Below are 57671 nucleotides of genomic sequence, written 5' to 3' on the forward strand. Positions count from 1 at the left end.
AGGCTGCGGTAAAACCACCACTCTGCGCGCGATTGCCGGTTTTGAGCCGGTGCATGAAGGCGAAATCAGCCTGGCAGGAGAAGTGATCTCCAGTGCCGGTTTCACCCTGGCACCGGAGAAGCGTCGCATCGGCATGGTGTTCCAGGACTATGCGCTGTTTCCCCACCTCAGCGTGGCCGACAACATCGCGTTCGGCATCCGCAAGCATCCACAAAAGGATCGCGTGGTTACCGAGTTGCTGGAACTGGTCAACCTGAAGAATCTGGGCAAGCGCTTCCCTCACGAACTGTCCGGCGGCCAGCAGCAACGTGTCGCCCTCGCCCGCGCCCTGGCGCCGGAGCCTCAACTGTTGCTGCTGGACGAACCCTTCTCCAACCTTGATGGCGAACTGCGGCGCAAGCTCAGCCATGAGGTGCGCGACATTCTCAAGGCGCGCGGCACCAGTGCGATCCTGGTCACCCATGACCAGGAAGAAGCGTTTGCCGTGAGTGATCAGGTCGGCGTCTTCAAGGAGGGCCGTCTAGAGCAGTGGGACACGCCCTACAACCTCTATCACGAACCTCAGACACCCTACGTCGCCAGCTTTATCGGCCAGGGTTATTTCATTCGTGGTCAATTGAGCTCGCCCGAGTCCGTCAGCACCGAACTGGGTGACCTGCGCGGCAATCGCGCCTACACCTGGCCGACCGGTGGTGCGGTGGATGTGTTGCTACGCCCGGATGACATCGTCTACGCGCCGGACAGTGCATTGAAAGCCCGGATCGTCGGTAAGACGTTCCTCGGTGCATCCACCTTGTACCGTCTGCAGTTGCCGACCGGCGCGCAATTGGAATCGATTTTCCCCAGTCATGCCGACCATCAGGTGGGGGCGGATGTGGGGATTCGTGTAGCCGCTGAGCATCTGGTGCTGTTTCAGGCTTCGGGCAGCACCGCGGCGCAGATCCCTCGATCCGAATCGGGCGTACGGCGCTACAACCCGGCACACTGAGTATTTGAAGAATACTGGTCATCATGTGGGAGGGAGCTTGCTCCCGATGGCAGTGGGTCAGCTGTAGATACACCGGCTGACCTACAGCGATAGTGAGCAAGCGCCCTCCCACATGGGTTCTCCAGGAGCCTGGGATTACGCCCGACCAATTTCTGCGAATATGGCCTGGGTGTGCTCCGCCAGCACCGCTGCCGACAACTCCACTTCCAAACCCCGTCTCCCCGCACTGACAAAAATCGTCGTGAACGGCTGCGCCGTCACATCGATAAACGTGCGCAAACGCTTCTTCTGCCCCAACGGACTGATGCCACCTAACAGATAACCGGTAGAACGCTGCGCCGCGGCGGGTCGGCCATTTCTACTTTTTTCACCCCCGCCGCGTGCGCCAGGGCTTTCAAGTCCAGACTTCCGACGACCGGCACCACAGCCACCAACAATTCGCCTTTTTCGCTGCTGGCCAACAAGGTCTTGAACACCTGCTCCGGGTCGAGGCTCAACTTTTCTGCGGCCTCCAGGCCATATGAGGCGGCCTTGGGATCGTGTTCATAACTGTGGATGCGATGTTCGGCGCGAACTTTTTTCAACAAATCCAATGCGGGGGTCATGGCGTCTCCGGCGGTGGCAAACAGGTGGCCAATTCTAGGCCAAGCCCGCGTAAAACGCTCTAATGCGCACCTCTCTTCAAACGATACTCCGTAGGGCAAGCATGATCATTCATCAAACCCATAGTTCGAAAGTGACTGACCGTTCACTTTCGACCTTTGACAGCGGTCATTCTTGTCTATATTTTTTCGCTTACGAACACTGTAGTAATACACCTACAGTATTCCAGCAGTAAGCCGTGCCTTGGATGGGGATCCTCGTCACGGTGAAAATCGCGCCACCGCCCGTTGAGGCAGTGCGCCAGACAAGAACAACAATTGAGGTTTTCCATGACAACTGCTCTTCAACAGCCTTCACTTTCGAGCCAATGCATGGCCGAGTTCCTGGGGACTGCGCTTCTGATCTTCTTCGGTACAGGATGTGTCGCTGCCCTCAAGGTCGCGGGTGCCAGCTTTGGGTTATGGGAAATCAGCATCATCTGGGGTATCGGCGTCAGCATGGCGATCTACCTGAGCGCCGGTATTTCCGGGGCTCACCTCAACCCAGCCGTCAGCATCGCCCTGTGCCTTTTCGCCGATTTCGAAAAGCGCAAACTGCCCTTCTACATCCTCGCCCAAGTGGCCGGCGCATTCTGCTCAGCGGCGCTGGTGTACACGCTCTATAGCAATCTGTTTTTCGATTACGAACAAACCCATCATCTGGTACGCGGCACTCAAGCCAGCCTGGAATTGGCGTCGGTGTTCTCCACCTACCCTCATGCCCTGCTGAGCACTGCACAGGCTTTCCTGGTGGAAATGGTCATTACGGCGATTCTGATGGGCGTGATCATGGCCCTGACCGATGACAATAACGGCCTGCCACGCGGCCCTTTGGCGCCACTGCTGATCGGCCTGCTGATTGCGGTAATTGGCAGCGCCATGGGCCCGTTGACCGGCTTTGCGATGAACCCGGCGCGGGATTTCGGGCCCAAGCTGATGACCTTTTTCGCTGGTTGGGGTGAAATGGCCTTCACTGGCGGCCGCGATATTCCTTACTTCCTGGTGCCGATTTTCGCGCCGATTGTCGGCGCATGCCTGGGTGCTGCGGCCTATCGCGGGCTGATTGCCCGTCATCTGCCGAGCGCCGCACCTGCTGTCGCCGAAACCCAAGACACCGCCGTCACTGGCGAAACCCGTATTTCCTGATAATACCGCCTGGTCCCTACTGCCCTTTTAGTGGCCCAGGCTGTTGATCCACTCCCTTATTTCTCGTCCAAGGCAATCGACATGACCGACATTCAGAATAAGAACTACATCATTGCCCTTGATCAGGGCACCACCAGTTCCCGGGCAATCATCTTCGATCGTGACGCCAACGTGGTCTGCACCGCCCAGCGTGAGTTCACTCAGCACTACCCACAGCCTGGGTGGGTTGAACATGACCCGATGGAAATCTTCGCTACCCAGAGCGCGGTGATGGTCGAAGCCCTGGCACAAGCCGGCCTGCACCACGACCAGGTCGCCGCCATCGGTATCACCAACCAGCGTGAAACCACCGTAGTGTGGGACAAAATCACCGGCCGCCCGATCTACAACGCCATCGTATGGCAGTGCCGCCGCAGCACCGAGATCTGCCAGCAGCTCAAGCGTGATGGCCACGAGCAATACATCAACGACACCACCGGCCTGGTCACCGACCCGTACTTTTCCGGTACCAAGCTCAAGTGGATCCTCGATAACGTCGAAGGCAGCCGTGAGCGCGCTCGCAACGGCGAACTGCTGTTCGGCACCGTGGACAGCTGGCTGATCTGGAAATTTACCGGCGGCAAAACCCACGTCACCGATTACACCAACGCCTCGCGCACCATGCTCTTCAACATCCACACCTTGGAGTGGGATGCGAAGATGCTGGAGATCCTCGACGTTCCTCGCGAAATGCTGCCGGAAGTGAAGTCCTCTTCGGAGATCTACGGCCGCACCAAGAGCGGCATCGCCATCGGCGGTATCGCCGGTGATCAGCAAGCGGCGCTGTTCGGCCAGATGTGCGTGGAAGCCGGCCAGGCCAAGAACACCTACGGCACCGGCTGCTTCCTGCTGATGAACACCGGCGACAAAGCGGTGAAATCCAAGCACGGCATGCTCACCACCATCGCCTGCGGCCCGCGTGGCGAAGTGGCCTACGCACTCGAAGGCGCGGTCTTCAACGGCGGCTCCACTGTGCAGTGGCTGCGTGACGAGTTGAAGATCATCGCCGACGCCACCGACACCGAATACTTCGCCGGCAAGGTCAAGGACAGCAATGGCGTGTACCTGGTCCCGGCCTTCACCGGCCTGGGTGCTCCTTACTGGGACCCCTACGCCCGTGGCGCACTGTTCGGCCTGACCCGTGGCGTACGCGTGGATCACATTATTCGTGCAGCCCTGGAGTCGATTGCCTACCAAACCCGTGACGTTCTCGATGCCATGCAGCAGGACTCCGGCGAACGCCTCAAGGCCCTGCGTGTGGACGGCGGCGCGGTAGCCAACAACTTCCTGATGCAGTTCCAGGCCGATATCCTCGGCACCCAGGTCGAGCGCCCGCAAATGCGCGAGACCACGGCATTGGGCGCCGCCTATCTGGCCGGCCTGGCCTGTGGCTTCTGGGGCAGCCTGGACGAGTTGCGAGGCAAGGCAGTGATCGAGCGCGAATTCGAACCACAGCTCGATGAAGCAGCCAAAGAAAAACTCTACGCTGGCTGGCAAAAAGCTGTCAGCCGCACCCGCGACTGGGAACCGCACGAAGGCGCCGAATAAGCCAAGCTCCGGTTGTAACTGGCCGGGAGCGGATTCCTGCGTCATCATGGGCCACTTTTGTATGGCAGCCCAAAGGACGCCCCATGAATCTGCCTCCCCGCCAACAACAAATCCTCGAACTGGTCCGCGAGCGCGGCTACGTCAGTATCGAGGAAATGGCGCAGCTATTTGTTGTCACCCCGCAGACCATCCGCCGCGATATCAATCAGCTGGCGGACGCCAATTTGCTGCGCCGCTACCACGGCGGCGCGGCCTATGACTCCAGTGTCGAAAACACCGCGTACGCCATGCGTGCCGACCAGATGCGCGACGAGAAACAGCGCATCGGCGAGGCCATTGCCGCGCAAATCCCCGACCACGCCTCGCTGTTCATCAATATCGGCACCACCACCGAGTCCATCGCCCGTGCGCTGCTGAATCACAACCACCTGAAAATCATCACCAACAACCTCAACGTCGCCACCATGCTCAGTGCCAAGGATGACTTTGACGTGCTGCTGACTGGCGGCAACGTGAGGCGTGACGGCGGTGTGGTGGGCCAGGCCAGCGTGGACTTCATCAACCAGTTCAAGGTCGACTTTGCCTTGGTGGGTATCAGCGGCATTGATGAAGACGGCAGCTTGTTGGATTTCGATTACCAGGAAGTCAGGGTTTCCCAGGCGATCATCGCCAATGCCCGCAAAGTGATCCTGGCGGCGGACTCGAGCAAATTTGGGCGCAATGCCATGATTCGTTTAGGGCCGATCAGCCTGGTGGACTGCCTGGTGACGGATCAGCAGCCGGTGCCGGCGCTGGTGCAGTTGCTGAATGACCATAAGGTTCGCCTGGAAGTCGTATAGCGTCTGCACTGACGTCATCGGGGGCAAGCCCCCTCCCACCCTTCGAGTTGTGAATACGCTCGAATGTGGGAAGGGGCTTACTCCCACAATGGCGCGCCATCACACACCCTTTTCCTCAAGCCTTTCCAAGGCTCATGTTCACAATTCTTCCTTTTCCCGCCCTTTGATGAGTTTTTTCAATCAAAGTCGAGTGGCTGTGCGCGCGTTTATCAGCTACCATTTTCGCAAATGAACATTAATGTTCGAATTCCAAGACGAAAAAATCGCGAGGCCAGCCGATGAACCCTTCCACCTTGCCTGCATCACCGCTTGCCGAAGTCTATGACGTTGCCGTAATCGGTGGCGGGATCAACGGCGTCGGCATTGCAGCAGACGCAGCCGGTCGCGGTTTGTCAGTATTCCTTTGCGAAAAGGACGACCTGGCCAGCCACACCTCCTCCGCCAGCAGCAAGCTGATCCACGGCGGCCTGCGCTACCTCGAACATTACGAGTTCCGCTTGGTGCGTGAAGCATTGGCCGAACGCGAAGTGCTGCTGGCCAAGGCCCCGCACATCGTCAAGCAGATGCGCTTTGTATTGCCGCACCGCCCGCACCTACGCCCGGCGTGGATGATCCGCGCAGGTCTGTTCCTGTATGACCACTTGGGCAAACGCGAAAAGCTCGCCGGCTCCAAAAGCCTCAAGTTTGGCGCTGACAGCCCGCTGAAAAGCGAAATCACCAAGGGTTTCGAATACTCCGACTGCTGGGTCGATGACGCCCGCCTGGTGGTGCTCAACGCCATGGCCGCCCGCGAAAAAGGCGCGCACATTCACACCCAGACCCGCTGCATCAGCGCACACCGCAGCAACGGTATGTGGGATATGAATATGGAACGCGCCGACGGCAGCCTGTTCTCGATCCGCGCCCGCGCTTTGGTGAATGCCGCCGGCCCGTGGGTCGCCAAGTTCATCAAGGAAGACCTGAAGCTGGATTCGCCCTACGGCATCCGCTTAATCCAGGGCAGCCACCTGATCGTGCCGAAACTGTACGAAGGTGCCCACGCGCACATCCTGCAAAACGAAGATCAGCGCATCGTCTTCACTATTCCGTACCTGAACCACCTGACCATCATCGGCACCACCGACCGCGAATACACCGGCGATCCGGCGAAAGTGGCGATCACCGAAGGTGAAACCGACTACATGCTCAACGTGGTAAACGCGCACTTCAAGAAACAACTGAGCCGCGATGACATCGTCCACACCTACTCCGGCGTACGACCGCTGTGCAACGACGAGTCGGATAACCCATCGGCGATCACCCGCGATTACACCCTGTCGGTGTCGGGCGGCGCAGGCGAGGCACCGATTCTGTCGGTGTTCGGCGGCAAGCTGACCACCTATCGCAAGCTCGCCGAGTCGGCGATGGCGCAATTGGCCCCGTATTTCACCCAAATGCGCCCAAGCTGGACCGCCAAGGCCAGCCTGCCGGGTGGCGAAGACATGACCTCACCAGAAGCCCTGGCCGAAGCCATTCGCCACAAATTCGACTGGGTGCCGAGCGAGATCGCACGCCGTTGGTCCACCACCTATGGCAGCCGCACATGGCGCCTGCTGGAAGGCGTGCAATCGCTGGCCGACCTGGGCGACCACTTGGGTGGCGGCCTGTATACCCGAGAAGTCGACTACCTGTGCGCCGAAGAATGGGTGACCCAACCTCAGGACGTGCTGTGGCGCCGTACCAAGCTTGGCCTGTTCACCACACCGGAAGAACAGGACAACCTGCAACGTTACCTGTCCCAAGTTGAGCAGAACCGCAGCAAGACTCAGGCGGCCTGACAGACTCTTCATACAAACGCCCCTGCGCCGTGAGGCCCAGGGGCTTTTTTATGCGCGCCAAGTCATTCGGTTTTCCGAACGCAACACTCCAAGCTATTCGGTTTGCCGGACCGTACAGTTACATATTTACCGTCACACAAAGTTAATCATCATATAAATCATACGGTTAGCCATTTAGCCCTGGCCTGGCACGACTCATGCTCTACACTCTTGGACGATTGCCTGGGACGCCTCAGGAGCCGTCACGGGCATTCGCTGTACAAGAGAGCCGTCTAACTGGCTTCATAAAAAAAACAAATGTCGAGGAAGTATTGATGCGCATCGTTCCCCATATCCTGGGCGCAGCTATCGCTGCTGCTCTGATCAGCACTCCAGTTTTTGCCGCCGAACTCACCGGCACACTGAAGAAAATCAACGACTCCGGCACCATCACCCTCGCGCACCGCGACAGCTCCATTCCGTTTTCCTACATTGCGGATGGTTCGGGCAAACCGGTTGGCTACTCCCACGACATCCAAGTAGCTGTCGTCGAGCAACTGAAAAAAGACCTGAACAAGCCCGACCTGAAGACCAAGTACAACCTGGTCACCTCGCAAACTCGTATTCCGCTGATCCAGAACGGCACTGCGGACCTTGAGTGCGGCTCCACCACCAACAATGCCGAGCGCGCTCAGCAAGTCGACTTCACCGTCAACATCTTCGAAATCGGCACCCGCCTACTGGTCAAGAAAGACAAGGACGGCAAGCCGTCTTACGCCGACTTTGCCGACCTGAAAGGCAAGAACGTCGTGACCACCGCTGGCACCACGTCCGAGCGCATCATCAAAGCGATGAACGCTGACAAGCAGATGGGCATGAACGTCATTTCCGCCAAAGACCACGGCGAATCCTTCCAAATGCTCGAAAGCGGCCGCGCCGTTGCGTTCATGATGGATGACGCCCTGCTGGCCGGCGAAGAAGCCAAGGCGAAGAAGCCGGATGATTGGGTAATCACCGGTACTCCACAGTCCTTCGAAGCCTACGCCTGCATGGTTCGCAAAGGCGATCCAGACTTCAAGAAAGCCGTAGATGGCGCCATCACCGCCCTGTACAAATCCGGTGAAATCAACAAGATCTACAGCAAATGGTTCGAGAGCCCGATTCCACCTAAAGGCCTGAACCTGAACTTCCCAATGAGTGACAAGGTTAAAGAGCTGATCGCCAACCCAAGCGACAAGCCAGCGCCTGACGTAAAAATCTGACACTGATCTAACCTTATCTCCTGAGGGAGCAACCCTCCCTCAGGCGTCTGTAATTACCTGCTGGATTTAACTTGGAACACTCGACCTGGCGGTTTTCGAGCCGATCGTGTGTGCCTGGCGTTCATCGCCAGGAGGGAATGGATTTTCCCCAAGCGGGTGCTTGTACATCGATCGATCTCGAGGGGAGACCCTAATGAATTACAACTGGGACTGGGGCGTGTTCTTCAAGTCCACCGGCGTGGGCAGCGAGACTTATCTCGACTGGTACATCGCCGGCTTGGGCTGGACCATTGCCATCGCTGTCGTGGCATGGATTATCGCCTTGCTGCTGGGCTCCATTCTGGGGGTCATGCGCACTGTGCCAAACCGCCTCGTATCGGGCATCGCGACCTGCTACGTGGAACTGTTTCGTAACGTGCCGCTGCTGGTTCAGCTGTTCATCTGGTATTTCCTGATACCCGACCTGCTGCCGCAAAACCTGCAGGACTGGTACAAACAAGACCTGAACCCGACCACCTCGGCCTACCTGAGCGTCGTCGTGTGCCTTGGCCTGTTCACTGCCGCCCGCGTGTGTGAGCAAGTGCGCACCGGCATCCAGGCTTTACCACGTGGCCAGGAATCCGCTGCGCGCGCCATGGGCTTCAAGCTGCCGCAGATCTACTGGAACGTGCTGCTGCCGCAGGCCTACCGCATCATCATTCCGCCGCTTACCTCGGAATTCCTCAACGTATTCAAGAACTCCTCCGTGGCGTCCTTGATCGGCTTGATGGAACTGCTGGCACAAACCAAGCAGACCGCCGAGTTCTCGGCCAACCTGTTTGAAGCCTTCACCCTGGCCACGCTGATCTACTTCACCCTGAACATGAGCCTGATGCTGCTGATGCGCGTGGTCGAGAAGAAAGTCGCAGTGCCCGGCCTGATCTCCGTGGGGGGTAAATAATGGAACTCGATTTCAGCGGCATCATCCCAGCGATCCCAGGCCTGTGGAACGGCATGGTCATGACCTTGCAGTTGATGGTCATGGGCGTGATCGGCGGTATCGCCCTGGGCACGATCCTGGCGCTGATGCGCCTGTCGTCCAGCAAACTGCTGTCGCGCCTGGCCGGCGCCTATGTGAACTATTTCCGTTCGATCCCGTTGCTGTTGGTGATCACCTGGTTCTACTTGGCCGTACCGTTCGTGCTGCGCTGGATCACCGGCGAAGACACACCCATCGGAGCGTTCACCTCCTGCGTCGTGGCCTTCATGATGTTCGAAGCCGCGTACTTCTGTGAGATCGTGCGGGCCGGCGTGCAGTCGATTCCCAAGGGCCAGATGGGCGCAGCGCAAGCGATGGGCATGACCTATGGCCAGACCATGCGTCTGATCATCCTGCCCCAGGCGTTCCGCAAGATGACCCCGTTGCTGCTGCAACAGAGCATCATCCTGTTCCAGGACACCTCGCTGGTCTACACCGTGGGCCTGGTGGACTTCCTCAACTCCGCCCGCTCCAACGGCGACATCATCGGCCGCTCCAATGAGTTCCTGATCTTTGCCGGTGTCGTCTACTTCATCATCAGCTTTTCCGCCTCGCTGCTGGTCAAGCGTCTGCAAAAAAGGTTTGCCGTATGATCTCTATCAAGAACATCAACAAGTGGTATGGCGACTTCCAGGTGCTGACCGATTGCAGCACCGAGGTCAAAAAAGGCGAAGTGATCGTGGTGTGCGGGCCTTCGGGCTCGGGTAAATCCACCCTGATCAAATGCGTCAACGCGCTGGAACCGTTCCAGAAAGGCGATATCGAGGTCGACGGCACCTCCATCGCCGACCCGAAGACCAACCTGCCGAAACTGCGCTCGCGCGTGGGCATGGTGTTCCAGCACTTCGAACTGTTCCCGCACCTGACCATCACCGAAAACCTGACCATCGCACAGATCAAAGTGCTCGGCCGCAGCAAGGAAGAGGCGACCAAGAAAGGCCTGCAACTGCTGGAGCGCGTCGGCCTGTCGGCGCACGCCCACAAGCACCCTGGCCAACTCTCTGGCGGCCAACAACAACGTGTGGCGATTGCCCGCGCCCTGGCCATGGACCCGATCGTCATGCTGTTCGACGAACCGACCTCGGCCCTGGACCCGGAAATGGTCAACGAAGTGCTGGACGTGATGGTGCAGTTGGCCCAGGAAGGCATGACCATGATGTGCGTAACTCACGAAATGGGCTTTGCCCGTAAAGTGGCCGACCGCGTGATCTTCATGGACGCCGGCAAGATCATCGAAGACTGCCCGAAAGAAGAATTCTTCGGCGACATCAGCGCCCGCTCCGAGCGTGCGCAGCACTTCCTTGAGAAAATCCTGCAGCACTAAGCACTACATAGCTCCTGCTGTAGAAACCGGGCCAATGTGGGAGGGGGCTTGCCCCCGATAGTGGTGGATCAGCGATAGATATACCGACTGACACACTGCAATCGGGGGCAAGTCCCCTCCCATGCTGGACCGCACAGGCTGGCAGCTCTGGTTGACCCAAGGCATCTGTGATGAAATGCGACCCCAACCAATTTCGCGCCGCACCGCCATCACTTGCCGTGAAGCCTCGTCTGATTCGCCAACTGTTCCTGCCGCCGTTGATCGTCGCCCTGATGATCGGCTTGGGTTATATCGGCTTTTGGATCAGCGAGTACTACGGCATCCGCACCCTCAGCGACACGGGCGAACGCCAGTTGGAGCTGCATGCCCGCACCGTCGAAAGTGAACTCAGCAAATACACTTACCTGCCCAGCCTGCTGGAGCTGGAGACCAGCGTCTCGCAGCTGCTCGCCGACCCGAGCCAGGAAACCCGCAAAAACGTCAACGACTACCTCGAAGGCCTGAACCGACGCAGTCGCAGTCGGGCCATCTACGTGATGGACACCACCGGTCGGGTGCTGGCCACCAGCAACTGGCGCGATGCCGACAGTTACCAAGGTGAAGACCTCTCCTTCCGCGCGTATTTCCAGAACGCCGTGCGCGGCCAGCCCGGGCGTTTCTACGGCATCGGCAGCACCAATGGCGAACCCGGTTATTACCTGGCCCACGGGTTGGAAGAGCACGGCAAGATCATCGGCGTCGCAGTGGTCAAGGTACGCCTTGAAGCGCTGGAAGAACGTTGGCAACGTGCGCGCCTGGAAGCCTTCGTCAGCGACGAGAACGGCATCATCATCCTCTCCAGCGACCCGGCCCGCCGCCTCAAGGCCGTGCGTCCGTTGAGCAATGAAACCAAGGATCGCCTGGCCCACAGCCTGCAATATTACTGGGCCACGCTGAACGAGCTGGAACCGCTGGCCCGTGAGCGCTTGAACGAAGGCACCGAAAAACTGACCTTTCCGGCCAACAGCGAAGTGGTCAACGACGAGCACGAAGTCAGCTACCTGGCGCAAACCCGACCGCTCAACGACACACCGTGGAATTTCACCCTCCTCACTCCCCTCAATGACCTGCGCCGCGCAGCGATCAACCAAGGCATTCTGGTGGCTGTCGCATTTGGTCTGGTGGCATTCCTGCTGATTGCCTGGAATGAGCGACGCAAAGTCATCGCCACCCGCCTCGCCGCACGGGAAGCCTTGCAGGAAGCCAACAGCCAGTTGGAGCGTCGGATTGCCGAACGCACCGCCGACCTGCGCGCCAGCAACGAACGGCTCAAAGGCCAGATCCGCGAACGACGCCAGGCCGAAGAAACCCTGCGCCGTGCCCAGGATGAGCTGGTGCAGGCCGGGAAACTGGCGGCCATCGGCCAGATGTCCACCAGCATTGCCCACGAATTGAACCAGCCGTTGGCCGCGCTGCGCACCTTGTCCGGCAACACCGTGCGCTTCCTGGAGCGCGGCGCCCTGGACACCGCCAGCGCCAACCTCAAGACCATCAACGAACTGATCGACCGCATGGGCCGCATCACTGCCAGCCTGCGCTCCTTTGCCCGGCGCGGTGACGACCAGGGCGAAGCCAGCCTCGCCAAGGCGGTGGACGCTGCGTTCCAGGTACTGGGCGCGCGCCTGGACAGCCTTCCGCTGACCGTGCATCGCGACTTCGTTGCGGCCCATTTGCAGATCGACCAGACACGCCTGGAGCAGATCCTGGTCAACCTGATCGGTAACGCCCTTGACGCCATGCAGGCACAACCCGCTCCCGAGTTGTGGCTGGAAGGCAGTGTCGCCGAAGGCAAATACCGCCTGCATGTACGCGACAACGGCCACGGCATCGACGCCGAGGCGCGCAAGCATTTGTTCGAACCGTTCTTCACCACCAAGCCCGGCGAGCAAGGTCTGGGCTTGGGCCTGACCCTGTCCGCCAGCCTCGCGGCGGCCACCGGCGGCACGCTCGCCGTTGAGCATCCGGCCAGTGGTGGTACCGCTTTTGTCCTGAGCCTGCCGCTGGTAGGCGCTCAACAAGCTGAGTCGACATGAATATTGATCCTCAAGACCTCACCGTGCTGATCGTCGAAGACGACCCCCATGTGCTGCTCGGCTGCCAGCAGGCCCTCGCGCTGGAAGATATTCCCAGCGAAGGCGTGGGCAGTGCCGAAGAGGCGTTGAAGCGCATCGGCGAGAACTTCGCGGGCATCGTGATCAGCGACATTCGCCTGCCGGGCATCGACGGCCTGGAGCTGCTCACCCGCCTCAAGGCCCTGGATAAAAGCCTGCCGGTGGTGCTGATCACCGGGCACGGCGATATCTCCATGGCCGTCGGCGCCATGCGCAATGGCGCTTACGATTTCATGGAGAAGCCCTTCTCTCCCGAACGCCTGGTGGATGTCGCTCGTCGTGCCCTTGAGCAACGCGCACTCGCGCGGGAAGTCTGGTCACTGCGCCGTCAGTTGGCCGAGCGTGACTCCCTGGAAGGCCGCATCATCGGCCGCTCCCCTGCCATGCAGAACCTGCGCGAGCTGATCGCCAACGTCGCCGACACCTCAGCCAACGTGCTGATCGAAGGCGAGACCGGCACCGGTAAAGAACTGGTCGCCCGCTGCCTGCATGATTTCAGCCGGCGCCACTCGCACCAGTTCGTCGCCCTCAACTGCGGCGGCCTGCCGGAGAACCTGTTCGAAAGCGAGATTTTCGGCCACGAAGCCAACGCATTTACCGGCGCCGGCAAGCGGCGCATCGGCAAGATCGAGCACGCCCACGAAGGCACGCTGTTTCTCGATGAAGTAGAAAGCATGCCGATCAACCTGCAGATCAAATTGCTGCGGGTGTTGCAGGAACGTACTCTGGAACGCCTGGGTTCGAACCAGAGCGTGGCCGTGGATTGCCGCGTGATCGCCGCCACCAAGTCCGACCTCGACGAACTGAGCCGCGCCAGCCAGTTCCGCAGTGACCTGTACTACCGCCTCAACGTGGTCACGCTGGAACTGCCGCCGTTACGCGAGCGCCGCGAAGACATCCTGCAACTGTTCGAACACTTCCTGCAGCAGTCATCCCTGCGCTTCGACCGCACCGCGCCGGAGTTGGACAACCAGACCCTGTCCAGCCTGATGAGCCATGACTGGCCCGGCAACGTGCGTGAGCTGCGCAACGTCGCCGAACGTTTCGCCCTCGGCCTGCCCGCCTTCAAAAAAAGCGGCGCCAGCAGTGGCAGCCACGGCCTGGCGTTTACCGAAGCGGTGGAAGCCTTTGAGCGCAACCTGCTCAGCGACGCCCTGCAACGCAGCGGCGGCAACCTGACCCAGGCCAGCCAGGAACTGGGGATGGCCAAGACCACCCTCTTCGACAAGGTCAAGAAATACGGGTTGAGCCACTGATGGATCTATTCTTGAAAGCCGCCCTCGGCGCGGCGGTGGTACTGATATTGGCCGCATTGGCCAAGACCAAAAACTATTACATCGCGGGGCTGGTACCGCTGTTTCCGACCTTTGCGCTGATCGCCCATTACATCGTCGGCAAGGGCCGTTCGGTAGACGATTTGAAGACCACGATCCTGTTTGGGATGTGGTCGATCATTCCGTACTTTGTGTATCTGGCGACGTTGTATGTAATGGTTGACCGCATGCGGCTGGAGGCCTCTTTAGCCGTAGCCGCGGTAGCGTGGCTGATCGCCGCGACGATCCTGGTGAGTATCTGGGTACGCCTCCATACCTGACCCGACTCGGTCAAAAAATGTGGGAGGGGGCTTGCCCCCGATAGCGGTGGATCAGTTAAAGATGAGCTGACTGACACACCGCTATCGGGGGCAAGCCCCCTCCCACATTTTTAATCGAGGTGTATCAGCGGACTATCTTGTCGACCTGGATGCCCAGCTTCTTAAGGCGATACCAGAAACTGCGCTCAGAGATCCCGATCTTCGCCGCCGCCGCAGCCTGCACGCCATTACTCTCCTGCAACGCCGCCAGTATGTAGGCCTTCTCCACCTCCGCCAGCGCCGCATCCAAGTCCTGAGGAATCCCTGGCCCGTCGCTGAGAATCGTCGTCACGCCCAGCTCGCTCGGCTTCGACGCAAACAGGTAACCCGGCAGGTCGATATCCTCGATGACCGGCGAGGCCGCCACAATCGTTGCGCGTTCCACACAATTTTGCAGCTCGCGGATATTGCCGGGCCAGTGATACGCGGCCATCGCCTGCAATGCTTCGGGGCTGAAGCCGGTGATGCGTTTGCCCGCAGTGGCGCTGAGGGTCTGGGCGAAGTGGCGGGCCAGGGGCGCGATGTCTTCGACGCGCTCGCGAAGGGCCGGCAAAGGGATCGGGAACACGTTGAGGCGGTAATACAGGTCTTCGCGAAACTCCTTCTTGGCCACCGCTTCCAACAGGTTCTTGTTGGTGGCCGCGATCACTCGCACATCCACCTTGCGCTCGCGGGGATCGCCCACCGGCTCGATGACCCGCTCCTGCAATGCACGCAGGATCTTGGCCTGCAACGCCAGAGGCATATCGCCGACTTCATCAAGGAAGAGCGTGCCTTTGTCGGCCTGCATAAAACGCCCTACCCGGTCCCCTACCGCGCCAGTGAATGCGCCTTTGCGGTGGCCGAACATCTCGCTTTCCAGCAGCCCTTCCGGGATTGCGGCGCAGTTGACCGCCACGAAGGGTTTGTCGGCACGGCTGCCGTGTTTGTGGATGGCACGGGCGACCATTTCCTTGCCGGTCCCGCTTTCGCCGGTCAGCAGGACAGTGGCGCTGCTGTCACGCACCGATTCCACCGCTTGCAACACCGTGCGAAACGCCGGGCTGTCACCCACCAGGCTGTCGAACTGGGCATGCTCATCCAGCTCGGCGCGCAGGCGTGCGTTGTCGCGCATGATGTCGCGAAACTGCAAGGCTTTGCTGACGGTGATGTCCAGCTCGTCGATATCGAACGGCTTGGCGATGTAGTCATAGGCGCCGTTGCGCATCGACTGCACGGCGTTTTTCACCGTGCTGTAGGCGGTCATCACAATCACCGGCACATGGGGGTAGCGCACCTTGATCTCCGCCAGCAGCGCCGGCCCGTCCATACCTGGCATGCGCCAGTCACTGATCACCAGGTCGATGTCTTCCTGCTCCAGCACCTTGAGCGCGTGCAGACCGTTACCGGCGATAAATACCTGGATGCCGTTCTGACTCAGGGCCGACGCCAGCAGATCACAGAGCTTGGGTTCGTCGTCGACCACTAGAATGTTATGCGTCATGACTGTCCTCGTCGTCTTCGCCCATCGCCGGAATGTACAGGCTGAAGGTGGCGCCGGCATCTTTCTCGCTGGCGCATTCAATGCTGCCGTCGTGACTTTCCATGATCGAATAGACCTTGGCCAGACCCAAGCCAGTACCCGAGGCCTTGGTGGTGACGAAGGGCGTAAAGATGCGCTCGACCATCTCTGCCGGAATGCCCTGGCCGGTGTCGGCAATGCTGATAACGGTGTTGTCGCCTACCGTGCGAATCCCCACGGTCAGACGCCCGCCTTCGGGCATCGCGTCGATGGCGTTGAGAATCAGATTGAGGCACGCCTGTTTGAGCTGCTTGGCATCCGCGTAAATAGTCGCGCCCGGTGCCTGGTCGTCGATCTGCGCATCGATGTTGTGAGTAGCCAGTTCCGGGGCGCAGAAACCGAAGATTTCCTCCACCAGCGGACGTGCCGGCTGCACCACACGTAGCGGCGGATTGGGCTTGGCGAAATCGAGGAACTCGGTGATCAGGTCGTTGATGCGGCTGACTTCACTGATCACGTACTCCAGGTGGCGCTTATCGGTGTCCGCCAGGTCGGCGCGGCGGTGCAGCAACTGGGTAGCGGTCTTGATGATGCCCAGGGGGTTGCGGATCTCGTGGGCCAGGCCCATGGCGACTTCGCCCAGTGCATGCAGGCGATCGCGGCGGCGCAACTGGGCTTCGAGGTGATGCAACTCGCCCAGACGCTCGGTCATATGGTTGAAGGTGCTGCTCAATTGCGCCAGCTCATCGCCGCCGCTGACCGCTACGCGATGGGTGTAATTGCCGGAAATCACCGCACTCACGCCTTGGGACAAGTCTCGCAGCGGCCGGGTCAAGCGCCGCGACACCAACACCCCCGCCGCCAATGACAGCGCCGAGCTGACCAGGAATATCAAGACGAACAGATTGCTCTGGTTGACCAGCCCCACCAGGCTGCTATGGCGCAGCAGGCCGCTGAAAATCACGCCCTGCAAATCGCCCGCGTCGTTGAAGATCGGCCAGTACAAACCGCTGTAGTTATTGGTGAATTGCTCGCTGGGCTGTTTGGTGCTGCGCATAGCCGCTTCGACATTTTTGGGGATGCGCGACGGGTGATCCTCGAAGCGCTGGGTCGAGAAAATTTCCGAGAAGCCCTCGGGGTTGGCCAGGTACAGGCGCAGGTCAAGGGAGTGCACATCGGCCACGCTGGTGAGGAAACTGCTGTCCAGGTAAGTGGCCACCAGCAACTGGTAGTCGACGCCGTCCCGGGAAGTGTCGAACGTAGAGACCACAATGCCCGTGCTCACGCCCGCCACCTGCACCGTCTGCAACACCGCGTTGCTGGTCAGGCTGATCTGCTTGACGATGTCGTCGGAGGCGGTGCTGAACACCGTTTTGTGGTCACTGACGCGAATCAACGCGACCACGTCAATGTCCGTGGCATCGGCGATGTCGGCCGTCAGCCGGTCGTGCCGGGCAGCTTGCCGGTTCTCCGGCGGGCTGGTGTAGCGCAGGAACAATTTGGCCATGCGCGCGTTGTCATGAAGGATGTCGCCGATCTCGTCCTTGACGATCTTGGTCGACTCCTGCAGCCAGATCCGCACGTTGCTGTCGAAAATCTGCGACAGCGTGGTGGCGGCCAACTCCGCCGCGATCATGGTGGGAATCACGCTGACCAACCAGAATGCCAGCACCAGCTTGCGCTGGACACTCCAGCGCGAAATGGCAAAGGGACGGGCTTTCTGGCGGGTCTTGGTGATCATCGGGTTTCGCTTATCGCAGCAGCCATGGCAGGGTCGGAACGGTCCGGTCGAATAAACAGTTTTACAAGCTTGAGCAGGCCATTGACCAGCCGGTTGCGGTGGCGGAAAAACACACTGTTGCCCTGGAACTCACAGCCCAGGCGCAGCTTACTGGCATACCCGGCCTGCCCGCACTCGTACACCGCAATATTGTGCTCAATACAATAGTCGACGTTGGTCAGCCAGCTACGGAAATACAGGTTGTAGTCGCGGGTGAAGTTCACGTCATGCCCGAAGAACTTGTCCACCAGCCGATGCTCATCCACCAGCATCAGGTTGAACGCCACCAACTGCTCGTCCACCCAGTAAAGCGCACACACCGCGCGTGACTCAAGGCGTTCAAGCACACCGGTGAAGTAGCCCGCAGGCAGGCGTTCGAACTGCAGCTCGGCGCGGGTGAGTGTGGCTTCGTAAAGGCGCATGACCTCAGGCAGTACATCGTCGATGTTGCGCCGCCACTCCACCCGTGGCCCCGGTGCGCGCAGTTTGCGACGCAGATCCTTGCGCGTGGATTTGCCCAGAGAGCCCAGGTAGGCGTCCACTGAACCGTAGGGCAACGGCAACACACCGGTGGGCAGGCTCGGCATGGTCTGGAAACCGGCGGCGCGACAACTGTCGGCCCAGTGCGGATCGTTGCTCGGCGCGTCCTTGACCGCCACCAGGCCGATACCGAAGTCATCGGCGTCGTGGCGTGCGGCGTCCAGCACATGCTTGAGCAACAACGGGCGGCGCGACTCGGGGACGTGGCGGGCAAATCCGGCATCACAGCGCTCGGCTACCGGCGAGCCGATGGCATAGAGGCCCAATGTCAAAACCCCCGGCCACCGTCGCTCAAGGCGTTCGGTGAAACGCTTGCCGACGCCTGAAACCGTGGTATCGAGGCGGTAATGGGTGATAAACGCGGGGGCGACTGCCACCAGGGTTCCGTCTTCGTAGACCGCAAGGTAGCGCCACTGGAAATCATCGAGGGCCGCGTTTTCCACGGCGACGTAATAGTCCCAGTCTTCCAGGGCACCGGGGAAGCAATCGTTCCACGCACTGCGCTGGAGGGCCCGGATGGTGGGGAAGGCTTGGGTGGTGATCACATCGTTTCCATATTCAGGGCCTGGGGCCGGCGATTTTTTGTGGTGAATGGGGCTATCTGTGATGAAAGGTTTTTTGTAGTGAATGGTACTTTTTGTGGTGAGCAGTACTTTTTGTGGTGAACGGCACCTTTTGTGGTGAACGGCACCTTTTGTGGTGAGCGGTACTTTTTGTGGTGAATGGCATCTTTTTTGGTGAGCGGTACTTTTTTGTGGTGAGCGGGCTTGCCCCGCGCTGGGCTGCGAAGCAGCCCCACTCCAGGCAACGAGTTTCTCCAGCTAGACCGCAATGGCCGGTTTTGGGGCGGCTTCGCCACCCAGCGCAGGGCAAGCCTGCTCACCACTAGAGCCCTGCACACCACAACACTCTGGAGGGTCCGGAGGGTGGGTAAGGCTTGGGTGGTGATCACATCGTTTCCATATTCAGGGCCTGGGGCCGGCGATTTTTTGAGGTGAATGGGCCTATCTGTGATGAACGGTTTTTTTGTAGTGAATGGTACTTTTTGTGGTGAATGGCACCTTTTGTAGTGGGCGGTACTTTTTGTGGTGAGCGGGCTTGCCCCGCGCTGGGCTGCGAAGCAGCCCCACTCCAGGCAACGAGTTTCTCCAGCTAGACCGCAATGGCAGGTTTTGGGGCGGCTTCGCCCCCCAGCGCAGGGCAAGCCTGCTCACCACTGGAGCCCTGCACATCACAACCCCTCTGCTCACCACTACAGCCCTGCACACCAAAACCCCTCTGCTCACCACCACAGCCCTGCACACCAAACCCCCTCTGCTCACCACTACAGCCCTGCCCACCACAAAACCCCTGCTCAGCAAACACTGAGCCGGAGCCCGCTGCAGATGTATGCCGCTCGATGAACGCAGCACTCAACTCAATCACCCGCCGGTATTGCAGGTCGACGGTGATCATGTGGTAGCAGTTATCCAGCAGAATCTTGGTCACTGGGCCGCCAAGGTGGCGCTCTACATAGTCGGCGTTCCAGCGGCTGGTGATGTCGTCCTCGATGGAGTGCAGCACCAGCGCCGGCACGTTGATCCGGGGCATGCGTTTTTTGACCACCGCGTTCATCCAGTGCAACTCGCGCACGGTGACGCCTTCCATGGTCAACAACCCCGCTTCGCTACTCTCGCCCTCTTTCATCTGGCGTTCGACAATCGCCCGCAGGCGCTCATTCTTGATGCCGTAGGGCGGTTTCTCAGTGAAGCGAAACAGACGCACACCAAAGGGAATCCGGATCAGCAACGGCGTGATGAACGCCATTTTGTTGATGCTCCAACCGTCGTACTTCAAGGTGGTCGAGTACATCAGCAGCCCGGCGACCTGCCCCGGGTGTTCCGAGGCCACGTACATCGACATCACCGCGCCCATGGACAAACCGCCAACGAACACCTGTGCGTGGCGCCGCTTAATCTGTACGAAGGTCTTGCGCACGCCTTCATACCAGTCGCGCCAGCCGGTGGCCTGCAGGTCGCTGTTATCGCCGCAGTGCCCCGCCAGCGTCGGCACGTACACCGTGCAATTGCCGGCCTTGGCCAGGCCTTTAGCGACCTGGCGCAATTCAGTCGGAGTGCCGGTCAGGCCGTGGATCAACAGGATCCCGACCGGACCATCACCGAGAACGAATCCGGCATCACCTTCACCGAGGTCGATCTCTGCACTGTTCACCGATTGGTCGCTCGCACCAGCAACTGCTCAAGCAGCTTCAGGCCCAGTTCGATTTCCGGGTAGCTGATTTCCAGGGACGGTGCCAGGGTGATCACGTTCTTGTAGTAACCGCCCACGTCGAGGATCAGGCCGAGTTTCTGGCCATCCACCACCATGTCGCCCTTCATGCCTTCTTCGACCATGTAGTCCAGGGTCGCCTTGTCCGGTGTGAAGCCATCCGGTCCGCAGATTTCGCAGCGCAGCGCCAGGCCCAGACCGTCGACGTCGCCGATGATCGGGAAACGTTTCTGCAGGTCCTGCAGGCCTTCGAGGAAGAACTTGCCCTTGGCCATGACCATCGCGCCGTAGTCGACTTCGTTGGTCATCTTGAACATCTCCAGGCCCACCGCCGTGCCCAACGGGTTGGAGGCGAAAGTGGAGTGGGTGGAACCCGGCGGGAAGATCTTCGGGTTGATCAACTCTTCACGGGCCCAGATGCCGCCCAGAGGGTTAAGGCCGTTGGTCAGCGCCTTGCCGAACACGATCACATCCGGCTGCACGTCGAAGTGTTCGATCGACCACAACTTGCCGGTGCGGTAGAAGCCCATCTGGATTTCGTCGGACACCATCAAGATGCCGTGCTGGTCCAGCACGTGTTTGAGTTCGCGGTAGAAGTTCATCGGCGGGATCACGTAGCCGCCGGTGCCCTGGATCGGCTCGACGTAAAACGCGGCGTATTCACTCTGGCCGACTTTCGGGTCCCACACGCCGTTGTATTCGGTCTCGAACAGGCGGGCAAATTGCTGCACGCAGTGGCTGCCGTACTCTTCCTTGGTCATCCCTTTGGGGCCCCGGAAGTGGTACGGGAACGGGATGAACTGCGCGCGTTCACCGAAGTGGCCGTAGCGGCGGCGGTAGCGATAGCTGGAGGTGATCGACGAGGCGCCGAGGGTACGCCCGTGGTAGCCGCCTTCGAAGGCGAACATCAAGCTTTTGCCGTTGGTGGCGTTACGCACCACTTTCAGGGAGTCTTCAATCGACTGCGAGCCGCCGACGTTGAAGTGCACGCGACCGTCGAGGCCGAATTTCTTCTTGGCGTCCACCGCGATCATTTCCGACAGCTCGATCTTGCCTTTGTGCAGGTACTGGCTGGCGATTTGCGGCAGGGTGTCGATCTGCTGTTTCAGCGCATTGTTCAAGCGCGGGTTGGCGTAACCGAAGTTGACCGCGGAGTACCACATTTGCAGGTCGAGGTAGGCCTGGTCTTCGGTGTCCCACACATAGGAGCCTTCGCAGCGGCTGAAAATACGCGGCGGTTCGATGTAGTGAACGGTGTCGCCGTAGGAGCAGTACTTGGCTTCTTTATCCAGGAGGACCTGGTCTTCGGCGGTAGCGATGCGGATATCAGACATGGTGGAAAATTTCCTGAGTGTCGGCAGTGAAGGAGGTAGCGTTGGCGGCGATGCCCTGAGGCAGTCGGGCCAGCAACGCAGGCACTTCGGCGAAGGTGTCGAAGCGCGCGTGAGGGATGTTGTTGGCCTCGCAGTACTGGGCGAGGCTGCCTTTGGCGAACACGAAGTCGGCGGTTGACGCCACGCACATGTCGGACTTGCCGTCGCCGATCACCAGCACGCGCTTGTTGCGCGGCGTGGATTTGCACTTGCAGTTGCCGGACGCGGCGCGGCAGGCATCGCTGGAATAGGGGAAATCGATGCGCCAACTGTTCTGGTCGACCTGGCGCAGGCGGTTAGCGAGGATCGGCAGCAAGGTCACGTAGTTGCGCGACAGGATCCGCGCAATGCCTTGCTCGATGCCGTCGCTGACCACTTCAATGGACGCGCCCAAGCCGATCACGTGATCGACGAAATCCGGGAAATCCGGGTCGATCTCAACGCTGTCGAAGTACGCCAGCAATTCGCTGGGGGTGGCCTTGATTAACGCCAGTTGGCGGCTCAGGCATTCGCGTGAACCGATATGCCCATCCAGCCATTGCTGCTCGATGGTTTCCCATTCGGGGCCGGCGAAGCGTTGGAGGACGTTGTCGATGACATCGGTGGGGGTGATGGTCCCGTCGAAGTCGCACACGATATGCCAATCAATCATTGTGGTTACCTTGATGGAGTGCGCTGTCTGCGCTTTCATCAGGGCTAGAGCAGGGAGTGTGCCAATTGGTTAAAGCCCCGCAGGGCTGGGGGTTTAACGGGTGTGAGCGGGGAATTTGTGTCGTCATAGCTACAATTTTTGTAGCTTGCTACAAACAAGATGAGTGCTTGCATGGGGGCGATGGTTTGCGCGTTCATGCGCGTGTATTCACTTAGGAACTGTGACCATGTTGAGGATCACATGCGCGGCGTTCGCCGGTTTACTGAGCCTCGCCGCTCAGGCCGAAGGCATCAGCGGTGACGTCGGCGCAGGCGTCAGCTACCAACCCCACGATCCGACCGGCAGCCGCTACGAAACCCGGCCCGTGCCCTATCTCGACCTCGACTGGGGCAACGTGAGCCTGAGCACCGACGACGGGCTGAGATGGAGCGCGCTGAACACACAGGGTTTAAGTGCCGGTCCGTATATCAATTACTTGCAGGGGCGCACCTCCAACGGTTCGCTGCAGGGGATGCGCAATGTGTCGGACATGGCCGAGGTCGGGGGTTTTATCCAGTACGCGCCGGCTGACTTCTGGCGGGTTTACGCCCAGTTGGGCCAGGCCGTCGGTGGCGGGCATTCCCAGAGCGGCGCGCTGGGCAAGGTCGGCGGTGAGCTCGGTTACCCGTTGGGCGGCGGAATCATCGGCAGCAGCGGCCTGGTGGCGCATTTCGCCGATGCACGCCAGACCCAGACGTTTTTCGGGGTGGATGATAACGAAGCGGCGGCCACAGGCTTCAAGGCCTACAACGCCAGTGGCGGCTTCCAGAACGTAACCCTGAGCCAGAGTTTCCAATTCCCCCTGGCGCCCAATTGGTCACTGCTGACCAGCGCAAGTTGGGTGCACCTGGTGGGCTCGGCGGCCAACAGCAGCATCGTCAAGCAGACCGGCGACGTGAACCAGGGCCAGGTACAGACGGCGATCAGCTACACGTTCGATTGATCACTTCGGCCTCATGTGAGAGGGACTTGCCCCTCCCACATGGGTCCGCATTTCAGTTTTCTTCGCCTTCGGCCAGCAGCGCTATCCCACCGATAATCACCGCCACGCCTACCCAGTGCAGCGGGCTGATATGTTCCCCCAGCCCCAGCCACGACCCCAGCAGCACCACCACAAACACCAGTGAACTGAGTGGAAACGCCAAGGACAAACTGCTGCGCCGCAGGATCAGCATCCACACGAAAAACGCGCCGATGTAGCAGGCAATCGCTGCGAGGATCCCAGGGTTCCGCGCCACGTCGGCCAGCCACTGCCAGTTGAAATCCATTTGCCCCAACTGGTCACCGGCGACTTTGGTAAATAACTGCCCGGCGCTCTCGGTGCAGATCAGTAAGGCCCATAGCACCACGGTGCCAAAACGCCCATGCAACCACGCGTGCGAATTCATGCCTGACTCCCTGCAATCGCCACCAGCATCACCCCCAAGGTAATCACCAGCGTGCCCAGCCAACGGCGGCGGCTGACGGTTTCGCCCAGCACCACTTTGCCCGCCAGCACCACCCCGCAATACGCCAGCGCAGCGGCTGGAAACAACAGGCTCAACGGCGCGCGGGACAAGGCTTCCAGCCAGATAAAAAACTCAATGACGTAGGCCCCGATCCCCGCCCACAGCAACGGCGCATTAAACACCTGGCCCCAGAACGCGTTCAGGCGAAAGCCACCTTCCAGCTCCGGCAAACGGTCCAGGCCGAGCTTGAAACACAACTGGCCGATCACATCGAGCACGATGGAAAACGCCACCAGCAACACCACGGTCAACGTCACGGGAACAGCTCCTCAAACAGGTCGATCAGGGCCTCATTGGTGGCGGCGTTGCGCTGCAAATCCTCGGGGCTCCAACGCTCCGCTGGAGGCTGGTCAGACTTGGCTTCCCAGCGCTTGAAAGCATTGCTGAAGGCCGGTGTAGCGAACTCGCCGCACACGTCGATACCGATGATGCGCTTGCGTGCCTCCAGCGCGCGTAAGGCTTGCAACAAGTGGGTCAGGCGCATGCCGCCCTGGTCCCAGTTAGTCGCCGCGTCTTCGCTGGCGAGCACGTCTTTGTCGACGGTAATCCAGATCGCGTCAGTGGGCAGGCTGCTGATCATCTGCTCCAGGAATGCAGCCCAATCCAGCTCAGCAAGGTTGCGCCAGTGCAGGTGGTTTTCCTGCTGTTGGTGACCGGCGCCATCGCCGACCCTGCCCCACACTTTCGACGGCGGGTGTTGCCACGGGAACAGCTGCAAATGCCCGCGCTTGAGCGCACCAAGGTTGCCGCCGCGCAGCTGCGGGTTGTGCAGGTCATCGCTGCACGGGCCGAGGGTGACGATGCGTTTGATCGCCGGCATCTTCAGCGCGCGATTGACCCACGAACCGCAGTGGCGCTTGGGCGCAAAGCGCACCCAATCGGGATGGTTGTCGAAGTGGATCAGGCTGATGGGTTCTTTGAGATCGGCAAGGAATGCTGGCGTGAGGTGGTGATAATCGCCGGAGCCGACAAACAGGATTTCCGGTCGCGCATCCGTGGGCCGTGGCCGCTGGGCCAGGCGTTCAGCGAAGCGTTTCCAGGTTTTTTCGGTGGACCACAGGCGCAGCTTAGGGCCCAGGTCGAGCAGGTCGATGCGCGTGGCACGGCCACTGGCCAAACGCCGGGCAATCGGTGCCTGACCGGTGAGGCTGTGGTCGAGGTCAAGAATGTTCAAGGTAATGTTTCCCCTATGGCTTTAGGGGGTCAATGCAAGGGGCGGGCCAGCGAGATATTCAGATTCACACAGAATCTCATGTGGGAGGGGGCTTGCTCCCGATAGCAGTGGTTCAGTCAATACAGGTGTTGACTGACACTCAGCTATCGGGAGCAAGCCCCCTCCCACATGGGAACACGGTCAGGCTCGGGCTTCGTTGATGATCTGGCGAATCGCGCCCACAAAGGCTTCCGCCGGCTGGCCACCGCTGACGGCGTACTGGTCGTTGAACACGATGGTCGGCACCGACGTCACGCCACGGGAGGTCCACAACTGCTCTTGTTCACGGACTTCGGCGGCGTACTCGTCGGAGGCGAGAATCTCGGCGGCGCGCTTGATATCCAGGCCAACGCTCTCAGCAATAATCGCCAGGGTGGCGTGGTCGGACGGGTCTTGGCCATCGGTGAAATAGGCCTTGAACAACGCTTCCTTGAGGTTGTACTGCAAACCTTCAAGGCCAGCCCAATGCAACAGGCGGTGGGCATCGAAGGTGTTGTAGATACGGCTCTGGCCATCTGTGCGGAAGGCAAAGCCCAACTCGGCGCCCATGTCGCGGATACGCGCACGGTTGGCCTGGGACTCTTCGGCGGTCGAGCCATATTTTTCAGTGATGTGCTCGACGATGTTCTGACCCATGGCGGGCATGTTCGGGTTCAGTTCGAACGGTTGGAAATGAATCTCGGCCTGCACCTCGGTGCCCAGTTGGTCGAGGGCCTCAGTCAGGCCGCGCAGGCCGATGATGCACCAGGGGCAGGACACGTCGCTGACGAAATCGATTTTCAGGGGAGTACTCATGGTAGGCAACCTCGTTGGCAGTCATACGCCGCAAAGGTTGCACGATACACCACCTCACAGCAGCTTCGCAGGCGCCGCCTGATCAATCTGCGCCCAATGGGCCGCGTCTTCACGATGAGCTTGCAGGTACGGCAACACGGCCGTCAGCAGCGGCGCCTTGAAGGCTTCCTGAAAACGATGGGCCATGCCGGGAATCAGCTTCAATTGGCTGCCCTGGATATGCGCCGCCAGGTGCACGCCGTGCATCACCGGCAACAACGGATCGGCGGTGCCGTGGACCACCAGGGTCGGCACGCGCAACTGGTTGAGCAACGGCACGCGACTCGGCTCAGCGAGAATCGCCATGATCTGGCGTTTCACGCCCTCCGGGTTGAAGGCGCGGTCGTAGGACAGCGCCGCCTGGTGCAGCAACGCTTGGCGATCATCCTTGATAGTCGGACTGCCCAGCGCGGCCAGCAAGTCAGCCTGTTGCTCCAACGCGACTTCACGATTGGGCGCGCCGCGCCGTGACAACAGTTGCACCAGCGCCGCACTCGGTGCCGGCAAGCCTTCAGCGCCAGAGCTGGTCATGATCAAGGTCAGGCTCTCCACACGCTGCGGCGCCATGGCCGCCAAGTGCTGGGCGATCATGCCGCCCATGCTCGCGCCGAGGACGTGGAACTGTTGAATCTGCAACGCGCTCATCAGCCCGAGCGCATCATCGGCCATATCGGTCAGGGTGTAAGGCGCCGCCACCGGCAAGCCGAGCTTGTAGCGCAGCACTTCAAACGTGAGATTGGCGTTGGCCGGCGCCTCGCGCCAAGTGGACAGGCCGACATCCCGGTTGTCATAGCGGATCACCCGAAAGCCTTGTTGGCAGAGGGCAACCACCACTTCGTCCGGCCAGTGGATCAACTGCCCGCCCAGGCCCATCACCAGCAGCAAGGCCGGGTCGGACGCACGGCCGATACTCTGGTAGGCGATGCTCACCTTTTCCAGGTCGACCGTTTGGGTCGGGACATTGACATCACATCGAGACGCCGCAAAAGACGGCAGGCCGAACAATAAGGCGGCCAGTAAAAGCAACACGCGCATGAAAAACACCGAAACGCAGAACCCCAGTAGAGCGCGAGTCTGATGAAGTTTGTTCAAGCGCGCTGCCACACTTCCATGACAGTTTGATGAAGAGTGCCCAGTGGTCGTGGTCGACATGCCTTGCAACATGAGACAAACTCACGCTATTCAACTTCGTCACAAATTGTCTTCATGGAGAGCACGTGCTCGAAATCCGTCACCTCAAGACCCTGCACGCCCTGCGCGAAGCCGACAGCCTGGTGGAAGCCGCTGAGCGCCTGCACCTGACGCAATCGGCGCTGTCCCACCAGTTCAAGGAGTTGGAGGAACGCCTGGGCATGCAACTGTTCGTGCGCAAGACCAAACCGCTGCGCTTCACCAGCGCCGGTCTGCGCCTGCTGCAACTGGCCGACGCCACCCTGCCCTTGCTGCGCGGCGCCGAGCGCGACATCGCACGTTTGGCCGGCGGCACCGCCGGGCGTCTGCACATGGCGATCGAGTGTCACAGTTGCTTCCAGTGGCTGATGCCAACCATCGACCAGTTCCGCGATGCCTGGCCCGAAGTCGAACTGGACCTGGCTTCAGGCTTCGCCTTCGCGCCGCTGCCGGCCCTCGCCCGCGGCGACCTCGACCTGGTGGTGACCTCCGACCCGCTGGAACTGCCGGGCATCACCTATGTGCCGCTGTTCACTTACGAAGCCATGCTCGCGGTGGCCAATCAGCACGCGCTGGCGAGCAAGTCGTTCATCGTGCCCGAAGACTTGCTTCCCGAAACCTTGATTACCTACCCGGTGGAGCGCGATCGTCTGGACATCTTCACCCGCTTCCCGGAGCCCGCCGACATCGAGCCGGCCCAGGTGCGAACCTCGGAACTGACGGTGATGATGATGCAACTGGTCGCCAGCGGCCGTGGCGTGTGCGGCATGCCCCACTGGGCGTTGCATGAATACAGCTCGCGTGGCTACGTAAAGGCCAAGCGCTTGGGTGAGAAAGGTTTGTTTGCGACGCTGTATGCGGGGATTCGTGCGGACATGCTGGATGCGCCGTATATGCGCGACTTTTTGCTGACAGCCAAGGACACGTCGTTTTCCACTTTGGACGGAGTCAGCGCGGTGCGTTGAAACCACACAGTTCCAACTGTGGGAGGGGGCTTGCCCCCCGATGGCGATTGCACATTCAACATTTCTGTTTGCTGACACTCTGCTATCGGGGGGCTAGCACCCTCCCTCATTGGATCTCAGTCAGCCTTGAGTTCGCGCCACATGTGGATTTTATCGAAGTAATCCACGCCCACCCGCACCGCCAGCGGCTCCAGGCCGTACTGGATAAACCCGCAACGTCGGTACAGCGCAAACGCTGCATCGTTGCCAGCGGTGACGGTCAGTTGGATGACTTTGAGGCGCGGATGTTGGCGCGCTTCATCCAGCGCCGCTTCCACCAACCGTCGGCCCAAGCCCTTCTGCTGATAAGCCTCGGTCACGTACATCCCAAACAAGGTCACTTTGTGCCGCGCCTTCTCCCGAAGCTCGAACGCCAGGCCGACGATGCCAGCCAGTTCATCCCCTGAATACGCGCCGAGCAAACGATCCTGGCGCCCGTCCAGACGCTTTTCCCACCAGCTCAACGGCATGGCTGCGCGCTCGGCCACACTGGAGGTGAATGCCTGGGGATAAGCGCCATACGCCTCCAGCATCAACGCTCGATAAGCCTCGGCGTCGTTGCCGCCCAGCGTACGGATGATCACGTTTGAGTCCTTTGCGCCTGAGCGTCAGGCAGTAATGGCCAGCGATGAGCGATAGAACGGCAGGATCTGGTCACGGGTCAAGGGCGCCAGCACCAGGCCGCCATCACCGGCAGGGTCGATCCAGCGAACCTCTTCGATTTCAGCAGCCGGACTGACCTGCGCATCGATCTGCACTTGGAACAATTGAGCTTGCACGGTGAATCCGGGCTCATTGACCGCAGGGGCCGAGAAGTTACCCAGGTAGACCGCGTCGCTGGGTTTGATGCGCAGGTTCAGCTCTTCGTACAACTCACGGGCCAGGGCCTCGGCAGGTTGCTCACCGGCGTCGATCTTGCCACCGGGTTGCATAAAGGCCTGGGTGCCGCGCTTGCGCACCAGCAGGGTTCGGCCGTCAGCGCCGATCAGCAGGGCGGCGGCGATACGGATAGTGGTAGGCATGAATTGAACACCTTGAATTCAAAAAATAAACATTATTGGAGCACTGCTTCGGTGTCGTCCGGCTTCTTGATAAACACGCTGTACTTGGCGCCTTCCATCGCTTCGAACGCAATCAGCTTGTCCACCAACGGCAGGTTCAGCACCTTGCCGGCGTTGAGCAGCAACATCCCGTTGTCGGCATTGAGGTTGCGCGCCAGGACCATGCCATCGGCCAGTTCCCGGGTGCTCAACACTTTGACGGTCGGGTCGCCCAGGGTCACATCACTGAGAAATGCCGCGCAAGCCTGGACGAAGTCCTCGATCAGCTCTGGATCGTAGAGGCGCCCGGCGTATTTGCGGATATATAACAGCGCTTCATCGCTGTTCAGATGCCGCTCAAGGATCAGGCCCTTCTGCAGTTCGATAAAGTCCACCGCCAGCTTCAGCAGGCGCGAACCGAACGGAATCGCATCGCCCTTGAGGTGGTCGGGAAAACCACTGCCGTCCCAGCGCTCCTGATGGTGACGAATCATCCGCGCCGCATCCTTCATCGGCTCCAGGGTCATCAACAGCGATTCGCTCTGGGTCGGATAACCGCGGTACCGTTCGCGATCGGTGCTGTGCAGCTTGTCGGCCGGTTCGATCAACATGCTGTCGCTCCAGCTCAGCTTGCCGATGTTGTACAACGCAGCTGCCATGGCCAAGTCACGGGCGCTGGCGTCGTCTATGGACTGGGCGGTGCAGTACACGCGCACCAGTTCGATCAGCGCGCGGTTGGTCTGTTTGTCCTTGGGTAGACGCAGGTTGGCCAACAACGAAAACACTTCGGTGCCGGTCACGTAGCTGCGCTTGAGCTCGTCATAGGCCAGATCGAGCATATCGGCGGTTTGCTGCAACTCGGACGTGCGCGCTGCCACCCGTTTTTCCAGCGTGTTGTTGAGCGCCTTGAGCTGCTCGTTCTGCTCCTGGGTCAAGCGCTCCAGGCGCTGATGCTCCAGAGCCTGCTGCAAGATCAGCTTTAGTTCGTCGTCGTTCCAGGGTTTGCCGATATAGCGGTGGATCTGGCCTTCGTTGATCGCCTTGATGATGGTCGGCAGGTCGGCGTAGCCGCTGAGCAGAATGCGACTGGTAGCGGGATAAAGGCGATGAACCTCGGCCAGCAATTGCGCGCCGTCCATGCCCGGCATGCGCGCATCGCTCATCACCAGGTCAATGGGTTGGGCGGCCATGATCTCCAGGGCCAGGGCGCCGCTGCCCGCGAGCACTACATCGAAGGGTTGGCCGCGCAACAGGCGGCGCAAGCTGTTGAGGATCGACTCTTCATCGTCGACCAGCAAAATAGTGGGTTTCGTCGCAAGTTGTTCATCCATGCCTACTGCGCCTTCACATTGAACTGAATGGAGCTGAATTGAACCCTGGTACTAAGCCGTGTTCCCTCGCCCAAGGCGCGGGCTTGATTTGACGCCAACTGGCCGCCGAATTCAAGGGAGCTCGACTAAGCTGTGCCATCAGGTCAGTGCCCCGCCGCGCCAAGTTGCCCAACAGCACGTTGCCGGGCAACCGGCCCTCCTCAAAACCCGGGAGAGCGAAGAGAGCCAGGGTTTTCTATTCAGCAAGGCCGCGTCGACAAAGGATTTTGCCCAACGGCTGCAGTTGGGCTGCGCCATGCCGATAACCTATCAATAGTCCACACGATGCAAGGAGTGCTCGCTTGAGCGACGTCGCAACTCACGGTTTCGGCCTGGTCCTTATGATGGGGCTCAGTGTGTCACTGATGGCCGCGCCGCTGGATGAGGCACTCAAACCTTTGCCGACGGTTCCAGTACTGGACTCAGCCAAAGTCGAGCTGGGTCGGCAACTGTTCAATGAGCCGCGCCTGTCGGTGAATAACACCCTGTCTTGTGCCAGCTGTCACCGGCTGGCCTCCGGCGGCGCTGACGACAAGCCGTTCTCAATAGGTTTCGACGGCAAACCGGTGCAAATCAATACCCCCTCGGTCTTGAACGCCAGCCTGAACTTCAAGCAGTTCTGGAATGGCCGCGTAGACACGTTGCAAGCGCAGGTCGAACAAGTGGTTATCAGCCCCGTGGAGATGGGCAGCGACTGGAAAACCGTGGTGCAGAAACTGTCAGACGTGCCCGCCTACCAGAGCGCCTTCAAGCAGGCGTACCCCGACGGCGTCACCGTCGACAATGTGCAAAACGCCCTGGCCACCTATGAACGCACGCTGCTCACCCCTAACTCGCGGTTCGATCAGTACCTGCTGGGCAACACGGAGATTCTCACGATCGAGGAAAAATACGGCTACCAGCGTTTCAAGGATTACGGCTGCATCGCTTGTCACCAGGGCGTGAATATCGGCGGCAATATGTTCCAGAAGTTCGGCGTGATGGGTGATTACTTCAAGGCGCGCGGCAACCCGGTGGAGTCCGACCTGGGGCGCTACCTGCTGACCCTGGACGAAGAAGATCGCCACGTGTTCAAGGTGCCCAGCCTGCGCAACGTGGCCGTCACCGCGCCGTACTTCCACGATGCCTCGGCCAAGACCCTGGAAGCGGCGGTGGATGTGATGTTCAAGTACCAGTTGGGGCGCAACCCTTCCCAGGAAGACAAAGACCTGATTATCCAGTTTCTCAAGACCCTGACCGGCGAATGGGCAGGCAAGCCCCTATGAGCATACCGTCATGACCCCCTCCCGCCGTCGCACCAGCCAAGTGTTGCTTGGCCTGATCACCCTGTTGCTGGCCTCTACGCTGGTGTTTTTGTACCTCAAATCTTCACGCGACCAGACCGCCGGCTACACCCAATCGCGGGATCTGATCCGCCAGTTGCAGCAGCTCAACGCCCAATGGGACAGCGAAGTGCTTAAGGCGCGGATCGCGATCACTCACAACTACGATCCGCTGGTCACCCCACTCACGGAAATGACCCGGCTCTGGGCGGAACTCAATACCCGCGATACCTACCACGACCCGCAAGACCTGAGTCGCTGGCAAACCAGCCAGGAGGCTTATCAGGCGGCGATCCAGGAAAAAGCCAGGCTGGTCGACCAGTTCAAGTCCCACAACGCGGTGCTGCGTAATTCCCTCGCGTTTTTGCCAACAGCCGAGGACGACATCCAGGCCCAGTTCAATCGCATTGACAATGAAGGCCGCCTGCAACTGCAGGATGTCGCCACGGACATTTACGACCTGTTGCTCAGTAGCCTCGAATTCGCCCAGGTCACCAGCGACGATCGCGCCGCAGATATTCTGGTGGGGTTGGGCAAGCTGGCAATCAACAAGGAGAGCCTGCCCGCTGAGTTCCAGGGCCCGATAGACATCCTCAGCAACCACATTTCGCTGATTCTGCGTGAGCAGCCGGTGGTCAACAGCCTGCTCGAACACATTGCCTCCATACCCGTGGCCGAGCGCCTGGACGACTTGACCACCCACCTCGATCAGGACCAGCAAGCATCTGACCTGATCGACCATCAATATCACCGCTACCTGTTGGTTTTCTCGACGTTACTGGTGGTGCTGCTGCTCTACCTGGCCGTGCGCCTGTTGCGTAGTTTTGCCGAGATCAATCGAGTCAACCGAGCGTTGCAGGCCGCCAACGAAACCCTGGAACAACGGGTGGAACGCCGCACCCAGCAGCTCAAGGATGCGCAGAGCGAACTGCTGGACAGCGCCCGCCAGGCTGGCATGGCGGAGATCGCCACCAACGTGCTGCATAACGTTGGCAACGTGCTCAACAGCGTGAATATCTCCGCCGAGCTGGTCACCCGCAAACTGCGCAGCAGCAAGGCGTTGGGCCTGGGCAAGGCCATGCAACTGATCAACGAGCACCAGGCAGACCTCGGCGCCTTCCTGACCTTGGATGAAAAAGGCAAGCTGCTGCCGGGCTACCTGAACCAACTGGTGGACGCCATTGCCGTCGAACAACAGGCCATGACCGATGAGCTGGCGCAACTGAGCAAAAGCGTCGACCACATCAAGGACATCGTCTCCACCCAGCAATCCTATGCCGGCGTGTCCACGCTGATGGAACCGGTGCACATCAGCGATTTGATGGAGGACGCCTTGCGCATGAACGCCGGTTCGCTTAGCCGCCACAACGTCACGGTGGTCAAGGAGTATGGGCGGGTACCGGAGATCATGGCGGACAAACACCGGTTGCTGTTGATCATGGTCAACCTGATCAGCAACGCCAAGCACGCCATGTCCAACCTCACCGACCGGCCACGACAGATGACCCTGGCGGTGCAACAACTGGAGGACAGCACCTTGCAGATAAGCGTGAAGGACGAGGGCGAAGGCATCCCCGCCGAAAACATGACCCGGATCTTCACCCACGGTTTCACCACCCGCAAGGAAGGCCACGGCTTCGGTCTGCACAGCTGCGCCCTGGCCGCAGTGGAAATGAACGGCCAGCTCAGCGCCCACAGCGACGGGCCGGGCCTGGGCGCGGTGTTCACCTTGAAAATCCCTCTCACCCTTGCCGGAAGCCCGCCATGAACCAGCCCCCTAACCGGCGTATTTTGCTGATCGACGATACCCCCTCGATTCACGACGACTTTCGCAAGATCCTGATGCCCGCTGTCGAGTCGAACGAGGCGCTGGATGAGATGGAGTCGGCGCTGTTTGGCGACACCAGCAAACCCACGGTGCAAACCTTCGAGCTGCACTCGGCCTACGGCGGCGAAGAAGGCCTGCAACTGCTCATCACCGCGATGACAGAGCAACGACCCTACGCGCTGGCGTTTGTGGACATGCGCATGCCCCAGGGGTGGGACGGGGCCAAAACCATCGAGGAGTTGTGGAAAATCGACCCCGGCCTGCAGGTGGTGGTGTGCACCGCGTATTCGGATTATTCCTGGGATGACCTGCTGTATCGCCTGCATGGCCACGATCGTTTGCTGATCCTGAAAAAGCCTTTCGACAATATCGAAGTCCAGCAGATGGCCAACACCCTGGCTAACAAATGGGACATGGCCCGGCGCGCCTCGGTGAAAACCATCCACTTGGAGCAATTAGTGGAGCAACGCACCCAGGCGCTGCAACTGGAAATCGACGAGCGCAAGCAGCTGGAAAGCCAACTGGTGCAGTCGGAAAAACTCGCGTCCCTGGGGCAACTGGCGGCGGGTGTGGCCCATGAGATCAACAACCCGGTGGGGTTTATCTCGTCCAACCTCAGCAGCCTCGACACCTACTTCAACCAGCTGCAACAGATGCTGGACGCTTACCGCCAGGCTGAGGAAAGCCTCGCACCGGGTGAACAACGCGATCAGCTCAAGGCCTTGCGCAACGAGCTGGAACTGGATTTTCTCAAGGAAGACATTCCGCTCCTGATCCTCGAATCCAAGGAGGGCATAGGTCGTGTGGCCCAGATCGTCAAAGACCTGAAGAACTTCTCGCGGGTGGACAACGATCAGACTTGGCAATTTGCCAATCTGCAACAAGGCATCGACTCGACGCTGAACATCGTCGCCAGTGAACTCAAGTACAAGGCCGATGTGGTGAAGCATTACGCGCCGCTGCCGGACATAGAATGCCTGGCTTCGCAGCTCAATCAGGTGGTGATGAACCTGGTGATCAACGCCGCACAAGCCATGGGGCCGGAGCGCGGCACCATAACCATCAGCAACGGCGTGGAGGGCGAAAACATCTGGCTGGAAGTGGCAGACAACGGCTGCGGAATTCCACCGCACGCGCTGCAAAAGATCTTCGATCCGTTCTTCACCACCAAGCCGGTGGGCGAAGGGACGGGCTTGGGATTGTCGCTCTCCTACGGCATCGTCAAGAAACACCGTGGTGATATTTCCGTCAGCAGCGAGCTGGGTAAGGGCACGACGTTTCGCGTGGTGTTGCCGATTCGGCAGACGGTGGCGCGGGACACGCCATCGTAATCAGCCTCACGTATCGTTTTTTCCGGACTCGCCCCAAACGAGGACCTATTGAATAAGCGCTGATGACAAGCGCAGCGCGCCTGCCCCGCTCCTCAGCTGCCTCTGAGACCTGTTATTTCTGACAGTAGACAGCCACCTTCCCCCCCTCGAAACTCCTGGCAAGCAACACGGTTGCAGGCCGGCGGCGTGCTGATCGTGAAGATGGCTCCTCTTCGTCCAAGGAATGGTCACCATGTCCACACGTCGCGAGTTCCTGGCGTACGCTTCGCTGACCGCCCTGCTCACGCATCTGGGCAAGGGCGCCCTGGCTGCCGACAGTGCCGATCAGGCCGGCCCCTTTTCCTTCGACGGCTTGATCGAACAGGCACAAGTCGATGCCTTGAAACCCTACCGTTATCCCAACACGGACTCGGACGCGCTGTTGACGAAACTCGACTACGCCGCCCACGGCCAGATCCGCTTCAAACCCGAGTTGGCTCTGTTTGCCAAGGGGCCGGGGCAGTTTCCCGTGACCTTCTTCCATCTGGGATCATTTTTTCGCACACCGGTGAGGGTGTATGCGCTGGACAACGGCGTCGCCCGCGAGATCGTTTACGACCCGGCGAACTTCGACATGCCCGGCGACAGCCCGGCCCACGCCTTGCCCCGTAACAGTGGATTCGCCGGTTTTCGCATCCAGGAAAGCCGTCTGGGCAACCAGACCAAACTCCCGTGGCAACAGAACGACTGGGTGGCCTTTCTTGGCGCATCGTACTTCCGGGCTATCGGCGAGTTGTACCAGTACGGTCTGTCGGCACGGGCGATTGCCCTGGACGTGGCTGAGGCCGGCAAGGCCGAAGAATTTCCCGCCTTCACCCACATCTGGTTCGAACCGCCGAAGGACCTGCACGCCACGTCCATGACCCTCTATGCGCGGCTCGACGGGCCCAGTATCTGCGGCGCCTACCGTTTCGTGATCGACCGCACGCAGGGCGTGATCATGGACGTCGACTGTACGTTCTTCCTGCGCAAGAGCGTCCGCCGGCTGGGCATTGCACCGCTGACTTCGATGTTCTGGTTCAGTGAAACCGCCAAGCGAACCGCCGCCGATTGGCGCCCCGAAGTCCACGACAGCGACGGACTGGCGCTCTGGACCGGCAACGGCGAGCGCATCTGGCGCCCTCTGAACAACCCGCCGCGCACTGTGGTTTCGGCGTTCAGCGACCATCAACCGAAGGGCTTCGGCCTCTTACAACGTGACCGCAATTTTGACCACTACCTCGATGGCGTGAATTATCAGCGCCGCCCCAGCCTATGGGTCGAGCCGTTGGGCGACTGGGGCGAAGGCAGCGTACAACTGATGGAAAATGGCACCGACGATGAGATCCACGACAACATCGTCGCCATGTGGGTGCCCTCGGCCCCCGCCGAAGCGGGCAATCGCTATACGCTACGTTATCGCCTGCACTGGCTGGCCCAGGAACCTTACGCTTCGCCATTGGCGGTGTGCTTGGCCACGCGTCTGGGCAAAGGCGGCCAACCGGGGCAGCCACGTCCCGCGGGAGTGCGTAAATTTGTCGTCGAATTTCAAGGCGCGCCGTTGGAAAAACTTGCACCGGGCGTCAAGCCCGAAGCCGTGATCAGTTGCTCCCGAGGCGAGCTTGGACTTGTCTTCACCGAAGCCGTGCCGGACGGCGTCGTCGGTCATTGGCGAGCACAGTTCGATTTAGCCGTCGACGGCAAGGAACCGGTGGAGCTGCGCCTGTTCCTGCGCCTGGACGGTCAGCCGCTGTCAGAGACCTGGCTGTATCAGTACCACCCCTTCAACTCGGATTCGACGGCAATCGGTGTCGCTTCAATGGCTGACACCGGCAACCGGCAATGACGCGCTTTCGTCAACTGACGCTGCTCTACCTGACGCTCAGTGTCAGCACCGCGGCCCTGCCGGCCAATGAGCAGGAATGGGTGGAAGGCTTGCTGCAACAGATGACGCTCGAAGAAAAAATCGGCCAACTCAGCCAGCTCGGCATTCAGGACACACCGACCGGCCCTGTCATCGACCAAGGCACACAGTCGCATCTGCCCGAGAGCATGGTCGGCTCGATCCTTGGCGCGTACGGTTTCGAGCAGACTCTCGCGCTGCAGAAACACGTCATCACCCACTCGCGCCTGCACATACCGCTGCTGTTTGCATTCGATGTGATTCACGGCTTTCGAACCGTATTTCCCGTGCCGTTGGCGGAAGCCTCGGCCTGGGACCCCGACCTGGCGCAGCGCACCGCTCGCGCGGCTGCCATTGAAGCGACGGCCAGCGGCGTGCACTGGACGTTCGCGCCCATGGTCGACATCGCCCGCGACCCGCGCTGGGGCCGTGTGGTGGAAAGTACCGGCGAAGATCCGTTTTTGGGCGCAGCGCTGGCCAGTGCCAAGGTAAAGGGGTTCCACGGTGCAGGGCCGCACGACAGCTCGTTCATGCTGACGACCGCGAAACACTTCGTCACCTACGGCGCGGCCGAGGGTGGGCGGGACTATAACGTCGCCGACGTGTCGGAACGCACCTTGCAGGAAGTGCACTTACCGCCTTTCCGGGCGGCCGTCGCGGCGGGCGTCGATGCAATCATGCCCTCGTTCAACGAAATAGCCGGGACACCCCTGCACAGCAACACCGCGTTATTGACCGGGGTGCTGCGCAATCAGTGGCGATTCACCGGCCTGATTGTCAGTGACTTCAACGCGATCTGGGAGTTGAGTCAGCATGGCGTAGCGGATATTCCGGCCGACACGGCGCGGCTGGCACTCACCGCCGGCGTGGACGTCGACATGGCCAGCCAGATGTACCGCCGATACCTGCCGACACTGGTGCGCACTGGCCAGATTCCCATGGCCGCCGTGGATGCTGCGGTGCGCCGCGTCCTCCAGACTAAACAACGCCTGGGCCTGTTCGATGACCCTTACCGCTACAGTAATGAGGCGCGGCAGCGAGCCAATACCCTGACACCGCAGCACCGGGCCCTGGCCCGAGAGGCTGCGCAGAAATCCATTGTGCTGCTGAAAAACAACGACGCACTGCTGCCCCTGTCCAAGCACCTGCGCAACGTGCTGGTGGTCGGCAGCCTGGCCACGGATGCCGAAGCCACGATCGGCCCTTGGGCCTTGGCGGCTCATCCTGAAGATTCGATCACGGTCTTGCAGGGCATACGCCATGCCGTCGCCCCCAACACCGAGGTGGTTTACCTGGGCGGTGCATCGCCCATCAGCAACGCGGTTGATGACCTGGCAGAAGTCCTGCAGGCCGCCCGCGATGCCGAGGTGGTGATCGCGGTGCTCGGTGAGCGCGCCGATCAGAGCGGTGAAGCTCGCAGTCGCACGGACTTGGGCCTGCCGGGTGCCCAGGACACGTTGTTGCGTGCCCTGTTGGACACCGGCAAGCCCGTGGTCATCGTGCTGATGAATGGCCGCCCGCTTGTGTTCTCGAAGACCGTGCGCGAGGCGCCGGCGCTTCTGGAAACCTGGTTCCTGGGCAGTGAAATGGGCAACGCGGTGGCCGATGTTCTGTTCGGTGACATCAACCCCAGCGGCAAACTGCCGATCACCGTCCCCCGTAACGTGGGGCAGATCCCCCTCTACTACGCGCACAAAAACACCGGCCGCCCGCCCACCGGTGCCGGCGGTTATGAGTCCGGCTACATCGATGAACTCTGGACGCCGCTGTATCCCTTCGGTTTCGGCCTCAGCTATACCTCGTTCAGCTATGACACGCCTCGGATCAGCGCCGAGCGGCTAGCGTCCACCGAGTCCCTGACGGTGCACGTGAACGTCACCAATACCGGCCAGCGCGCCGGTGATGAAATCGTCCAGCTGTACCTGCGCGACGACGTCGCCAGCGTCACTCGCCCGGTCCGCCAACTGCGCGGCTTTCGCAAAATCCACCTGGCGCCCGGTGAGACGCGCAGCGTGAACTTCAATCTTGGCCCACAGGACTTCGCACTGCTCAATCAACATTTTTCGCCGGTAATAGAGGCCGGCACTTTTACCGTCTTCGTCGGCGGCGATTCGACCACCACCCATCAGGCTCGGTTCGAGGTCACGGACAGCCGTGAATTCTCTGCCTCAGGCCCATCCGAGCCCCCCACACGCGCTCGCTGAATACCACTGTGGGTTGTCCGGGCTTTCCTTACTGGCGCAGAATGCCGGATCGACCTGAGAGTCCGAACCCAAGGAAACCGTATGAGCCTGTCCTTGCTAAGCCGTTACGCCTTCTTTGCCGTGTGCGTCATCTTCACCCTCGCCAGCCTTCCCTTTATCCAACACGAATGGCTGTGGCCCATCACCCTGGTCACCGGCGTGTTGAGCCTGATCGGTATCTTCGACCTGTTGCAAAGTCCCCACGCGGTGCGCCGCAACTATCCGATCCTGGGCAATATCCGTTACCTGGTAGAAGCCATCCGCCCGGAAATCCGCCAGTACCTGCTGGAGTCCGACAGCGACGCCCTGCCCTTCTCGCGTTCGCAACGCTCACTGGTTTACTCGCGGGCCAAGAACGAAACCGCCGACAAGCCCTTCGGCACCCTGATTGACGTGTATCAGGCGGGCTTCGAATTTATCGGCCACTCCATGCGCCCCGCGCCGTTGAGTGACCCCAGCGCCTTTCGCGTAATGGTCGGCGGTCCGCAGTGCACACAGCCGTACTCGGCGTCAGTGTTCAACATATCGGCGATGAGCTTTGGTTCATTGAGTGCCAACGCCATCCGCGCGCTCAACCAGGGCGCCAAGCTGGGCAACTTCGCCCATGACACTGGCGAAGGCAGCATCAGCCCCTATCACCGCGAAAACGGCGGTGACCTGACCTGGGAACTGGGCAGCGGTTACTTCGGCTGCCGCACCAGCGACGGCCGCTTCGACCCGGAGCGCTTTGCCGTGCAGGCGCAGAACCCACAGGTGCGCATGATCGAAATCAAGATGAGCCAGGGCGCAAAACCCGGCCATGGCGGGATCCTGCCCAAGCACAAGATGACTAAAGAAATCGCCGAGACCCGTGGCATCCTGATGGGCGAAGACTGCATCTCGCCGTCGCGCCACAGTGCGTTCTCCACGCCCATCGAACTGATGCAATTCATCGCCCAACTGCGCGAGCTGTCCGGCGGCAAGCCGGTAGGTTTCAAGTTCTGCCTGGGCCACCCGTGGGAATTCATGGGCATCGCCAAGGCCATGCTCGAAACCGGCATCCTTCCGGACTTTATCGTGGTAGACGGCAAGGAAGGCGGCACCGGCGCGGCGCCCGTGGAGTTCACCGACCATATCGGCGTGCCGCTGCGTGAAGGCCTGTTGTTTGTGCACAACACCCTGGTGGGCCTGAACCTGCGCGACAAGATCAAGCTCGGCGCCAGCGGCAAGATCGTCAGCGCCTTCGACATCGCCAGCGTCCTGGCCATCGGCGCCGACTGGGCCAACTCGGCGCGCGGCTTCATGTTCGCCATCGGCTGCATCCAATCGCAAAGCTGTCACACCAACAAATGCCCCAGCGGCGTCGCTACCCAAGACCCGCTTCGCCAGCGCGCCCTGGTGGTGCCGGACAAGGCACAGCGTGTGTTCAACTTCCACCGCAACACCCTCAAGGCCCTGGCCGAGATGCTCGCGGCGGCAGGCCTGGATCATCCGTCGCAACTGTCGGCCAAGCACCTGGTGCGGCGCATGTCGGCGACCGAGATCAAGTTGTTCTCGCAGTTGCATGTGTTCCTCAAGCCAGGCGAGTTGCTCACCGGCGAGGTGAACGGCGAATTCTATTCGCGGATGTGGCAGATGGCGCGTGCGGACAGTTTTGAGCCGAGTGAGATCATTGCGGCTTGATTAGAAACCCCTGTCGGGATGCTCGCGTGGCTGTTTTTTCATGACGATGTACCCGTCCCCACCTTCCACGTAAATGGCATAGAACAGCGTATCGACGATGGGGCGGGCGTCGCGCCCCAGTCGTACGCGGGCAGAATGTTCATGGCTGGCTTGCACCACGTTAGTGATCCCGATCCTGGCCAATGCTTCCGGCAAGAACAGAAAATTGGCCGCCACCAGATAGGGCATGCCCGGCACGATCGAAACGGTGCCGGCAGAGGCCGGCAACCAGTAATCCTGGGCACTGGCGTTAAAGTAAAAAACCCCTACCGACGCCAACGCCGGGGAAGCATTTATCGAGTAGGCCAACTGCGTCATCACGCTGGTTTCCAACGTTTTCTTTAAACTTAGAACCCGCCCGTAACTATAGGAAATAGACACCAACACAATGATGGGCAGCACCACCAATACCGTCAGATGTCGATGCCGCGCCTTGAGCAACGGGTGTATCACCAGCAGCATGAACATCAGCAGAGGTCCGGCGCCCAACATTGCCCTCGAATCACTGTTTTCATAGAAGAACACCAGCATGATGCCCGGAACGCAAATGATCAGCAGCGGTACGATCGATACATAAGCCAGGCTCATCAGGACTTTAGTGGACGCCTTCGGCCTGTCACGCAATGCCGACCACCACGCCCCTATAAACCCCAGCACAAACAGTATCGCCATCCCCGCAAACAGCCATGCACTGCCGCCGGTGTAGAGCGGACGAATTCTCTCTTCGGCATTCTCCAGGCGCTGGAACACGATGGATACCCAATCGTCACCCCACGCCAGCATCCCCTGGCGTTCCTTGCCCATGAACGGAACCACAACCCATAGATAAAAAAGCGCCGCTGCGGCGGCTTGAGTCAGCTTTTCACCAGCCAATAGCGCCAAGTCACGGGTGTCTTTTTTAGCGTTAATCGCTCTGTACAGCTCGATACAGCACAACCCGACAAACACATTGAGCAGGGGCTGATAAATACACAGCGCACAGCAGAGCAGTACCGTGCCTGCGCCCCACTCGAGGGTTTTTCTTTCGCACTTGAACGTGATCGCAAACATCACCAGCGCCACCCCGACGGTGATCACCGGTCCGTCGTACTTATAGGCAAGATCGCTCAGGAACAGCGGGCTGAAGAACATCGGCAACACCACCGACGCGGAACAAACATTCACGCTGGAAAAGTAATGAAAGGCCAGTTTTCTCAAAGCAAATGCCATGACCACGCACGCCACCAGCAACCCCAGCGGGAACGTATCTGGCGCGCCATTGGACAGAGACAGGGCATGATAAAAACCATCAATTAAAAAACGCCCTTCAGCACGCCACGACGCATATCCGGAGGCCGCTCGAAAACTGTCCTCCACGTAAAAATAGTCGGCCAGGATCAACGGAAACACATAGACCAGCACGGCCACCAAAAAAAATACCAGACTCTCTTTACTCGACCATTGAGCCGTCATCACTCTGCTCTCCTGCGTTGCTGTGCGTCCATCTATCCACTGCTTCGGGCGCATGCCCCTGGCGACTGACAATGCCTTTAACCACGTAGCGCGGCCGGTGTTTGGCTTCCATATAGATCCGCCCCACATACTCCCCCAATATTCCGATGCCGATCAGTTGCACCCCTCCCAGGAACAGGATCGCCGTCATCAACGACGGATACCCCGGCACGTCGTTGCCGAGCAGCAGCTTGTCCACCACCAGGTATCCGGCGTACACCAGCGCCAGCAACGAAATGCACCCGCCGATGTAACTCCACAGACGCAGCGGCAAGGTGCTGAACGAGGTGATGCCGTCCAGTGCCAGGTTCCACAGTTTCCACGCGTTGAATTTGCTTTGGCCCACACGGCGCGGTGCACGGTCGTATTCAACGATGGCGACGTTAAACCCGGCCCAGGACAACACGCCTTTCATGAACAGTTGCTGTTCCGGCAGGGCCTTGATCACGTCCACCACCTTGCGGTCCATCAACCGGAAGTCACCGACGTTTTCTTCGATATGGGTGTAGGAAATACGATTGAGCAAGTGATAGAACAGCGACGCGCTATGACGCTTGAAGTAGCCGTCGCTCGCGCGATTGCGCCGTTTGGCCAGCACCACATCGGCGCCGGCCTGCCATTTTTCGATCAACTGCGGGAGCACGCTGACCGGGTCTTGAAGGTCGACGTCCATGGGCACCACGGCGGCGCCCGTGGCGTATTCCAACCCGGCAAACAGCGCGGCTTCCTTACCGAAGTTGCGCGACAGATTCACCAGCGTCACGTGGTTCTCGGCCAGGGCAATCGCGCGGGCGACCTGCTCGGTGCGGTCGCTGCTGCCATCATTGATAAACACGATATCGACAAGGTGTTCGCACAGGCCGGGTTCTTGCCGGATGGCGCGGTAGAACGCACCGATCGCGTGTTCCTCGTTGAACACCGGCACCACCAGCGTAACCCTCATTGCTCACGCTCACGAAACACCACCCAACGGGACAGCAGGAACCCGCAGACCAGACTCAGCAGCGAGAACACCAGTACCGTGACAACCCCCGGCAGGCGCCAGCGATCCGACAGCCACCCCACGCCCAGGCTCAAACCGCCCATGCACAGCATGAACAGCGCATAGCGCGGCCACGAGGCCGGCGTGGCGAAGGTGTAGATCGAATTGACGTAAAAGGAAAAGGTCGCCGCCATGCAGAAAGCCAGGACATTACTGGCCGCCTGACTCAGTTCGAAGGTGGCCCGCAACAAGAAAAACAGCTGCCAGTGGATCACCGTGTTGGCGATACCGATCACTGTGTAGCGACTGAATCCCTTCCACAGTCTGGTCATGCGCGAGTCCCGTCGTGGTCTTCGTCAGCAAGCCACGCCAGGGATGTGTCCGTCTACTGTCAGAATTAACAGGTATCTGACGCGGCAAATTGAGACATTCAGTAATATCCAGCCTTTGCAATTGCTTGGAAATACCGCCAACCTGCGCCCGCCCGACCTGCGGCGTACGACAATTCGCGCCTGCGCCTGTCATTACTAAACCTTTCGTCAAAGAGCCCGCTGCCATGCTGAACGGACGCGACCCGCGCATCGATTTTTTTCGGGGCCTGGCGTTGATCTTCATTTTTTGGGATCACGTTCCCCACAATCCCCTCGGCCAGATCACCCTACGCAATTTCGGTTTCAGCGATGCGGCCGAAGTCTTCGTGTTCCTCGCCGGCTACGCCGCTGTGCTGGCCTACGGCAAGATCCTGCAGCGTGACGGCTATTGGTTCGCCACGCTGAAGATCCTGCGCCGTACCTGGGTGTTGTACGTGGTGCACATCTTCTTGCTTGCGATGCTGATGGGCATCGTGTTCTTCGCCAACAGCCATGTGGAAACCCGCGACCTCGTCGAGGAGATGGGCCTGACGCACTTCGTCACCCACCCGCAGCAGGCGCTGACCGATGAACTTCTGCTGCGCTTCAAGCCCAACCTGATGGACCCGCTGCCGTTGTATATCGTGCTGCTCGGTGGTTTGCCGCTGGTGTTGCCGCTGTTGCTGCGCAAGACCTGGCTGGTGGTGGGCGCGTCGATGACGGTGTACCTGCTGGCGCCGTGGATGGGCTGGAACCTGCGGGCGATTGCCGACGGCGTGTGGTACTTCAACCCGGTGACCTGGCAGTTTCTGTTCATCCTCGGTGGCGCGGCGGCGATTCATGCCAGCCGCGAGCGCCCGGCCGAACTGCGGCCACTGCGCCGACAGCCGTTGTTCATGGCGGCGGCGATCTACACCCTGGCTGCAGCGGTGCTGACACTGTCGTGGCGCTGGCCCGAAGTGCACGATACGTGGATGCCATCGGCGGTCAGCGATCTGATCTACCCAATCAGCAAGACCGACCTGTCGCCGCTGCGCCTGCTGCACTTCCTCGCACTGGCGTATGTCACCGCCAAGCTGTTGCCCGGACGCGGCTGGACCGACAACTGGCTGGCGCAGCACACCTGCCGCATGGGCCGTTATTCACTGGAAGTGTTTTGCCTGGGCGTCGTGCTGGCGCCGTTGGCCGACATGGTCAATGCGATGGCTGGCGATGCGCTGCTGATGCAACTGCTGACAGCGCTGGTCGGCGCTTCATTGATGGTGATGCTGGGGTTGTGGCTGGAATTCAACAAACGCCTGGATCAGTCGCACAAGCTGGTCACGCAGGCCAGCTGAAGGGTAAGGCCCGCCGCACGCAGCGGGCCTTGCCAGGCGTCAGGCGGAGTGCACTGGCGCCGCGTTGGCGGTGTTCGGTTGCAGCTTGAACACGTAGAACAACACGGTCAGCAGCACCAGGAACACCGGACCGACATACAGCGCGATGCGGGTGTCCGGGAAGTACGCCATCAGGCCCACCACCAGCACCAGAAATGCCAGCGCCAGGTACGAACTGACCGGGTACAGCCACATGCGGTACTTCAGGGCTTTCTGCTCGGCCGGGCTCAGGCTCTTGCGAAACTTGAGCTGGGCCAACAGGATCATCACCCAGGTCCAGATTGCGCCGAAGGTGGCGATGGACGTGACCCAGACGAAAACTTTCTCCGGCACCAGGTAGTTGAGCAGCACGCCGAGCAGCAAGGCGAAGATCGACAGCAGCAAGGCTTTGCGCGGCACGCCGTTGCTCGACGTGGTGGCGAACGCGGCCGGCGCCTGGCCGTTCTGCGCCAGGCTGTAGAGCATGCGCCCGGTGCTGAAGATGCCGCCGTTGCACGACGACAGCGCCGCCGTGATCACCACGAAGTTGATGATGCCCGCTGCGGTCTTGATGCCCAGACGCTCGAAGGTCATCACGAACGGGCTGCCCTGGGTGCCGATTTCATTCCACGGGTAGATCGACAGGATCACGAACAACGCGCCCACGTAGAACAACAGGATGCGCCAGAACACCGACCCGATTGCGCTCGGAATAGTCTTCTGCGGGTTGCGCGCTTCGCCGGCGGTGAGGCCGATCATCTCCACGCCAAGGTAGGCGAACATCACCATCTGCAGCGACATCAGCACACCCTGCACGCCATTGGGCATGAAGCCGCCATGGGCCCACAGGTTCGAAATCCCCAGCGCCACGCCGTCGTTGCCAAAGCCGAAGGCGATGATGCCGACGCCGCCGATCACCATGGCAATGATGGTGACGATCTTGATCAGCGCGAACCAGAACTCGAACTCACCAAAGGCTTTTACCGCGATCAGGTTGATGGTGCCCATGCTGATCAGCGCCGCCAGGGCCCAGATCCAGCGCGGGGTGTCGGGGAACCACACCCCCATGTACACCGCCACGGCGGTGATCTCGGCCACACAGGTCACCAGCCACAGGAACCAGTAATTCCAGCCGGTCAGAAAGCCCGCCAACGGGCCGAGGTAATCCTGGGCATAACGACTGAACGAGCCGGCCACCGGGTTATGCACGGCCATTTCGCCGAGGGCGCGCATAATCACCAGGATGGCCAGGCCGCCGATGATGTAGGAGAGCATGATGGCCGGGCCGGCCATTTCGATGGCCTTGGCCGAGCCTAGGAACAGGCCGACACCGATACAGGCGCCGAGCGCCATCAGGCGGATATGCCGCTCACCCAGTTCGCGTTTGAGCGGGCCGCCCGAAGCGGTCTCGCCATGGGGCAGGTGGTTGCCGACTGGCATAGGGATACAACCTCGTCTTGTTATTGGATATGAGCCTCCGAGTCCAGCACGTCGCGGCGGGTCTGCCGTGACATGCCATCGCCGGTTCACCTTGTGGGCAAACCGGTCCGGCGGGGCCAGATCGGGGGGATGCAGTATAAAAAGCTCAACCCAGTGATTTTCACTCTATAAAAGGCAATATTCAGCGGGAATTGCCGCCTTAATACGATTTAGCGGCGGGAGTATCGCACACCAATGGTGCGACCCTTCAAGCCACCTACGCTGTTATCGGGCTTTGCCCATGCCCGGCCCGGTCGACAAATTCCTCACGCAAGCCAATCAGCGTCTACGCTTGAGACAAGTCCGATCAATCTGCCGGGATGGGATCAATCGACTATGGGCGCTTTATGGCAAACCGATTCAACCAAAGCTGCGGCGCCTGCCGACAGCGAGGATGAACAGCCATTGCCACGACGCCCCCGCAAGCGGTTGTACAGGTGGCGAATGGTGTGGCTGCTACTGGTGATCGCGCTGATCGCCGCAGCGTATGTCGCCCAGCGCGAAATGCGCAGCGCCGACTGGCAGTCCCGCGAACTGAGCCGTCTGGCCACGACCCTCAGCTACACGGTGGAGCCCGGCGCCAGCGACCGCATCGTGTACCCCGGTGAAGGGCCCTTCGACAAACGCCTGGGCTACAGCGCCATCGATGAATTCCTGCCACGCCTGCTCAAGCGCAATTTCCTGATCCAGAGCCAGGCGCAGTTTTCCGACGCCTTGATGGACTACACCGCCCACGGGCTGTTTGTGCCCTACGCCGAAAAAATCCAGGCCGGCCTGTCGATCAACGACTGCCGCGCCACGCCGCTGTACCAGTTCAGCTACCCCCAGCAGTTTTACCCGGATTTCACCGCGATCCCGCCGGTGGTGGTCAGCAGCCTGCTGTTCATCGAAAACCGTGACCTGCTGGACCCCGCACAGCCCCAGGCCAACCCGGCGGTGGACTGGCCGCGCTTCGCCAAGGCCGGGTGGTCGCAAGTCGCCCGCGTGCTGCACCTGCCCGGGCAAAGCGCCGGCGGCAGCACCCTCGCCACCCAACTGGAAAAATACCGCCACTCCCCCGACGGCCTGACCCTGTCCGGTAGCGAGAAGCTGCGCCAGATGTTTTCTGCCAGCGTGCGCGCCTACCAGGACGGCCCGCAGACCTTGCTCGCGCGCCAGAACATCGTGCGCGATTACCTCAACAGCGTGCCGCTGTCCGCCGTGCCTGGCCATGGTGAAGTGCACGGCATGGCCGAAGGTCTGCGGGTGTGGTACGGCGCCGACTTCAAGCGCACCAATGCGCTGCTGGCCGACGCCGGCACTGGCAACCTCGAGCAAAAAGGCGTGGCCCTGCGCGAAGTCTTGTCGCTGATGATTGCCCAGCGCCGGCCGTCCCATTACTTGTCCAAAGGCCGCCCGGAACTTGCGGACCTGACCGACAGCCACCTGCGTCTGCTCAAACAGAACGGCGTCATCGAACCGGCCCTGGCCGATGCCGCGCTGGCGAGTCAGGTGACGTACCGCGACTGGCAGCAGCAACCGACCTTGCAACCGATCGAGACCAACAAGGGCATCAGTGTGGCGCGCAGTCGCCTGGCCGCGCTGCTCAACCGATCGCTGTACGACCTCGACCGCCTCGATCTGGCCGCCACCAGCACCTTGCAGAACGACCTGCAAACCCAGGCCACCGCCTACCTCAAGCAGCTCGCTGACCCTGCCTTCGCCGCGCAACTGGGCCTGCTCGGGCCACGGCTGCTGACGCCGGCCAGCACCGCGCAAGTGCGCTACAGCTTCACCCTCTACGAGATGACCGCCGACGGCGCACGGGTGCGTGTGCAGACCGACAACACCGACCAACCCTTCGACATCAACGAGAGCAGCAAGCTGGAATTGGGCTCCACCGCCAAGCTACGGGTACTGACCACCTACTTGCAGATCATCAGCGAACTGCATGATCGCTATGGCGCACAGCCCGCCGCCGCACTGAAAAAAGTCAGCGTCGACGAGCAGGATCGCCTGTCGCGCTGGGCCGTGGACTACCTGGCGCAAAACACCGACCGCAGCCTGGCGAAGATGCTCGACGCAGCCCTCGACCGGCAGTATTCCGCCAGCCCTGGCGAGAGCTTTTTCACCGGTGGCGGCCTGCACCGCTTCCACAATTTTCGCAACGAAGACAATGGTCGCAGCCCGAGCCTGCGCGATGCCCTGCGCGAGTCGATCAACCTGCCGTTCATTCGCCTGATGCGCGACCTGGTGCGTTACAGCACCTACCACGACCCCAACAACAGCGCCGAGTTGCTCAAGGACGACAGCGACCCGCGCCGCCAGGAATACCTGGCCCAGTTCGCCGACCGTGAGGGCACCACCTTCCTGCTGCGTTTCTGGAAACGCTACCGCAACAAGGACACCCAGGCGCGGCTCGACACCTTCCTCGACAGCATGCACCCCACCGCCATACGCCTGGCCGCCGTGCACCGCTACCTGCTGCCCCAGGCCAGCCAGCAGAGTTTCAATGGGTTCGTGCGCGCTCACCTCAAGAGCAAGGAACCGGAAAAACTCAGCGACGAGCGCCTGAACAAGCTCTATCAGGCCTACGGCCCGGGCGCCTACGACCTGCCGGACCAAAGCTACATCGCCAAGGTCCATCCGCTGGAATTGTGGCTGCTCGGCTACTTGCTGGAACACCCCGACGCCACCTTCACCCAGGCCGTCGCAGCCAGTGAGCATGAGCGCCAGGAAGTCTATGGCTGGCTGTTCAAGAGCCGCCACAAGAGCGCCCGTGACAGTCGCATCCGCACCATGCTGGAAATCGAAGCGTTTCTGGATATTCACCAGCGCTGGCAGGCAGTCGGCTACCCCTTCGACCATCTGGTGCCATCGCTGGCCACGGCCATCGGCAGCTCCGGCGACCGCCCCGCTGCGCTGGCGGAATTGGTGGGGATCATCCTCAACGACGGTGTGCGCGAACCGACCCTGCGCATCGACAGCCTGCATTTTGCCGCCGACACGCCCTATGAAACCCGCCTGGTCAACAACCCCGATCGCGGCAAACGCGTGATGCCCAGCGAAGTCGCCACCGCCCTGCGTGGCGCGTTGTCGCAAGTGGTGGACGCCGGCACCGCCAAACGCGTGGCCGGCAGTTTCAAGCTGACTGACGGCACACCCTTGATCATGGGCGGCAAGACCGGTACCGGCGACAACCGCATCGAAGCCATCGGCGCCGGTGGGCGTGTGCTCAGTTCCAAGTCCATCAACCGCACCGCGACGTTCGTCTTCTATATCGGCGAGCACCACTTCGGCACCCTCACCGCATTCGTTCCGGGCAGTTCGGCGCAGCAATTCACGTTCACGTCGGCGCTGCCGGTGCAGGTGCTCAAGGGTATGGCACCGATCCTCACGCCTTACCTGCAACCTGACGCGCAGACCCTGTGCCAACCGCCGAAACAGGGTGTTAGTTATGCGCATCTTTCATTCGAATAACGGGTGCTCAACGCACCGAACCGCCCAGGATTTTGAGCTTTTGTTCTAGTCTTCAGTGGATACGCTAATGGCTTCGAATCCCTTAGCGAGCGCCATTGCATGCCCGAATCCCCCCTCCTGCCAGTCCTCTGGCAACGCCCTACAAGGGGCCTCATTACGCGCTGATCCAGCAGAGAATTCCCGACTGGCTCACCACCGCCGTCCCCGCCCGAATCAGCCTGTTCAACAGCACCACGCTGTCCCGACCGGACTGGTACGCCAGCGCCTCACCCGATCAACACACCACGCTGCAGCTGGCGAATGCCGAGGGCTGGCGCGCACAAAACGCCGTGGACCAACACCTTCGCGACGTGCAGGACCTGTATGGTTTTTCCGAGCCGCTGTTGCAGGAGGCCATCCGCGAAAAACACGGCCTGGACCTGAACGTCAAAACCACCTATCTCAACCTGTATATCCCCACGCAACTGCCCTGGTATGCGTTGGATATTTCCAAGGGGGTGACCACCCGCAGGGTGTCGTTGCTGGATGCCGCGTTGCATAACTTCGCCGCCGGTGAAAGCTTTGAAAAAGACTCCTGCTACATCACCCAACCGGACGCCCGAGGCCACTTCGACATCCTGCCACTGGCCGAGCGAATGCCCCTTCTGCAGTTCAAGACGCTGTGCCGCGAACTGAACCTCGGCGCCCGCTATCAACAGCATCTGAACCAGCATCTGTTGCCGACCGACCTGGCCCTGCGTGCCACGCTCAAGACCCGCATCATTGCCAGCCAAAAGGCCGCGCTCAAGGCTGCCGCGCAATTGGCCGTGCTGAAAAAGGACCTGGGGCCCGCGGCGTGCGCAGTGCTGCTGCAAGCGCTGCGCGGTGAGCGTGGGGTGCTGCAGTTCTACCGTTTGAACATCCTGGATGCGCCACTGGCCGGCATACTGCTGATTGCGGCGGATCTGGACCGCGTGTCCAGCGTGTCGAAACTGATCGCCTACATCCCTCATGACCCCGAAAGTCCCGTCAAGGAATACGACTCCAGCGTGGCGTTCATGACGGATCTGACACGCAAGCTGCACGCCAACGCAGCGATCCCATCACGCGGCCAGCAAACCTATCAGCAGTTCTTCAGCGAGTTTGTCGGGCATAACCAACGCGGGCACTTCTTTGCCGGGCTGGGCCAACGGCTGCCATTTTCAGCCATCAGGATCGACGCAGACCTGTGGGAACACCGCTACCAGCAGGCGCTGAATAAAATCCTCAATGACGGGCGCAGCATGGCGGTGTCCACCTCCGATGCCGACAGCGCCGAGCGCTGGGCCTGGTGGGACAACGCCACGAAAATGATCACGGATATCTTCAACGCCGCCCTGATGGTGATCACGCCGTTCGTGCCGTTTCTCGGTGAGTTGATGCTGGCCTACACCGTTTATCAATTGAGCAGCGAGATCATTGAAGGGGTCGTCGACCTGGCCGAGGGCCAATATCGCGAAGCCGCCGAACATGTGGTGAGCGTGACCAGCGAGGTGGTGCAACTGGGCACGTTTGCCGCCGGCGCCGCCGTGGGCGGTGCGTTGCGGCGCTCACTGTTCGTCGATGATCTGCGGGTGGTCGAGGTCAACGGGCAACCACGCCTGTGGAACCCGGATCTGGCGCCCTATGCCCGGCATGATCTGCAATTGCCGGCCGATGCACAGCCCGACGCGCTGGGTCTTCACGAGCATCAGGACCAACGCATCCTGCGTCTGAAGGACCGCCATTACGTGGTCGCGCACGAGGCCGCCAGTGACACCTACCGCATCCAGCACCCGACCCGCCCCGAGGCCTATTCCCCGCGACTCGAACACAATGACAACGGCGCCTGGCTGCATGAAGGTGAAGACCCGCGCACCTGGTACAGCGCGGCGCTGCACGAGCGCCTTGGTCCTCTTCTGGTGGAAGGCCTCACTCCCGCGCAACGGGCACAAGCCTGCGCCACCAGCGGAACTCACGACGGCGCCCTGCGCATGATGTATGCCGACCGCTCCCCTCCTCCGCCACTGCTGGCCGACAGCCTCAAGCGCCTGCAACTGCGTCGGCACGTCGAACAGACACCCCAGCGCATCCGCACCGGCGCCCCGGCCGAGCTGCCGACCAACTGGTCGGTGCAAACCACCACTGAGTTACCTGGCTGGCCGTCGCACAAAGCCATCGACGTGTTCATCGAACCGGACCTGAGCGGCTACGCCATGCGTTATGGCGCCGCCGATGCGTTGCCCGCCGACACCCTGAACATCAGCCATGCGCAGGTGCAGGCCGGCTCGTTGCCAGAGCAAGTCCTCGCGTTTCTCAGCGAAAAGGAACTCGACACGCTGCTGCCCTCGCCCCTGCCCGAGACCCAAACCGCGCGGGTCGCGGCGCTGCGCAACCAACTGGCCGATCGGCTCACGCCGCATACCGTTGCGATGTTCAATCACCTCTACAGCGCACGCGAAGTGCTCGACACCCCTCACGGTCAACTGATTCAACAGCAGTTCCCGCAGTTGCCCGCAGAGCTGGTGACGACGCTATTACTGCGCACATCGCCCCAGGAACTGGACGTGATGAGCCGTGAACAGCGCATCCCTCTGCGCCTGAAAAACCTCGCCCGGGAACTGGCCAACGAAGTCCGCGCCAGTCACGCCAGTGAGGGTTTGCATGACGATGCCCTGCTGACGCCGGACACCGAGCGCATGGTCCTCAATCTCCTGCGTCTGAACACCGATGCTCTGGGGGACCTGAGTATCGCCATCCATGAGCAATCGCCGGAGGGCGCCTTGCGGTGTCGGGTAGGCCCGGCGGCGGCCGCCACACAGAAAGCCCTGATCTACCAGGGTCAGGGCCGCTACCAGATCCACGGGGTACCGGCGTCGACACCGCCCGCGCACTACCGTTTTTTCGAAGCGCTGTTGCGCGTGCTTCCTGACGGGGCTGTTGATTTGCGCCCAGGCCAGGGTGAAAACCTCAAGGCCTGGCTCAGGGCGCAACTTGAACCATTGGCCGTGCGCCGCACCCTGCTGGAACCGCCGACCGGGCGCCTGGCAGACGACCGCAGCACCCAACGCCTGCTGCAAAAACCTGGCTTCGAGGCCTTCCGCCGCCTGTTTCGCAGGCAAACCGCCCCGGCACCGACGCCCGCAGAGACCCTGACCAAGCTGTGCCCACGACTGAACGCAGAAGAGATCGCCAGCGTCTCGCCGTTCCTCGACACTGCGCAAGGTAAGGCGCTGCTGGGCACGCTGGAGGCCGACCACCGGTTGCTGGGCGAAGACTTGCGCAGCCTCCGCAAACAGCGTCCTCTCGGCGCGGTCGGCAGCGTGCTCGCGCAAAACGAGCTGCTCATGCGCGGGCTGATCATCAAAGAGTTGCAAAGCTGCTGGGAAGACGGCGCCTACCTGCGCATGTTGCCGCCACAACCACAGCCGCGCGGCACGCTCCTGGACTTGAGCAATCTGGTGCTGGGGCGCTACGTGCAACACATGGAGCCGCTGCGGGCGGACTTCAGCCATGTCACCCGCCTGAACCTGAGCGGCACGCGTCTGAAGGACGAGGAAATGGGCTTTCTCGACAATTTCCCCGCCACGCGCATCGTCGACCTGTCCGAGAATGAACTGACCGGTGTGCCGTCCCAACTGACCGACATGAAAGCACTGACCGCGCTGAACCTGCGCGACAACCCTATCCGCTGGGGCCGCTACGACTACGAGGCACTCAAGCACCTGCCCTTGCTCCGCTCGCTGAACCTGGAGGGCAACGCATTGATGAGCGTGCCGCCGGACATCGGCCCGCTGCCCGAACTGCGGCGACTGACCTTGCGCAGGACCGGCATCAGCCAATGGCCGGCGGGCCTCGACAGTCCAAGGCTGGCCATCCCTGAGTTGGACCTGACCCACACCCGAATCACCAGCGTTCCACCGTTCGCCGAAGATTCGGTGGGCGCGCGCATCGTCGCCAGCAGTTGGCTCGACCGCAGCCGCCTGGAACCGGCAGACGAAGATCGCGTGGTCGCGTATCGGCGTGCCTTCGGTTTCGATCCCTACCGCACCACGCCGCGCAGTAAGCCGTCCGACCGTGAATACTGGCTGATTGGCTTGAGCGGCGACGCGCGCGACGCGGCCATCAAAGTCTGGGAGGACGTGGAACAGGAGCATGGCTCCCAGGGCTTGTTTGACCTGTTCACACTGCTGCGTCCCCCCGTGGAGTTCCAGACCGAGATCGACGCGCAACTGTTCCAGCAGGGGCGGGAAGATTTGGCCATCCGGGTGTGGCAGTTGCTGTTCACGGTGGACCAAAACCCGAGCTTTCGTGAACGCATCTTCAGCCTGGCCGCGACGCCGCCCAATTGCGCAGATGCCGGCGCGCATATCTTCAATCGCATGGGCGTCGAAACCCTGCTTGAGCAGATCCTCAAGGACGACGCCCCACAGGCTTTGCTCCAGCGCGAAAGCCGCCTGGTAAAACTGGCGCGACAAGCCTGGCGCCTGGACCAAGTCAACCGTCTGGCCCGCGAAGAAGTGCGGCGCCGTACCCTGCCGATCAACGAAGGCGGCCTGGGACAAACACTGGGCATCGGTCAAGGCCAGGTGGATGACGTGCAGGTGTACCTCGCCTATCAAACTGGGCTGAAGGCACGCCTGGACTTGCCATGGCTGTCTGAACACATGGTGTATCGCAACACGGCCCAGGTCACTCAGGCCCATCTCGACCGAGCGGCGCACGCCATTCGCCAGCTGCAACAGGGCGATGGTCTGATCAATGGCCTGCTGGAGCAGCCGTTCTGGAGCGATTATCTGCACGAGGCCTATCTGGGCGCCTTCAACGCCCAGCGCAGGCTGCGCACGGAGGCCGGCAGCCACCTGCAGGACCTGCTCGAATTGCACGAGCAATGGGTCGCTGCGCCGACGGACAGTGTGCGCGAGCAGTTGACCCGCCTGGCCGACGATCTGGTGATCCCGTACAGCGTGGTGCTTACTGAAGAGGCGTTTTCAGACAGCACGGTGCTGGGTTTCTACGACCATATCCAGCATGACTATAACGAGCTGGCGCGGCGTTTGACCCGTGAAGCCTTGCTCAAAGCCAGCACCGAGTAGGCAATCACGGCGCCAGGAAATCGAACACCAGGTGCACCGTGCCGTAGTACTCGCCGCCGCGATAGCCGCCTTCGGGCTCTACGGCGGCGATGTCCAGCTCGGCCCGGCGTCCCACTCGAGCTTCAGCGGCGCCGACCACTTCCACCGGGTCGAGGGTCAGCGCTACCTGGTTGAACTGCACCTGCAGGTCGATACGGTTACGCCCGTTAAACAAATACGGCTCGGCCCCAAGGCGGGCCGCGACGCCGCCGTTGAGGTGCTTGACGTCGAAGTTCTTGCGCAGGCGGCTCAGTTGCGAGGTCACCAGGTTCCACGCCAGCAGTTGGTCCTGGCCCATCCAGTCAGGTTCGGACGGCAGCACATAGGCCTCGTTTACCGGGATGGTCACCGAGACATCGAACGAGTGACGTTCCTGGATCGCCGAGGTGGGTGCGCCCGCCAGCATGCAGGCCGCCAGTACACCGAATCTTGTCAGCTGCTTGAACATCATGATCACCCGTTAGTCTTCTCGACCTTCAGCGGTTTTTTATCCAGCCCTTCCACCAGCACGAAGCTGTAGCGCCGGCCCGGTTTTTTCTCGAACGTCAGTTGTCGCTCGGGCAGGATGTGGTGCTTGGTGGTCGGCACGCAGTCAGTGGGGTTGGTCACCGAACAGTCGTGGAACTCGTCGAGCACCACGGTGCTGTTGCCCGCGTTACGCAGTTGGTATTGGTCAGGTCTCTCGTTGATGCGGGTGTCGAACCGCGCATCCTTGGGCCGTACGAAAAACACCGTGCCGTAGCCGGCCATCACGTTGATTCCGGCCGCCAGGTGATCCTTGTAGTCGGCGCGCTCCTCGTCGCTGATACCGAAGTTGTCGTCCTTTTCCGGGACCACGGGGATAAAGCGCAGGCGGAAATAGCGTTCCTTGTCGCGCGGCCCCATGTACAACAGGCGCGTGCCCTGTCGGCCGTTTACCGGCACGATCAGTCGCGACGGGCTGGCCATCAGGCCGTCGCGACTGGTCGTGACGCCCTTGTCATCGATGATCGAGGGCACCGGGATTTCGCGGGTGGTGCCATCTGCGTTGTAGACAATTTCCAACACGTTGACCTTGATGAACGCGGTGCTGGTGCCGCCATTGAACACACGCTTGAGGTAGGAACTGCGATCACTTTCGAGGTAGTCGTACACCACCCCGACGTTGATCAGCGGCCCGGCCTGGACGGTGAGCGACATCAGGCACAACCCGATCCATAACACTGCTTGTTTCATCGTTTACTTCGCCTCGTTGATTGACTGCGACGGGCCTGGCCCGCCGTTGGAGTGGGGCCGATCTAAATTTCCGAGTCCCAGATCACGGTCGCCACGCCCGAATAGGTACTGCCCGGCTGGTTGAGCATGTCGGCCATGTCGTCGCGCAACACCTCGAAGTGCAAGGTGCCCGGGCGGTCGTTCACGTAGAACAGCGGCTGGAACAGTTCGGTGCCGTCACCGTCCAGGCGCAACGGGCGCTTGAGCACGGCCTGGTTACCGCGCCCATCGATGCCGCTGGGCAGCGTCACGGCGACCTGCAACGGCACCTCATCGCCATTGGCATTGCGCAGGCCGCAGGTGTTGCCCATGACGATCGAGCATTCCAGCTGCATCTTGAAACGCGAACTGGCGGCGATGCGGAAGGTCTGGTCGCGGTACAGCCGCGTGGGCGAGCGTCCACGGTTGAGCCAGGCTTGCCAGCCGCCGTCGGGGATCAGTTCGATGCGGTTGCCGCCGGGTGGGAGGTCGACTTTGAGGTCGTGCTCCACGCTCAGGGTGAAGTTGAACGTGATGGCGTTTTTATTCAGGACCAGGACGTCACCAAAATCGTAATCGCCACCCGGTCCCATGGTGTAGGTGATGCTGCCGTAGTATTGGCCACCGGACATGGTCAGGGGGTTGGGGGTCCTGAGTTCGTAGGCGTATTCCATCGTGGCCACGTTCATATAGCTCAGATCGTGGGAAGGCTTAAGACCGCAAGGGCCAGCCCCTTCAGGCGTCAGCCAAAAATAGGAGGCGTCCCTGACACCCGCGGCAAGGTGGCCGGTACGCCGACAGGGACTTGGTGGATTCAGCCACTGACTTTGCCAACTGAATCCGGGTTTGGCCCAGGTCGATACGCCTGGCGGTCTGGGTATACGCCAATTTGCACCGATGCCGGCGATACGCAACTGGACAATTTCAGTTTCCCCTGTTGCGGCATGGGTCACTGACAGGTCACGCCAGTCCGACGGCACCTTGACCATGAAACCTTGGCGCTCATCCTCGTGTTCGGCCAGGATCGGCTGATTGGATTGCGCCCTGAGCTCGTTGTCCCTGAGGCTGAAAATCCCCAAAGCCTTGCATTGGGTCGGAATATGCGCCGCGCAGATCGAACTGATCGGCGTGGTGTTTTCAAAGTCATTCTTCATCGGGTTGGCCGGGT

General features: G+C 60.8%; 43 protein-coding genes and 2 pseudogenes (2 of these 45 cut by a window edge). 23 read left to right on the forward strand and 22 right to left on the reverse strand.

Annotation, left to right across the window (positions count from 1 at the left end):
* Nucleotides 1-988 carry the 3' portion of an ABC transporter ATP-binding protein gene (locus tag AB4N82_RS04100; protein ID WP_095183949.1) on the forward strand. Its footprint begins 122 nt before the window's first position, so 988 of the gene's 1110 nt are visible here — the last part of the coding sequence; its start codon lies beyond the left edge, outside the window; the stop codon is at nucleotides 986-988.
* Nucleotides 989-1123: 135 nt separating this feature from the next.
* Here the strand turns inward: AB4N82_RS04100 and ybaK are convergent.
* A pseudogene (gene ybaK / locus AB4N82_RS04105) lies at nucleotides 1124-1593 on the reverse strand (Cys-tRNA(Pro) deacylase).
* A 327-nt stretch (nucleotides 1594-1920) separates the two neighbouring features.
* Here ybaK and AB4N82_RS04110 point away from each other — a divergent pair.
* From AB4N82_RS04110 to AB4N82_RS04160, 11 genes are all read left to right on the forward strand, one after another.
* Nucleotides 1921-2775: an MIP/aquaporin family protein gene (locus AB4N82_RS04110; RefSeq protein WP_032891800.1), complete on the forward strand. Its 855-nt coding sequence runs from the start codon at nucleotides 1921-1923 to the stop codon at nucleotides 2773-2775.
* Nucleotides 2776-2856: 81 nt separating this feature from the next.
* A complete protein-coding gene (gene glpK, locus AB4N82_RS04115) occupies nucleotides 2857-4362 on the forward strand; it encodes a glycerol kinase GlpK (protein ID WP_032891801.1) in 1506 nt (501 codons plus the stop codon).
* A gap of 83 nt (nucleotides 4363-4445) precedes the next feature.
* Complete coding sequence (locus AB4N82_RS04120) at nucleotides 4446-5201, forward strand: DeoR/GlpR family transcriptional regulator (RefSeq protein ID WP_032891803.1); 756 nt, start codon at nucleotides 4446-4448, stop codon at nucleotides 5199-5201.
* A gap of 278 nt (nucleotides 5202-5479) precedes the next feature.
* Nucleotides 5480-7018, forward strand: a complete 1539-nt coding sequence (gene glpD, locus AB4N82_RS04125; RefSeq protein ID WP_095183948.1) for a glycerol-3-phosphate dehydrogenase — start codon at nucleotides 5480-5482, stop codon at nucleotides 7016-7018.
* A 314-nt stretch (nucleotides 7019-7332) separates the two neighbouring features.
* Nucleotides 7333-8259, forward strand: coding sequence for a glutamate/aspartate ABC transporter substrate-binding protein (locus AB4N82_RS04130; protein ID WP_032891807.1), 927 nt, complete (start codon nucleotides 7333-7335; stop codon nucleotides 8257-8259).
* A gap of 193 nt (nucleotides 8260-8452) precedes the next feature.
* Nucleotides 8453-9199 (forward strand): amino acid ABC transporter permease, encoded by a 747-nt coding sequence (locus AB4N82_RS04135; protein ID WP_032891809.1) that lies wholly within the window; start codon nucleotides 8453-8455, stop codon nucleotides 9197-9199.
* Entirely contained in the window at nucleotides 9199-9870 is a 672-nt protein-coding gene (locus tag AB4N82_RS04140; RefSeq protein ID WP_032891811.1) for an amino acid ABC transporter permease, read from the forward strand. Before AB4N82_RS04135 ends, AB4N82_RS04140 begins: the two co-directional genes overlap by 1 nt.
* Complete coding sequence (locus tag AB4N82_RS04145) at nucleotides 9867-10601, forward strand: amino acid ABC transporter ATP-binding protein (RefSeq protein WP_032891813.1); 735 nt, start codon at nucleotides 9867-9869, stop codon at nucleotides 10599-10601. The genes AB4N82_RS04140 and AB4N82_RS04145 overlap by 4 nt, the downstream gene beginning before the upstream one ends.
* A gap of 170 nt (nucleotides 10602-10771) precedes the next feature.
* Nucleotides 10772-12673, forward strand: a complete 1902-nt coding sequence (aauS, locus tag AB4N82_RS04150; RefSeq protein WP_122764803.1) for a two-component sensor histidine kinase AauS — start codon at nucleotides 10772-10774, stop codon at nucleotides 12671-12673.
* Complete coding sequence (aauR, locus tag AB4N82_RS04155) at nucleotides 12670-14007, forward strand: two-component response regulator AauR (protein ID WP_032891818.1); 1338 nt, start codon at nucleotides 12670-12672, stop codon at nucleotides 14005-14007. The genes aauS and aauR overlap by 4 nt, the downstream gene beginning before the upstream one ends.
* Nucleotides 14007-14345: a GlpM family protein gene (locus tag AB4N82_RS04160; protein WP_095183946.1), complete on the forward strand. Its 339-nt coding sequence runs from the start codon at nucleotides 14007-14009 to the stop codon at nucleotides 14343-14345. Before aauR ends, AB4N82_RS04160 begins: the two co-directional genes overlap by 1 nt.
* 124 nt (nucleotides 14346-14469) lie before the next feature.
* Here the strand turns inward: AB4N82_RS04160 and AB4N82_RS04165 are convergent, their stop codons facing one another.
* The 6 genes and pseudogenes from AB4N82_RS04165 to AB4N82_RS04190 all read right to left on the reverse strand — a co-directional run bounded on the left by AB4N82_RS04165 (nucleotide 14470) and on the right by AB4N82_RS04190 (nucleotide 22498).
* Nucleotides 14470-15867 carry a sigma-54-dependent transcriptional regulator gene (locus AB4N82_RS04165; protein WP_122752542.1) on the reverse strand — a complete coding sequence of 466 codons (1398 nt, stop codon included), beginning with the start codon at nucleotides 15865-15867 and terminating at the stop codon, nucleotides 14470-14472.
* Complete coding sequence (locus AB4N82_RS04170) at nucleotides 15857-17626, reverse strand: sensor histidine kinase (RefSeq protein WP_095183944.1); 1770 nt, start codon at nucleotides 17624-17626, stop codon at nucleotides 15857-15859. The genes AB4N82_RS04165 and AB4N82_RS04170 overlap by 11 nt, the downstream gene beginning before the upstream one ends.
* Nucleotides 17623-18750, reverse strand: coding sequence for a GNAT family N-acetyltransferase (locus AB4N82_RS04175; protein WP_122764802.1), 1128 nt, complete (start codon nucleotides 18748-18750; stop codon nucleotides 17623-17625). The genes AB4N82_RS04170 and AB4N82_RS04175 overlap by 4 nt, the downstream gene beginning before the upstream one ends.
* An 835-nt stretch (nucleotides 18751-19585) precedes the next feature.
* Nucleotides 19586-20416 (reverse strand): annotated as a pseudogene (locus AB4N82_RS04180) (alpha/beta hydrolase); the annotation flags it as partial.
* Nucleotides 20413-21807 carry an aspartate aminotransferase family protein gene (locus tag AB4N82_RS04185; protein ID WP_032891824.1) on the reverse strand — a complete coding sequence of 465 codons (1395 nt, stop codon included), beginning with the start codon at nucleotides 21805-21807 and terminating at the stop codon, nucleotides 20413-20415. The gene AB4N82_RS04185 and the pseudogene AB4N82_RS04180, both read right to left, overlap by 4 nt.
* A complete protein-coding gene (locus AB4N82_RS04190) occupies nucleotides 21800-22498 on the reverse strand; it encodes an MtnX-like HAD-IB family phosphatase (RefSeq protein WP_032891825.1) in 699 nt (232 codons plus the stop codon). The genes AB4N82_RS04185 and AB4N82_RS04190 overlap by 8 nt, the downstream gene beginning before the upstream one ends.
* Nucleotides 22499-22724: 226 nt before the next feature.
* On the opposite strand from AB4N82_RS04190, the gene AB4N82_RS04195 reads away from it, so the two are divergent.
* Nucleotides 22725-23480: a MipA/OmpV family protein gene (locus AB4N82_RS04195; RefSeq protein ID WP_032891826.1), complete on the forward strand. Its 756-nt coding sequence runs from the start codon at nucleotides 22725-22727 to the stop codon at nucleotides 23478-23480.
* A 52-nt stretch (nucleotides 23481-23532) separates the two neighbouring features.
* On the opposite strand, the gene AB4N82_RS04200 is transcribed toward AB4N82_RS04195, so the two are convergent.
* The 5 genes from AB4N82_RS04200 to AB4N82_RS04220 form a co-directional block, all read right to left on the reverse strand.
* On the reverse strand, nucleotides 23533-23925 hold the full coding sequence (locus AB4N82_RS04200) for a DMT family transporter (protein WP_032891827.1): 393 nt from the start codon (nucleotides 23923-23925) through the stop codon (nucleotides 23533-23535).
* Nucleotides 23922-24302 (reverse strand): DMT family transporter, encoded by a 381-nt coding sequence (locus tag AB4N82_RS04205; RefSeq protein WP_032891828.1) that lies wholly within the window; start codon nucleotides 24300-24302, stop codon nucleotides 23922-23924. Before AB4N82_RS04205 ends, AB4N82_RS04200 begins: the two co-directional genes overlap by 4 nt.
* A complete protein-coding gene (locus AB4N82_RS04210) occupies nucleotides 24299-25219 on the reverse strand; it encodes an arginase family protein (RefSeq protein WP_122764801.1) in 921 nt (306 codons plus the stop codon). The genes AB4N82_RS04205 and AB4N82_RS04210 overlap by 4 nt, the downstream gene beginning before the upstream one ends.
* A 180-nt stretch (nucleotides 25220-25399) precedes the next feature.
* Nucleotides 25400-26053, reverse strand: a complete 654-nt coding sequence (locus AB4N82_RS04215) for a DsbA family oxidoreductase (protein WP_032891830.1) — start codon at nucleotides 26051-26053, stop codon at nucleotides 25400-25402.
* Nucleotides 26054-26107: 54 nt separating this feature from the next.
* The gene (locus AB4N82_RS04220) at nucleotides 26108-27127 is read right to left on the reverse strand and encodes an alpha/beta fold hydrolase (RefSeq protein ID WP_032891831.1); all 1020 of its coding nucleotides are present in this window, start codon (nucleotides 27125-27127) and stop codon (nucleotides 26108-26110) included.
* Between the two features lie 182 nt (nucleotides 27128-27309).
* Between AB4N82_RS04220 and metR the strand changes: the two genes are divergently transcribed.
* Nucleotides 27310-28227 carry a transcriptional regulator MetR gene (gene metR / locus AB4N82_RS04225; RefSeq protein ID WP_460104471.1) on the forward strand — a complete coding sequence of 306 codons (918 nt, stop codon included), beginning with the start codon at nucleotides 27310-27312 and terminating at the stop codon, nucleotides 28225-28227.
* Nucleotides 28228-28343: 116 nt separating this feature from the next.
* Here metR and AB4N82_RS04230 read toward each other — a convergent pair whose 3' ends face one another.
* Genes AB4N82_RS04230 through AB4N82_RS04240 form a run of 3 tightly spaced genes read right to left on the reverse strand, consistent with a single transcriptional unit; the run spans nucleotide 28344 to nucleotide 30637 of the window.
* Complete coding sequence (locus AB4N82_RS04230) at nucleotides 28344-28850, reverse strand: GNAT family N-acetyltransferase (RefSeq protein ID WP_032891836.1); 507 nt, start codon at nucleotides 28848-28850, stop codon at nucleotides 28344-28346.
* Between the two features lie 24 nt (nucleotides 28851-28874).
* Nucleotides 28875-29288, reverse strand: coding sequence for an NUDIX hydrolase (locus AB4N82_RS04235; RefSeq protein WP_032891837.1), 414 nt, complete (start codon nucleotides 29286-29288; stop codon nucleotides 28875-28877).
* Between the two features lie 32 nt (nucleotides 29289-29320).
* On the reverse strand, nucleotides 29321-30637 hold the full coding sequence (locus tag AB4N82_RS04240) for a response regulator c-di-GMP phosphodiesterase, NosR family (RefSeq protein ID WP_122764800.1): 1317 nt from the start codon (nucleotides 30635-30637) through the stop codon (nucleotides 29321-29323).
* Between the two features lie 380 nt (nucleotides 30638-31017).
* Between AB4N82_RS04240 and AB4N82_RS04245 the strand changes: the two genes are divergently transcribed.
* The 6 genes from AB4N82_RS04245 to AB4N82_RS04270 all read left to right on the forward strand — a co-directional run bounded on the left by AB4N82_RS04245 (nucleotide 31018) and on the right by AB4N82_RS04270 (nucleotide 40983).
* The gene (locus AB4N82_RS04245; protein ID WP_371260767.1) at nucleotides 31018-31941 is read left to right on the forward strand and encodes a cytochrome-c peroxidase; all 924 of its coding nucleotides are present in this window, start codon (nucleotides 31018-31020) and stop codon (nucleotides 31939-31941) included.
* A 10-nt stretch (nucleotides 31942-31951) separates the two neighbouring features.
* A complete protein-coding gene (locus tag AB4N82_RS04250; protein ID WP_099601209.1) occupies nucleotides 31952-33766 on the forward strand; it encodes a DAHL domain-containing protein in 1815 nt (604 codons plus the stop codon).
* Nucleotides 33763-35157, forward strand: coding sequence for an ATP-binding protein (locus AB4N82_RS04255; protein ID WP_460104473.1), 1395 nt, complete (start codon nucleotides 33763-33765; stop codon nucleotides 35155-35157). Before AB4N82_RS04250 ends, AB4N82_RS04255 begins: the two co-directional genes overlap by 4 nt.
* Nucleotides 35158-35389: 232 nt before the next feature.
* On the forward strand, nucleotides 35390-37021 hold the full coding sequence (locus tag AB4N82_RS04260; protein WP_122764799.1) for an OpgD/OpgG family glucan biosynthesis protein: 1632 nt from the start codon (nucleotides 35390-35392) through the stop codon (nucleotides 37019-37021).
* Nucleotides 37018-39282 (forward strand): beta-glucosidase BglX, encoded by a 2265-nt coding sequence (bglX, locus tag AB4N82_RS04265; protein ID WP_460104476.1) that lies wholly within the window; start codon nucleotides 37018-37020, stop codon nucleotides 39280-39282. Before AB4N82_RS04260 ends, bglX begins: the two co-directional genes overlap by 4 nt.
* Nucleotides 39283-39363: 81 nt before the next feature.
* Nucleotides 39364-40983 carry an FMN-binding glutamate synthase family protein gene (locus AB4N82_RS04270; protein WP_122764797.1) on the forward strand — a complete coding sequence of 540 codons (1620 nt, stop codon included), beginning with the start codon at nucleotides 39364-39366 and terminating at the stop codon, nucleotides 40981-40983.
* Here AB4N82_RS04270 and AB4N82_RS04275 read toward each other — a convergent pair whose 3' ends face one another.
* The 3 genes from AB4N82_RS04275 to AB4N82_RS04285 are packed head-to-tail and all read right to left on the reverse strand — an operon-like array spanning nucleotide 40984 to nucleotide 43827.
* Nucleotides 40984-42474: a glucosyltransferase domain-containing protein gene (locus AB4N82_RS04275; RefSeq protein ID WP_032891852.1), complete on the reverse strand. Its 1491-nt coding sequence runs from the start codon at nucleotides 42472-42474 to the stop codon at nucleotides 40984-40986.
* Complete coding sequence (locus AB4N82_RS04280) at nucleotides 42452-43456, reverse strand: glycosyltransferase family 2 protein (protein WP_032891853.1); 1005 nt, start codon at nucleotides 43454-43456, stop codon at nucleotides 42452-42454. Before AB4N82_RS04280 ends, AB4N82_RS04275 begins: the two co-directional genes overlap by 23 nt.
* Nucleotides 43453-43827, reverse strand: coding sequence for a GtrA family protein (locus AB4N82_RS04285; protein WP_122680300.1), 375 nt, complete (start codon nucleotides 43825-43827; stop codon nucleotides 43453-43455). The genes AB4N82_RS04280 and AB4N82_RS04285 overlap by 4 nt, the downstream gene beginning before the upstream one ends.
* 224 nt (nucleotides 43828-44051) lie before the next feature.
* On the opposite strand from AB4N82_RS04285, the gene AB4N82_RS04290 reads away from it, so the two are divergent.
* Nucleotides 44052-45182, forward strand: a complete 1131-nt coding sequence (locus AB4N82_RS04290; RefSeq protein WP_032891857.1) for an OpgC family protein — start codon at nucleotides 44052-44054, stop codon at nucleotides 45180-45182.
* 39 nt (nucleotides 45183-45221) lie between these two features.
* Here the strand turns inward: AB4N82_RS04290 and AB4N82_RS04295 are convergent, their stop codons facing one another.
* Nucleotides 45222-46640 carry an amino acid permease gene (locus AB4N82_RS04295; RefSeq protein ID WP_032891858.1) on the reverse strand — a complete coding sequence of 473 codons (1419 nt, stop codon included), beginning with the start codon at nucleotides 46638-46640 and terminating at the stop codon, nucleotides 45222-45224.
* A 375-nt stretch (nucleotides 46641-47015) separates the two neighbouring features.
* Here AB4N82_RS04295 and AB4N82_RS04300 point away from each other — a divergent pair, with 375 nt between their 5' ends.
* A complete protein-coding gene (locus tag AB4N82_RS04300) occupies nucleotides 47016-50138 on the forward strand; it encodes a transglycosylase domain-containing protein (RefSeq protein WP_122764796.1) in 3123 nt (1040 codons plus the stop codon).
* A gap of 95 nt (nucleotides 50139-50233) precedes the next feature.
* The gene (locus tag AB4N82_RS04305) at nucleotides 50234-55231 is read left to right on the forward strand and encodes an NEL-type E3 ubiquitin ligase domain-containing protein (protein ID WP_460104480.1); all 4998 of its coding nucleotides are present in this window, start codon (nucleotides 50234-50236) and stop codon (nucleotides 55229-55231) included.
* 4 nt (nucleotides 55232-55235) lie between these two features.
* Here the strand turns inward: AB4N82_RS04305 and AB4N82_RS04310 are convergent, their stop codons facing one another.
* The 3 genes from AB4N82_RS04310 to AB4N82_RS04320 all read right to left on the reverse strand — a co-directional run.
* On the reverse strand, nucleotides 55236-55718 hold the full coding sequence (locus AB4N82_RS04310) for a CS1 type fimbrial major subunit (protein ID WP_032891885.1): 483 nt from the start codon (nucleotides 55716-55718) through the stop codon (nucleotides 55236-55238).
* Between the two features lie 5 nt (nucleotides 55719-55723).
* The gene (locus tag AB4N82_RS04315) at nucleotides 55724-56485 is read right to left on the reverse strand and encodes a pilus assembly protein (protein WP_032891860.1); all 762 of its coding nucleotides are present in this window, start codon (nucleotides 56483-56485) and stop codon (nucleotides 55724-55726) included.
* 62 nt (nucleotides 56486-56547) lie between these two features.
* Nucleotides 56548-57671, reverse strand: the 3' portion of a protein-coding gene (locus AB4N82_RS04320; protein ID WP_241089526.1) for a hypothetical protein. Its footprint extends 121 nt past the window's final position; 1124 of the gene's 1245 nt are visible here — the last part of the coding sequence; its start codon lies off the right edge, out of view; the stop codon is at nucleotides 56548-56550.

The sequence above is a fragment of the Pseudomonas sp. H1_D04 genome (assembly GCF_054683855.1).

Bases quoted from the DNA above. Each gene is read 5' to 3' on its own strand.
- AB4N82_RS04300 (WP_122764796.1), top strand. From the start codon at position 47,016: ATGGGCGCTTTATGGCAAACCGATTCAACCAAAGCTGCGGCGCCTGCC.
- AB4N82_RS04165 (WP_122752542.1), bottom strand. From the start codon at position 15,867: ATGACGCATAACATTCTAGTGGTCGACGACGAACCCAAGCTCTGTGAT.
- AB4N82_RS04170 (WP_095183944.1), bottom strand. From the start codon at position 17,626: ATGATCACCAAGACCCGCCAGAAAGCCCGTCCCTTTGCCATTTCGCGC.
- AB4N82_RS04110 (WP_032891800.1), top strand. From the start codon at position 1,921: ATGACAACTGCTCTTCAACAGCCTTCACTTTCGAGCCAATGCATGGCC.
- aauS (WP_122764803.1), top strand. From the start codon at position 10,772: ATGAAATGCGACCCCAACCAATTTCGCGCCGCACCGCCATCACTTGCC.
- AB4N82_RS04215 (WP_032891830.1), bottom strand. From the start codon at position 26,053: ATGAGTACTCCCCTGAAAATCGATTTCGTCAGCGACGTGTCCTGCCCC.
- AB4N82_RS04200 (WP_032891827.1), bottom strand. From the start codon at position 23,925: ATGAATTCGCACGCGTGGTTGCATGGGCGTTTTGGCACCGTGGTGCTA.
- AB4N82_RS04235 (WP_032891837.1), bottom strand. From the start codon at position 29,288: ATGCCTACCACTATCCGTATCGCCGCCGCCCTGCTGATCGGCGCTGAC.
- AB4N82_RS04140 (WP_032891811.1), top strand. From the start codon at position 9,199: ATGGAACTCGATTTCAGCGGCATCATCCCAGCGATCCCAGGCCTGTGG.
- AB4N82_RS04270 (WP_122764797.1), top strand. From the start codon at position 39,364: ATGAGCCTGTCCTTGCTAAGCCGTTACGCCTTCTTTGCCGTGTGCGTC.
- AB4N82_RS04145 (WP_032891813.1), top strand. From the start codon at position 9,867: ATGATCTCTATCAAGAACATCAACAAGTGGTATGGCGACTTCCAGGTG.
- glpD (WP_095183948.1), top strand. From the start codon at position 5,480: ATGAACCCTTCCACCTTGCCTGCATCACCGCTTGCCGAAGTCTATGAC.
- AB4N82_RS04255 (WP_460104473.1), top strand. From the start codon at position 33,763: ATGAACCAGCCCCCTAACCGGCGTATTTTGCTGATCGACGATACCCCC.
- AB4N82_RS04285 (WP_122680300.1), bottom strand. From the start codon at position 43,827: ATGACCAGACTGTGGAAGGGATTCAGTCGCTACACAGTGATCGGTATC.
- AB4N82_RS04160 (WP_095183946.1), top strand. From the start codon at position 14,007: ATGGATCTATTCTTGAAAGCCGCCCTCGGCGCGGCGGTGGTACTGATA.
- aauR (WP_032891818.1), top strand. From the start codon at position 12,670: ATGAATATTGATCCTCAAGACCTCACCGTGCTGATCGTCGAAGACGAC.
- AB4N82_RS04185 (WP_032891824.1), bottom strand. From the start codon at position 21,807: ATGTCTGATATCCGCATCGCTACCGCCGAAGACCAGGTCCTCCTGGAT.
- AB4N82_RS04130 (WP_032891807.1), top strand. From the start codon at position 7,333: ATGCGCATCGTTCCCCATATCCTGGGCGCAGCTATCGCTGCTGCTCTG.
- AB4N82_RS04290 (WP_032891857.1), top strand. From the start codon at position 44,052: ATGCTGAACGGACGCGACCCGCGCATCGATTTTTTTCGGGGCCTGGCG.
- AB4N82_RS04245 (WP_371260767.1), top strand. From the start codon at position 31,018: ATGATGGGGCTCAGTGTGTCACTGATGGCCGCGCCGCTGGATGAGGCA.
- glpK (WP_032891801.1), top strand. From the start codon at position 2,857: ATGACCGACATTCAGAATAAGAACTACATCATTGCCCTTGATCAGGGC.
- bglX (WP_460104476.1), top strand. From the start codon at position 37,018: ATGACGCGCTTTCGTCAACTGACGCTGCTCTACCTGACGCTCAGTGTC.
- AB4N82_RS04275 (WP_032891852.1), bottom strand. From the start codon at position 42,474: ATGACGGCTCAATGGTCGAGTAAAGAGAGTCTGGTATTTTTTTTGGTG.
- AB4N82_RS04250 (WP_099601209.1), top strand. From the start codon at position 31,952: ATGACCCCCTCCCGCCGTCGCACCAGCCAAGTGTTGCTTGGCCTGATC.
- AB4N82_RS04195 (WP_032891826.1), top strand. From the start codon at position 22,725: ATGTTGAGGATCACATGCGCGGCGTTCGCCGGTTTACTGAGCCTCGCC.
- AB4N82_RS04260 (WP_122764799.1), top strand. From the start codon at position 35,390: ATGTCCACACGTCGCGAGTTCCTGGCGTACGCTTCGCTGACCGCCCTG.
- AB4N82_RS04240 (WP_122764800.1), bottom strand. From the start codon at position 30,637: ATGGATGAACAACTTGCGACGAAACCCACTATTTTGCTGGTCGACGAT.
- AB4N82_RS04120 (WP_032891803.1), top strand. From the start codon at position 4,446: ATGAATCTGCCTCCCCGCCAACAACAAATCCTCGAACTGGTCCGCGAG.
- AB4N82_RS04295 (WP_032891858.1), bottom strand. From the start codon at position 46,640: ATGCCAGTCGGCAACCACCTGCCCCATGGCGAGACCGCTTCGGGCGGC.
- AB4N82_RS04280 (WP_032891853.1), bottom strand. From the start codon at position 43,456: ATGAGGGTTACGCTGGTGGTGCCGGTGTTCAACGAGGAACACGCGATC.
- AB4N82_RS04190 (WP_032891825.1), bottom strand. From the start codon at position 22,498: ATGATTGATTGGCATATCGTGTGCGACTTCGACGGGACCATCACCCCC.
- AB4N82_RS04310 (WP_032891885.1), bottom strand. From the start codon at position 55,718: ATGTTCAAGCAGCTGACAAGATTCGGTGTACTGGCGGCCTGCATGCTG.
- AB4N82_RS04220 (WP_032891831.1), bottom strand. From the start codon at position 27,127: ATGCGCGTGTTGCTTTTACTGGCCGCCTTATTGTTCGGCCTGCCGTCT.
- AB4N82_RS04135 (WP_032891809.1), top strand. From the start codon at position 8,453: ATGAATTACAACTGGGACTGGGGCGTGTTCTTCAAGTCCACCGGCGTG.
- AB4N82_RS04315 (WP_032891860.1), bottom strand. From the start codon at position 56,485: ATGAAACAAGCAGTGTTATGGATCGGGTTGTGCCTGATGTCGCTCACC.